Here is a 56,361-nt window from a genome sequence, read left to right as displayed (position 1 = left end):
TGGCGGCAGGCGCTGATACCGATCAAGGGGACCGCAATTGCGCTCATGGGCTTACACCGTGTGCAGGTACCAGTTGTATTCGAGGTCGGAAATCGAAACTTCGAACTCGGCCAGCTCACTTTCCTTGCAGGCCACGAAGATATCGATGTAATCCGGGCTGATGTATTGGTTAAGGACTTCGCTGTCATCCAGCGCACGCAGGGCGTCGCGCAGGTTGTTCGGCAGGCTCTGCTCCAGCTGTTCGTAGGAGTTGCCTTCGATCGGCGCACCTGGCTCGATCTTGCTGGTCAGGCCGTGGTGGATGCCGGCCAGGATGGCTGCCAGCATCAGGTACGGGTTGGCATCGGCGCCGGCCACGCGGTGCTCGATGCGCACGTTGTCACTGCTGTCGGTCGGTACGCGCACGGCCACGGTGCGGTTGTCCAGGCCCCAGCTCGGCGCGTTCGGTACGTAGAACTGCGCACCGAAGCGGCGATAGGAGTTGATGTTCGGGCACAGGAAGGCCATCGACGCCGGCATGGTCTCCAACACACCGCCGATGGCGTGGCGCAGGGCGTCGCTTTGCAGCGGGTCTTCATGGGCGAAGATGTTCTTGCCGGTTTTCTTGTCCAGCAGCGAAATGTGCACGTGCAGGCCATTGCCCGCCTGGCCCGGGTAGGGCTTGGCCATGAACGTGGTGTCCATTTCATGGTCGTAGGCGACGTTCTTGATCAGGCGCTTGAGCAGGATCGCATAGTCGCAGGCCTTCATCGGGTCAGCGACGTGGTGCAGGTTGACTTCGAACTGCGCCGGGGCACTTTCCTTGACGATGGCATCGGCTGGCAGGCCTTGCTCCTTGGCCGCTTCGAGCATGTCCTGCAGGCAGTCGGCGTACTCGTCGAGGTCGTCGATCAGGTACACCTGGGTCGACTGCGGGCGCTTGCCCGAGATGGGCGAGCGTGGCGGTTGCGGGCGGCCGTTGAGGTTGTCCTGGTCGATCAGGTAGAACTCCAGCTCGAACGCGGCGCAGATATCCAGGCCCATGGCGTCGAACTTGCTCACCACCTGGCGCAGCACTTCGCGCGGGTCGGCGAAGAACGGCTCACCGTCGAGTTCGTGCATGGTCATCAGCAACTGCGCGGTCGGGCGCTTCTGCCACGGCTCGTCGGACAGCGTGCCGGCAATCGGGTAGCAGATGCGGTCGGCGTCGCCGATATCCAGGCCCAGGCCGGTGCTTTCCACGGTCGAGCCATTGATGTCGAGGGCGAACAACGAAGCCGGCAGGTTGATACCTTTCTCGTACACCTTGTGCAGGCTGGCGCGCTCGATGCGCTTGCCGCGTACCACGCCGTTCATGTCGGAAATCAGCAGATCGACGTACTGCGTGTCCGGATGGGCCTGAAGGAAGTCATTCATCTCGCTGGAAGTACTGGCGCACGGGGTGACCGACGTCATGGCTTACATCCTATGATTTGCTGCGGCGATGTGGGGATACGGCTGGCGCCTCACGGGCGACGATGGTTGCAGCTGTTGTTTTTTTCACTTTCCCATCGTGGGGATTGGTTACCCGACCGGGCGCATTGATTCCGGGGGGCCGTTTCACTATAAAATGGCCCTCACGCAACAGACATTGGCAATTCGGCAAGCAGAGCGTGCACCAATGCAATATCAAATTACCCACGCCGACCTCTCCCTGGTCCTGGCACTGGAACGCGGGCGCTCACTGGCCAAGGCCGCCGAACTGCTCAAGGTCGACGTTTCGACCGTGTTCCGCTCGATTCGCCGGCTGGAGTCGGCGCTGGGCACCGCACTGTTCGTGAAAAGCCGCAAAGGCTACCTGCCGACCGACACGGCCCAGGCCCTGGCCGAGCAGGCCGAGCGCGCAGAGCAGGCGCTGGATGCCGCACGCATTGCCATGACCAGCGGCGAGCAAGTGGTCAGCGGTACCGTGCGCCTGACCTGCACCGAGGCGGTGATGCACAGCCTGCTGCTACCGGCGCTGGCGGCGTTCATGCCGAACTACCCGGCGTTGTCGCTGGAGATGGGCACCTCCAACACCTTCGCCAACCTCAGCCGGCGCGATGCCGACATCGCCCTGCGCCTGACCAATACGCCGCCGGAGCATCTGGTGGGTCGTTGCCTGGGTTCTACCTCTTATGTGATATGCGGTCAGCCCCAGTGGCGCGAGCGCTTGAATGAATCGGCCAGCAGCGTGCCGTGGATCGCCCCGGACGATTCCATGCAGGACCACCCCACCGTGGTCTGGCGCAACCAGCAGTACCCGGGGCTGAGCCCGCGCTACCAGTGCAGCGGCATGTCGACCATCGCCCAGCTGGTGAGCACCGGGCTGGGCGTGGCGGCATTGCCGGACTATATGGTCGATGCGTTGCCGGGGGTCGATGCGTTGAGCGGGCCGCTGCCGGGCTGCGATACCCAGCTGTGGCTGCTGACCCGGCCGGATTGCCGGGCGTTGCGCTCGGTGCAGACCTTGTTCGAGGAACTGACGCCGCGGTTGCGGGATGCGATGCTCTGAGGTTATCGTCAGGAGCATGTATCCAGGGTGTCTGTTCCGGCCCTTTCGCGGCTGAAGCCGCTCCCGCAGGGCACGGTGATACGCAGGCCCGACGGGGTAGCCGACAAAACAGCGCTTCCCTATTGGCTGGTGATTTTTTAAACTATCGAGTCCGCCTGCCCATATTGGGCTGCACGCCTACCGCATTTGCTACTGAGGAAGACCATGGCCCGCGTAACTGTTGAAGACTGCCTGGAACACGTGGATAACCGTTTTGAGCTGGTCATGCTCTCGACCAAGCGCGCCCGTCAGCTGGCTACCGGCGGCAAAGAGCCACGCGTAGCGTGGGAAAACGACAAGCCGACCGTGGTCGCCCTGCGCGAAATCGCCGAAGGTATCGTTACCCCTGAGTTCATCGCCGCCGAAGAGATCGTCACCGAGGATCCGGTTTTCGCCGCGTTCGAGGACGAGTCCAACGAGGCTGTCTGATCGATGCCCTGTCGACGTCGCGCGGCACAAGGCCCTCTTCCTCGGCAAGAGGTGAAACCATGCCGGGCATAGAAGCCTTAGCCGAACGGCTGTCGACCTACCTGGGCCCCGAACAGGTCAACCTGGTTCGCCGCGCCTATTTCTACGCCGAACAGGCACACGACGGGCAGCGCCGCCGCAGCGGCGAGCCCTACGTGACCCATCCGCTGGCCGTGGCCAGCATCCTCGCCGACATGCACATGGACCATCAGAGCCTGATGGCAGCCATGCTGCACGACGTGATCGAAGACACCGGCATCGCCAAGGAAGCCCTCTGCCAGCAGTTTGGCGAGACCGTGGCCGAACTGGTCGATGGGGTCAGCAAACTGACCCAGATGAACTTCGAGACCAAGGCCGAGGCGCAGGCCGAAAACTTCCAGAAGATGGCCATGGCCATGGCCCGCGATATCCGCGTGATCCTGGTCAAGCTGGCCGACCGCCTGCACAACATGCGCACCCTTGAAGTGCTGTCTGGCGAGAAACGCCGGCGCATCGCCAAGGAAACCCTCGAGATCTACGCCCCCATCGCCAACCGCCTGGGCATGCACACGGTGCGCGTGGAGTTCGAGGACCTCGGCTTCAAGGCCATGCACCCGATGCGTTCGTCGCTGATCCACCGGGCGGTGAAGAGCGCACGCGGCAACCGTAAAGAGATCGTCGCCAAGATCGAGCACTCGCTGGCCAACTGCCTGGCTGCCGACGGCATCGAGGGCGAGGTCAGCGGCCGGCAGAAACACCTCTATGGCATCTACAAGAAGATGCGTGGCAAGCGCCGCGCCTTCAACGAGATCATGGACGTGTATGCCTTCCGCATCATCGTCGACAAGGTCGACACCTGCTACCGCGTGCTTGGCGCCGTGCACAACCTGTACAAGCCGCTGCCCGGTCGTTTCAAGGATTACATCGCGATCCCCAAGGCCAACGGCTACCAGTCGTTGCACACCACGCTGTTCGGCATGCACGGCGTGCCCATCGAGATCCAGATTCGCACCCGCGAGATGGAAGAGATGGCCAACAACGGCATCGCTGCGCACTGGCTGTACAAGTCCAACGAGGACGAGCAGCCCAAGGGCAGCCACGCCCGGGCGCGGCAGTGGGTCAAGGGCATCCTCGAACTGCAGCAGCGTGCCGGCAACTCGCTGGAATTCATTGAAAGCGTGAAGATCGACCTGTTCCCGGACGAGGTCTACGTGTTCACGCCCAAAGGCCGGATCATGGAGCTGCCCAAAGGCTCCACGGCCGTCGACTTCGCCTACGCGGTGCACACCGACGTCGGCAACAGCTGCATCGCCTGCCGCATCAACCGCCGCCTGGCGCCGCTGTCCGAACCGCTGCAGAGTGGCTCGACGGTGGAAATCGTCAGCGCCCCGGGCGCACGGCCGAATCCGGCCTGGCTCAATTTCGTGGTTACCGGCAAGGCGCGCACGCACATTCGCCACGCCCTCAAGCAGCAGCGCCGCTCCGAGTCGATCAGCCTCGGCGAGCGCCTGCTGAACAAGGTGCTGACCGGTTTCGACAGCAGCCTGGAGAAGATCCCCCAGGAGCGTATCCAGGCGATTCTCGCCGAGTACCGCCTGGAGCTGATCGAAGACCTGCTCGAAGACATCGGCCTGGGCAACCGCATGGCCTACGTGGTCGCCCGCCGCCTGCTGTCGGCCGAAGGCGAACAGCTGCCGGCGCCGGAAGGCCCGCTGGCGATCCGCGGAACCGAAGGCCTGGTACTGAGCTACGCCAAGTGCTGCACACCGATCCCGGGCGACCCGATCGTCGGCCACCTGTCAGCAGGCAAGGGCATGGTCGTGCACCTGGAAAACTGCCGCAACATCAGCGAAATCCGCCACAACCCGGAGAAGTGCGTACAACTCTCGTGGGCCAAGGACATCGCTGGCGAATTCAACGTCGAGCTGCGTGTCGAACTTGAACACCAGCGCGGCCTGATCGCCCTGCTGGCCAGCAGCGTCAACGCTGCCGACGGCAACATCGAGAAGATCAGCATGGACGAACGCGACGGCCGTATCAGCGTGGTCCAACTGGTGGTCAGCGTGCACGACCGTGTGCACCTGGCGCGTGTGATCAAGAAGCTGCGTACCTTGACCGGCGTGGTCCGCATCACCCGCATGCGTACGTAGTCCGCCAACCGCAAGGAGTCATCATGAGCAAGACCGTAATCAACAGCGACAAGGCCCCTGCCGCTATCGGCACCTACTCCCAGGCGATCAAGGCCGGCAACACCGTCTACATGTCGGGCCAGATCCCGCTGGACCCGAAGACCATGGAACTGGTCGAAGGCTTCGAAGCCCAGACCGTACAGGTATTCGAGAACCTCAAGTCCGTGGCTGAAGCGGCTGGCGGTTCGTTCAAGGACATCGTCAAGCTGAACATCTTCCTCACCGACCTGAGCCACTTCGCCAAGGTCAACGAGGTGATGGGCCGCTACTTCGAACAGCCTTACCCAGCCCGCGCCGCCATCGGCGTTGCTGCTCTGCCGAAAGGCGCCCAGGTCGAAATGGACGCCATCCTGGTCATCGAATGATGCCCCTGGTGACGGGCGCCCTGCCCGTCACCCTCCTCTGCAAGGTTATCCCGTCATGCGTCAAGCACTGCCCCTCGCGCTGGCAGCCCTGCTCCTGGGCGGCTGCGCCAGCCACAAACCCGAAGATTTCAATGGCACCTGGATCAACCAGGCCGCCATCAAGGCCGCCAGCAAAGGCGGCAGCCTGCGCCAGGCCCTGAACGAGCATGGCCCGGTGTTCGAGTGGAAACTCGATGTCGCCCACCAGCAGGCCAGCTTCAGCAATGGCTTCGAGGCTGCCGACGGCCAGCTGAGCGCCAACCAGAAACAATGGCAGGCCAGCTTCCAGGGTGGCCAGACCGAACAGCTCGAACTCGATGGCGATGAACTGAAAGCCACCACCCAGAGCGGTGCCGAGCAGACCTTCGTGCGCGCCAAGCAGCCCGGCAACGCGCCATTGGGCGGCAGCTTCGAGAAAGCGCTGTACCAGGCCTACCTCGGTGGCGACTGGAAGATCATCGAGGGCCAGGGCAAGGGCGGCACCGTGCGCTTCAGCGATACTGGCAACGTTACCGGCCTGCCAGGCCCGGACCGTTTCGCCCTGTGCCTGGCCGGCGACTGCGCCAGCATGGGTGGCGACAACGACAGCCTGTGGCTGGAGCGCAATCAGCGCGGCGCGCCGTTCATCTTCAAGCGTGATGGCGACAAGATGGCAATCTTCCAGGCAGTGAACACTGCCCAGGCAGACGAGATTCCGCAGCTGGCAGCCGGCGCACAGCAGTGGGTGCTGGAGCGGGACTGAAGCCGTACTTGGCCTTGAACCCGATCCCTGTGGGAGCGGCCTTGGGTCGCGAAAGGGCCGCGCAGCGGCCCCAGTATTTCAGCTTCGCCGCATAGATTGCCGGGGCTGCTTCGCAGCCCTTTCGCGACGCAAGGCCGCTCCACAAAGAGCACCACACCTACCGGACAGATCAGCGCTTGCCTGCCAGAATCGCCGCATAGCCTTCCTTGTAGCTGGGATACTCCGGCGCCCAGCCCAACGCCCGCACCCGGGCATTGCTGCAACGCTTGCTGCCGGTACGGCGCACCTGCTGCTCATCGGACCACTCGGTAACCCCCATGTACCCCCGCAGCCAGGCCACCACATCGGCCAGCGGCGCCGGGTCGTCATCGACGCCAATGTAGCAATCCTCCAGCGCCACACCATCGGCATCGGCCTGCAGCAGGAACGCCATCAGGCTCGCCGCATCCTCGGCATGAATCCGATTGCCGTACAGCGGCGGCTCCTCAGCCACCCGATAGCCTTGTCGCACCTGGCTCAGCAGCCACTCGCGACCCGGGCCATAGATGCCGGTCAGGCGAATCACACTGGCAGGCATGCCGCTGGCCAGCGCCAACCCTTCGGCCTCCAGCATCACCTTCCCGGAATAACCTTCAGGTTCGGTGGCAGCGGTTTCGTCGATCCATTCACCTTCCTTTTGCGCGAACACGCTGCTGCTGGAGACGAACAGCAAACGCCGTGGGCGCTGGCCACGCTCGGCCAGCCACGCCAGCACATGGCGCAGACCGTCGACGTAAGCGGCTTGATAGCCCGCCTCGTCATGCTGACTGGCAGCGACGCAGTACACCAGGTAGTCCGGCGAGCGCTGCGGCCAGGCCAGTGGGATGGCCGGGTCGGACAGGTCGGCAGCGATGGGCACGACGCCCTTGGGCAACTGCTCGACCGAGCGGCGAAGGCCACTGACTTGCCAGCCTTTGGCCAGCAGCTGGCGGGCCAGACGGCCGCCTACATCACCACATCCCACGATAATTGCGGAAAGGTCTGACATCACAAAACTCCCTAGACCAAAGGATCAGGCTAGCCGTATTACACGATAGGCGGCTAGACCGCAGGTGAAAAAAGCAACAAGATTACTTTTGTTAACAAGAATTACTTGCAATAATGGCACCCCTATCTGTTCTCGGCCTATCTCGAGGCCTTGGAGAACGCACACTTTCTTCTTCATCAGGTCCGGCCAGCATGACACGTACTCAACCTTCCGCTTCGCCAACCCCGTCGCGCGCCTGGCGCGCCATCGCCGCGCTGATGTTCAGCCTGGTGTTGGCCCCAGTGGCCATGGCTGATGAGCCTAACGCCAACACCGCCACCCCGGCTGCCGTCGCCGCTCCGGCCACCCCGGCCCCGGCTGCTGTCGAAGGCCAGGCCGCCACCCCGGTCGATGCCCCTGCCGCTGCCGACCCGGCCGTTCAGGAACTGGTTGAAGACACCTCGCTGGGCATGGCCCACGACCTGTCCCCGTGGGGCATGTACAAGAACGCTGACATCGTCGTGAAAATCGTGATGATCGGCCTGGCCATCGCTTCGATCATCACCTGGACCATCTGGATCGCCAAGGGCTTCGAGCTGATGGGTGCCAAGCGCCGTCTGCGTGGCGAGATCGCCGCCCTGAAGAAGTCGGTGAGCCTGAAAGAAGCCAGCAGCGTCTCCAATAAAGAAGGCACCCTGGCCCACACCCTGGTCCACGATGCCCTGGAGGAGATGCGCCTGTCGGCCAATGCCCGCGAGAAAGAAGGCATCAAGGAACGCGTCAGCTTCCGCCTGGAGCGCCTGGTAGCCGCCAGCGGTCGCGCCATGAGCAACGGCACCGGCGTGCTCGCCACCATCGGTTCCACCGCGCCATTCGTCGGCCTGTTCGGTACCGTGTGGGGCATCATGAACAGCTTCATCGGCATCGCCAAGACCCAGACCACCAACCTGGCCGTAGTCGCCCCAGGTATCGCCGAGGCCCTGCTGGCCACTGCCCTGGGTCTGGTCGCAGCGATCCCGGCCGTGGTCATCTACAACGTCTTCGCCCGCTCCATCGCTGGCTACAAGGCACAGGTGTCCGACGCTTCCGCCCAGGTGCTGCTGCTGGTCAGCCGTGACCTGGACCACCAGGGCAGCGACCGCGCCGCCCCGCACATGGTGAAAGTGGGGTAAACCATGGGCCTGCATCTCAACGAAGGTGGCGACGACCTCGCCGAAAACCACGAAATCAACGTTACGCCGTTCATCGACGTGATGCTGGTACTGCTGATCATCTTCATGGTCGCAGCGCCGCTGGCCACGGTCGACATCAAGGTCGACCTGCCGGCCTCGACTGCCAAGCCGGCACCGAGGCCCGAGAAACCGGTGTTCGTCAGCGTCAAGGCCGACCAGAAGCTGTATGTCGGCGACGATCAGGTCCCTGCCCCCGAACAGCTTGGTCCGATGCTCGACGCCAAGACCAAGGGCGACAAGGAAACCACCATCTTCTTCCAGGCCGACAAGGGCGTGGATTACGGTGACCTGATGGAAGTGATGAACAACATGCGCGCGGCCGGCTACCTCAAGGTCGGTCTGGTAGGTCTCGAGACGGCAGCCAAGAAATGACGAAACCGCGCTCAAACGTGGCGCGCTACGGTGGCAGCCTGGCGATCGTGCTGGGCGTGCACGTGGTCGCCGTGCTGCTGACGCTCAACTGGTCGGTGCCCCAGGCTATCGAACTGCCCCCGGCAGCCATGATGGTCGAGCTGGCACCGCTGCCCGAGCCCGCGCCGCCACCGCCACCGAAAGCCGCCCCACAGCCACCGGCACCGGTCGAAGAGCCGCCGTTGCCGAAGCTGGTCGAGGCGCCGAAACCGAAGATCGCCATCGCCAAGCCGCCTAAGCCGAAGCCCAAGCCTCAGCCACCGAAGCCTGAGAAGAAGCCTGAGCCGCCTAAGGATGAGCCACCGGCCAAGGAACAGGTAGCCGATACGCCGCCAAGCAACACGCCACCGCAGAAGTCGGCGGCACCGGCGCCAAGCATCGCCTCCAACAGCCAGGCACTGCCAACCTGGCAGAGCGACCTGCTGCGCCACCTGGCGAAGTACAAGCGCTACCCGGAGGACGCGCGCCGTCGTGGCCTGCAAGGCATCAACCGCCTGCGCTTCGTGGTCGACGCCGAAGGTAAAGTGGTGTCCTACTCCATGGCAGGCGGCTCCGGCAGCGCGGCCCTGGACCGGGCGACCATGGAAATGATCCGCCGCGCCGGCACGGTACCCAAGCCGCCAGCCGAGTTGCTGACCAATGGCACGATCGAAGTAGTGGCACCGTTCGTCTACTCGCTGGACCGTCGCTGATACTTTTGTTTCTGTCACAAATCGGCAAGTCTGATAACGTGCGTCTATCAATTGCAGCCGCTATGCTGGGCCCGCAACTTCATGGACGCACGTTATGACCCTCACAGAATTACGCTACATCGTCACGCTCGCCCAGGAGCAGCACTTCGGCCATGCTGCCGAGCGCTGCCACGTCAGCCAGCCGACCCTGTCGGTCGGCGTGAAGAAGCTTGAGGACGAGCTTGGCGTGCTGATCTTCGAGCGCAGCAAGAGCGCGGTGCGCCTGACCCCGGTCGGTGAAAGCATCGTGGCCCAGGCGCAGAAGGTCTTGGAGCAAGCTCAGGGTATTCGCGAGCTGGCCCAGGCCGGCAAGAACCAGCTGACCGCCCCGCTCAAGGTCGGCGCCATCTATACCGTCGGCCCGTACCTGTTCCCGCACCTGATCCCTCAGCTGCATCGGGTGGCGCCGCAGATGCCGCTGTACATCGAAGAAAACTTCACCCATGTGCTGCGCGAGAAGCTGCGCAACGGCGAACTGGACGCAGTGATCATCGCCCTGCCGTTCAACGAAGCCGATGTGCTGACCCTGCCGCTGTACGACGAACCTTTCTGTGCCCTGATGCCAGCCGACCACCCGTGGACGGCGAAGAAAACCATCGACACTGCCATGCTCAACGACAAGAGCCTGCTGCTGCTCGGCGAGGGCCACTGCTTCCGCGACCAGGTGCTGGAAGCCTGCCCGACGCTGAACAAAGGTGGCGAAGGCTCCAAGCACACCACAGTCGAGTCCAGCTCGCTGGAAACCATCCGCCACATGGTCGCGTCCGGCCTGGGTGTATCGATCTTGCCGCTGTCGGCCGTGCACAGCCATCACTATGCGCCAGGGGTCATCGAAGTGCGTCCGCTGACCCCGCCAGCACCGTTCCGTACCGTGGCCATCGCCTGGCGCGCCAGCTTCCCGCGGCCGAAGGCGATCGAGATCCTTGCCGACTCGATCCGCCTCTGCTCGGTGGCCAAGCCGCCAGTGGAACAACCGGCCTGATCCATGACTGAGTTGTCGAAGGTTTCGGTCACGGCGCTCAAGGGCGTAGGCGATGCCATGGCGGAAAAGCTCGCCAAGGTTGGCCTGGAGAACCTGCAGGATGTGCTGTTCCACCTGCCCCTGCGCTATCAGGATCGCACCCGCGTGGTGCCAATCGGCCAGTTGCGCCCGGGCCAGGACGCGGTGATCGAGGGTGTCGTCAGTGGAGCCGACGTGACCATGGGCAAGCGCCGTAGCCTGGTGGTACGCCTGGGTGACGGCACGGGCGTGTTGAGCCTGCGTTTCTACCACTTCAGCAATGCGCAGAAGGAAGGCCTCAAGCGCGGCACCCACCTGCGCTGCTACGGCGAAGCCCGCCCCGGCGCCTCGGGCCTGGAGATCTACCACCCGGAATACCGTGCGCTGAATGGCGACGAGCCGCCGCCACCGGTCGAGCAGACCCTGACGCCGATCTACCCGTCCACCGAAGGCCTGACCCAACAGCGCCTGCGCCTGCTCTGCCAGCAGAGCCTGGGCATGCTCGGGCCGCGCAGCCTGCCCGACTGGCTACCCGACGAACTGGCCCGCGACTACCACCTGGCGCCGCTGGACGATGCCATCCGCTACCTGCACAACCCGCCGGCCGATGCCGACCTCGACGAGCTCGCCGAAGGCCAGCACTGGGCCCAGCATCGCCTGGCCTTCGAAGAGTTGCTGACCCACCAGCTGTCGCAGCAACGCCTGCGCGAAAGCCTGCGCAGCTTGCGCGCGCCGGTACTGCCAAAAGCCAAGCGCCTGCAGGCGCAGTACCTGGCCAACCTGGGTTTCCAGCCGACCGGGGCGCAGCAGCGGGTAGCCAACGAAATCGCCTATGACCTCAGCCAGCACGAGCCCATGATGCGCCTGGTGCAGGGCGATGTCGGCGCCGGCAAGACCGTGGTCGCCGCCCTCGCCGCACTGCAGGCCCTGGAAGCCGGTTACCAGGTGGCGCTGATGGCGCCTACCGAGATCCTCGCCGAACAGCACTACATCACCTTCAAGCGCTGGCTGGAGCCGCTGGGCATCGACGTCGCCTGGCTGGCCGGCAAGCTCAAGGGCAAGGCCCGCGCCAGCGCCCTGGAGCAGATCGCCGGCGGTGCACCGATGGTGGTCGGTACCCACGCGCTGTTCCAGGAAGAAGTCCGCTTCAAGCACCTGGCCCTGGCGATCATCGACGAGCAGCACCGCTTCGGCGTGCAGCAACGCCTGGCCCTGCGCAAGAAAGGCGTGGCCGGCGAGCTGTGCCCACACCAGCTGATCATGACCGCCACGCCGATCCCGCGCACCTTGGCCATGAGCGCCTATGCCGACCTCGACACCTCGGTGCTCGACGAACTGCCGCCTGGGCGCACACCGGTGAATACCGTGCTGGTCGCCGACAGCCGCCGCTTCGAAGTGGTCGAGCGGGTCCGTGCCGCCTGTGCCGAAGGGCGCCAGGCCTACTGGGTGTGCACGCTGATCGAGGAATCCGAAGAGCTGACCTGCCAGGCGGCCGAGAGCACCTTCGAAGAGCTTGGCAGTGCACTCGGCGAACTGCGCGTGGGCCTGATCCACGGCCGCATGAAGCCGGCAGAAAAGGCCGAGGTCATGGCCGAGTTCAAGCAAGGCAACCTGCAACTGCTGGTCGCCACCACGGTGATCGAGGTCGGCGTGGACGTGCCCAACGCCAGCCTGATGATCATCGAGAACCCTGAGCGTCTGGGCCTGGCCCAACTGCACCAGCTGCGTGGCCGAGTTGGCCGGGGTAGCGCGGTGAGCCATTGCGTGCTGCTGTATCACCCGCCGCTGTCGCAGATTGGCCGCGAACGTCTGGGGATCATGCGGGAAACCAACGATGGCTTCATCATCGCCGAGAAAGACCTCGAACTGCGCGGGCCCGGCGAAATGCTCGGCACACGCCAGACCGGCCTGCTGCAGTTCAAGGTCGCCGACCTGATGCGCGACGCCGACCTGCTGCCGGCCGTGCGTGACGCTGCCCAGGCGCTGCTGGCCCGCTGGCCCGACCATGTCAGCCCGCTGCTCGACCGTTGGCTGCGTCACGGTCAACAATATGGCCAGGTGTGACGCCTGTCCCAGAATGGATCCAGCTTTGCCAGCAGGCTGGTTATACTTCGCGTTTAAAAGAATTTGTGGATACAGACCATGACTGAAGTTGCCCTGGACACCGCAACCCCACACGCACCGTCTGTCATCCGGCTGTTGCTCGAAAAACTGCACGTTGCCTTTGAAGAGGTGGCGGAACATCCGGAGCTGCCAGCCGCGTCCCGGGTGCAGGCGATCCTGCTCGATGACGAAATCGGCGCCCTGCTGGTGCTGTTCCCGCAGAGCAAGCTACTGGACCTCAACCGTCTCGAAGAGCTGACCGGTCGCAAGCTCAAGGCCGTGCCGTTGCCACGCCTCAAGCAGATGCTCGACAAGCACCAGCTCAAGGCCCTGCCGGCCATTCCGGCCCTGACCAGCTCGCCCTGCCTGTACGAAGGCAAGCTGCTTGAGGCCGAACACCTGTACATCCAGTCTGGCGAAGCCGGCCTGCTGCTGAAGGTACGCCGTGATGATTTCAAGCGCATGCTCGCCAAGGCCAGTGCCGGCACGTTCGGCCAGCCTGTGCGCGACATCCGCCCCAACCTCGATCGCCCGGATGACGACCCCAAGGAAATAACCCTGGCGGTCCAGGCCTTTACGGCCCGGCGCATCCAGAAGCGCCTGGAAGAAACCATCGAGATCCCGCCCCTGGCCGACACGGCGCAGAAGATCATCAAGCTGCGGGTCGACCCCAACGCCAGCATCGACGACATCACCGGCGTGGTCGAAACCGACCCGGCTCTGGCCGCCCAGGTGGTCAGCTGGGCCGCTTCTCCCTACTACGCCTCACCCGGCAAGATCCGCTCGGTGGAAGACGCCATCGTCCGTGTGCTGGGCTTCGACCTGGTGATCAACCTGGCCCTCGGCCTGGCGCTGGGCAAGACCCTGAGCCTGCCCAAGGACCACCCGCAGCAGGCCACGCCGTACTGGCAGCAGTCGATCTACACCGCAGCCATCATCGAAGGCCTGACCCGCGCCATGCCGCGCGCCGAGCGCCCGGAAGCCGGCCTGACCTACCTGGCAGGGCTGCTGCACAACTTCGGCTACCTGCTGCTGGCGCATGTATTCCCGCCGCACTTCTCGTTGATCTGCCGCCATCTGGAGGTCAACCCGCACCTGTGTCACACCTACGTGGAACAACACCTGCTGGGCATCAGCCGCGAACAGATCGGCGCCTGGCTGATGAAGCTGTGGGACATGCCCGAAGAGTTGTCGACCGCGCTGCGCTTCCAGCATGACCCGGCGTATGACGGCGAATACTCGGCGTATCCCAACCTGGTGTGCCTGGCGACCCGTCTGCTGCGCTCGCGGGGCATTGGCTCGGGGCCACAGGAGCAGATTCCCGATGAGCTGCTGGAACGTCTGGGGATCACCCGTGACAAGGCGGAGGAAGTGGTGAACAAGGTGCTCGAGGCCGAGGCCTTGTTGCGGGATCTGGCGTCGCAGCTCAACGCCCCGCACTGACGCTATCGCCACCCCTGTGGGAGCGGGCTTGCCCGCGAAGCAGACACCGCGGTGCATGGCACCGGCTGCGCCGGTGTTCGCGGGCGAGCCCGCTCCCACAGAGGTCCCGGTCAGCCTGGGGAACGTGTCAGCCTTTCTTCTTCGGCTTCAGGTATTTCATCAGCCCCTGGAACCACATCACCAGCGCCGGATTGCCCTTGATCTGGATGTTCTTGTCCTGAATGCCCTGCATGAACGCCAGTTGCTTGTTGCCCGCCTGCATCGTCGCAAAGCCGTAGGCCGCGTCCTTGAAGGCAATCGCAAAGGCCGGCTGCGGATGGCTACCACCTTTGCTGCTAATGCGCTCGCCGCTAACGATGAAGTGCCGCGCCACCTTGCCGTCCAGCGTCTGCATCTGGAACACCAGGTCCTTGTCCTTGAGTTGCTGCTGGAATGCCGGGTTGTTGCGGCTGGCCCTGGCCATCAGCAGCCCCATGGCCCAGAGAAGAAAGCGAAACTTCATCAACGCGCCTCGAATAAAAAATGACTGAAGCGCGCAGTTTATCCTTTTCCTGAACCAATTACGCAAGTTCGAAACATTTAGCCTCCAGAATGCATAACGGGCGCCCTGGGGCGCCCGCTTGGATGACACTGGGGGTCAGCAGTCGATCACTTTTTCTTGGCTGGCTTGGCAGGCGTGTTGACGCTGTCGCGCAGGTTCTTGCCAGGCTTGAAGGCAACGGTGTTGCTGGCCTTGATCTTCACCGGTTGACCGGTTTGCGGGTTCTTGCCAGTGCGGGCACCACGATGACGTTTTTCAAAGGTACCGAAACCGACCAGGGTGACCGTGTCCTTGTCCAGGGCACCGGTGATGCTGTCGAGAATAGCGTTCAGCACCTGGTTGGCTTTTTCCTTGGTCATGTCAGCCTTTTCGGCGATGACAGCGGCGAGTTCTGGTTTACGCATAGTGAAGCCTCTTTGACGGAATTTCTTGTTGTTATGCCGTGCTGCCATTGAAGCAGCGTTCAAGGCACCGCAGGCTCTAATCTGCGGCAGACGGAACTGAGAATGGCACGCCCACCGAGGCCGCGCCAGTATCTGGGCGGCCATTGTGCGGGCAACAACAGGATAAATCCGACAGAACGCCCGCTATTCACGCCATCAAGGCGGGTAACTGCCGATTTAGCGCCAGTTTTTCCATGACGGCGCTGCCGGTCAGGGCATAGCCGAGCAACTGGCCGTCAGCAGCATGACAGAGCACTTTCAGGTCACTGCCCTGCCCTTCGACCTGCCAGTTGCCTTCACGGCCCACTGGCGGCGGTGACACCACCAGCGGGCAAGCCGGGGTCTTCACCGTAATCGGCATCGGCCCATAGCTGACCAGGGTCGGGTTACCGGCCAAAGTCTGCGCCAGGGCACGGGCGCAGGCCATCAACGGCATCACATAGAGCAGGTTGATACCGTCGACCTCGGCGCAATCGCCAAGGGCGAAGATGTTGTTGTGCGACGTACGCAGCTGGCGGTCCACGACCACGCCGCGGTTGATCTGCAGCCCGGCGGCGGCGGCGAGGTCGGTGCGCGGGCGCAGGCCGATGGCCGATACCACCAGGTCGCAGGCGATCACTTGCCCATCGGACAGGTGCGCCTCAAGCCCTTCACCCGCCTGTTGCAAGCGCGTCAGTACCGGGCCGAGGTGGAAGCGTACGCCCAGCCCTTCCAGGCCGGCTTGCACGGAAGCAGCGGCGGCCGGGTGCAACAAGGTCGGCATGACCTGTTCGCAGGGCGCCACCACGTCGACCTCGAAACCGCCCAGGCGCATGTCGTTGGCAAACTCGCAACCGATCAGGCCGGCGCCAAGAATCAGCACACGCTGCTTGCCCGCTGCAGCGGCACGGAAGCGTGCATAGTCTTCGAGGTCGTTGATCGGGAACACCCGCTCGACACCATCACCGTCGATCGGCACCTGCACGGTCTGCGCGCCCCAAGCCAGTACCAGGTCGCGATACTCGATCGCCTCTTCACCGATCCACAGGCGCTTGTGGCCCGGATCGATACCGCTGATGCGGGTATGGGTGCGGATCTCGGCCTTGAGCTGCTCGGCCATCACGCCAGGTTCGGCCATGCACAGGTCATCGGCGTCCTTGTGCTTGGCAAAGCCGGTGGAGAGCATGGGCTTGGAGTAGGAACGGCCGTCGTCGGCAGTAATCAGCAGCAGCGGCGTATCGCCATCGAGCTTGCGAAATTCACGGGCCAGGTTGTAGCCGGCCAGGCCGGTACCGATGATGACTACGGGGAACGTCATGCCGTGCTTTCCTCTATCAGCCGATGGAGATCATTTCGAAGTCGCTCTTGCCCACACCGCAGTCAGGGCACAGCCAGTCTGCCGGTACGTCTTCCCAGCGGGTACCGGGCGGAATGCCGTCGTCCGGCCACCCTTCGGCTTCGTCATAGATCAGGCCACAGACAATACACTGCCACTTTTTCATCAGGTCAATTTCCTCGGTGTCGCTCAGGCTTTGTTGTAGCCCGGCATTATGCAAGCAGTCAGGGCAATCATGCTAAGCTCGCCGCCTCTCTGGCTGTAAGCAAGCATACCGACGTGTCGTACGAATCCCCGCAAGCAGCCGCTGTCGCGTGGCTGCCGTATTCACAGCTGGCCACTGAAATCGACCAGCCAACCCTGGCCTGGCTGTTCGACGAAGGCTCCCTGACTCGCCGCCTCACCCAGCTGTCCCAGGACCACTTCAGTGTCACCCCCCTGTTCGAAGGCTGGCAACCGCTGCGCGATGACGAATGCCTGGCCCTGAACATCGCTCCAGGCGCCGAGGGCTGGGTGCGCGAGGTGTTCCTGCGCGGGCATGGCGAACCTTGGGTGTTCGCCCGCAGCGTGGCCAGCCGCAGCGCCCTGGAACGCGGCGGCCTGGACCTGGAAACCCTGGGCAGCCGATCACTAGGCGAGTTGCTGTTCTGCGACCAGGCGTTCATTCGCCACCCGATCGAAGTTTGCCGTTATCCGCAGGCCTGGCTACCGGCCAATGCCATGCAAGAGGGCCTGTGGGGGCGTCGCTCGCGCTTCGCCCGTGACGGCCTCGACCTGCTGGTGGCCGAGGTTTTCCTGCCTACACTGTGGCAAGCGGCCAAGGAGGAGAACCGCTGATGTACCTGCAACTGCTCAAGTCGCTCAACCGCCTGCACCCACGGGCCTGGGACTTCGTCCAGCTCAGCCGCATGGACCGGCCGATCGGCATCTATCTGCTGCTCTGGCCGACCCTGTCAGCGGTATGGATCGCCGGGCACGGCTCGCCGACCCTGGCCAATGTGCTGATCTTCGGCCTGGGCGTGGTGCTGATGCGCGCAGCCGGCTGCTGCATCAACGACTTCGCCGACCGCAAGGTCGATGGCCACGTCAAACGTACTGCAGACCGCCCGCTGGCAAGTGGCCGGGTCAAATCGCGCGAGGCGCTGGCGTTGTTCGCCATCCTGGTCGGTGTGAGTTTCCTGCTGGTGCTGTGCACCAACAGCCGGACCGTGTGGCTGTCGTTCGGCGCGGTGGCGCTGGCGTTCTGCTACCCGTTCATGAAGCGCTACACCTATTACCCGCAGGTGGTGCTGGGTGCCGCGTATTCCTGGGGCATCCCCATGGCCTTTACCGCGGCCGGTGGCGAATTGCCGGCCAGTGCCTGGCTGCTGTACATCGCCAACCTGCTGTGGACGGTGGGTTACGACACCTATTACGCCATGGTCGACCGCGATGACGACCTGAAGATCGGGGTGAAATCGACCGCGATTCTGTTCGGCGATGCGGACCGGATGATCATCCTGACCTTGCAGCTGTTGTCGTTGGGCTGTTTGCTGCTGGCGGGCAGCCGCTTCGAGCTGGGTGGCTGGTTCCACCTGGGGTTGCTGGGTGCGGCGGTGTGCTTCGCCTGGGAATACTGGTCGACGCGCAAGCTGGACCGCGAGTCGTGCTTCAAGGCGTTTCTGCACAATCACTGGGCGGGGTTGCTGGTGTTCATCGGGGTGGTGCTGGATTACGCCCTGCGCTGATCCTTGCCTCCACCTGTGGGAGCGGGTTGACCCGCTCCCACAGGGTCAAGAGTCAGCCTTTACGGTTTAGCGACGTGCCAGACGTCTTTCATGCCGTCACCGGTCATGTCCCCGGCCTTCTTGTCCTTGACGAAGGTGTACACCGGCTTGCCGTCATAGGCCCACTGCATGTGGCCACTGTCACGCTTGATCTGCGTCCACTTGCCCTCAGCCTTTTCGCCCTTTTCGACCATCAATGGCGGCCAGTTCTTCTCACAGTCACCATTGCACATCGATTTGCCGTCGGCGTCCTTGTCAAAGGTATACAACGTCATGCCTTTGTGATCGACCAACATGCCGTCTTTCTCCATGGCATGGTGGGCGGACGCCACCCCCGGCAGCGCCAGTGCAGCGAAAAGGGCCATCCAGCTCAGCGTATGTCGTGTCATTGGAATCACCATTGATTCGGGGGTGGAATGCATTCTGTTTGCCGCCGCAGCAGCCCTGTGAAGCCTAGCCCAGTCATGGAATGTCGCCAGAACGGCCAACACCCTGTCACACAGCTGCAATAATTCCGTTATCTAATGCGGGCCAAGACACGATTACTGGGAGAGGTTTTGAGCATGGTTGGCAGAAACATTCTGATCGTCGACGACGAAGCGCCTATTCGCGAGATGATCGCCGTTGCATTGGAAATGGCCGGCTATGACTGCCTGGAAGCGGAGAATTCGCAACAGGCCCACGCGATCATCGTCGACCGCAAACCGGACCTGATCCTGCTCGACTGGATGCTGCCCGGCACTTCCGGCATTGAGCTGGCACGCCGCCTCAAGCGCGACGAGCTGACCGGCGACATCCCGATCATCATGCTCACCGCCAAAGGCGAAGAGGACAACAAGATCCAAGGCCTGGAAGTTGGCGCCGACGACTACATCACCAAGCCGTTCTCGCCCCGCGAGCTGGTCGCCCGGCTGAAGGCCGTGCTGCGTCGCACCGGCCCGAGCGACAGCGAAGCGCCAATCGAAGTCGGCGGCCTGCTGCTCGACCCGATCAGCCACCGCGTGACCATCGATGGCAAGCCGGCCGAGATGGGCCCTACCGAGTATCGCCTGCTGCAGTTCTTCATGACCCACCAGGAACGCGCCTACACCCGCGGCCAACTGCTCGACCAGGTGTGGGGCGGCAACGTGTATGTCGAGGAGCGCACCGTCGACGTGCACATCCGTCGCCTGCGCAAGGCACTGGGTGAAGCCTACGAAAATCTGGTACAAACCGTCCGGGGCACTGGCTACCGCTTCTCGACCAAGAGCTGATCGAGCCTACAAGCGCCAAGCTGCAAGTCGTTGTACAAGGACCGTCAATTGAACCAGAACTGGCACGCGACCCTGATTCGCCACCTGTTGCTGCTGATCACCGTCTGCCTGATCGGCGGCCTGGTCAGCGGCTATTACGGCTGGAGCCTGGCCATCGGCCTGGCGCTGTACCTGGGCTGGACCCTCAAACAGCTGCTGCGCCTGCACGACTGGCTGCGCAACCACCAACCCGATGAAGCACCGCCCGATGGCTACGGCCTGTGGGGCGAGGTGTTCGACAGCATCTATCACCTGCAGCGCCGCGACCAGCGCGTACGCGGGCGCCTGCAGGCAGTGATCGACCGGGTGCAGGAGTCCACTGCGGCGCTGCGCGATGCGGTGATCATGCTCGACAGCGACGGCAACCTGGAGTGGTGGAACCGCGCCGCAGAGACGCTGCTGGGCTTCAAGACCCCGCAGGACGGCGGCCAGCCGGTCACCAACCTGGTGCGCCACCCGCGCTTCAAGGAATACTTCGAGGCGGAGAACTACGTCGAGCCTCTGGAAATCCCGTCCCCGATCAACGACCGCCTGCGCGTGCAGCTGCACATCACCCGCTACGGCAACAACGAGCACCTGATGCTGGTGCGCGATGTCACCCGCATCCATCAGCTCGAGCAGATGCGCAAGGATTTCGTCGCCAACGTCTCCCACGAGCTGCGCACACCGCTGACCGTGATCACCGGCTACCTGGAAACCCTGCTGGACAACGTCGAGGACGTGAACCCGCGCTGGGCCAGGGCGCTGCAGCAGATGACCCAGCAAGGCTCGCGCATGCAGACCCTGCTCAACGACCTGTTGCTGCTGGCCAAGCTGGAAGCCACCGACTACCCGTCGGACAACCAGCCGGTGGCGGTCGATGCCTTGCTCACCGCAATCAAGCAGGATGCCCAGGCACTGTCCGGGCCGCGTAACCAGAAAATCACCCTGGAAGCCGCACCTGGCCTGCGCCTGAAGGGCAGCGAGTCGGAACTGCGCAGCGCCTTCTCCAACCTGGTGTTCAACGCCGTGAAGTACACCCAGGATGAAGGCAACATCCGCATCCGCTGGTGGGGCGACGAACACGGCGCGCACCTGTCGGTGCAGGATTCCGGGGTCGGCATCGACGCCAAGCACCTGCCGCGGCTGACCGAGCGCTTCTACCGCGTCGACTCCAGCCGTGCGTCGAATACCGGTGGCACCGGCCTTGGCCTGGCGATCGTCAAACACGTGCTGATGCGCCACCGCGGCAAGCTGGAAATCAGCAGCGTACCGGGGCATGGGAGTACCTTCACCTGTCACTTTGGGCCGGCACAATTGGCCAACGGCAAGGCCTGAGGTACCGGGGGCTGCTTTGCAGCCCTTTGCTTTTGCGGCCCCAGCCGCTACATTGGATCCCCTGTGCCAGCAAGAGCTGGCACTTTTTTTCTCTCTATCTCAAAGACGGACCCCGTAAAAACTCCATCATGGACCCTTCCCCTGGTATCAGCCTCGCCTCGTTATTCGCCGATTTCGGCATGATCATCTTTGCCTTCCTGCTGGTGTTGCTCAACGGCTTCTTCGTTGCCGCCGAGTTCGCCATGGTCAAGCTGCGCGCCACCCGCGTCGAGTCCATCGCCGAACTGCATGGCTGGCGCGGCAGCATCCTGCGCAAGGTCCACAACCAGCTCGACGCCTACCTGTCCGCCTGCCAGCTGGGCATCACCCTCGCCTCGCTGGGCCTGGGCTGGGTCGGTGAGCCGGCCTTCGCCCACCTGCTGGAGCCGCTGCTGGCCTACCTGGGCGTGGACAGCGCCGAACTGGTCAAGGCGGTGTCGTTCTTCGTCGCCTTCTTCGTCATTTCGTACCTGCACATCGTGGTCGGCGAACTGGCGCCCAAGTCGTGGGCGATCCGCAAGCCTGAGCTGCTGTCGCTGTGGACCGCCGTGCCGTTGTACCTGTTCTACTGGACCATGTACCCGGCCATCTACCTGCTCAACGCCAGCGCCAACACCATCCTGCGCATCGCTGGCCAAGGTGAGCCTGGCCCGCACCACGAACACCACTACAGTCGCGAAGAACTCAAGCTGATCCTGCACTCCAGCCGTGGCCAGGACCCGAGCGACCAAGGCATGCGCGTGCTCGCCTCGGCGGTGGAAATGGGCGAGCTGGAAGTGGTGGACTGGGCCAACTCCCGTGAGGACATGGTCAGCATCGACGCCCATGCCCCGCTCAAGGAAATTCTCGCCCTGGTACGCCGGCACAAGTTCAGCCGTTACCCGGTGTACGACGCCGAGCGCGAGGAGTTCACCGGCCTGCTGCACATCAAGGACTTGCTGCTGGAGCTGGCCGAACTCGAACACCTGCCCGAAACCATCGATCTGGACGACCTGGCCCGCCCGCTGGAGCGCGTGTCGCGGCACATGCCGCTGTCGCAGCTGCTGGAGCAGTTCCGCAAGGGTGGCGCGCACTTCGTGCTGGTGGAGGAAGCCGACGGCAAGGTGATCGGCTACCTGACCATGGAAGACGTGCTGGAAGTGCTGGTGGGTGACATCCAGGACGAACACCGCAAGACCGAACGCGGCATCCTCGCCTACCAGCCGGGCAAACTGCTGGTGCGGGGCGATACGCCGCTGTTCAAGGTCGAGCGCCTGCTCGGTGTCGACCTCGACCACATCGAGGCAGAAACCCTCGCTGGCCTGGTCTACGAGACCCTCAAGCGCGTGCCCGAGGAAGAGGAAGTGCTGGAGGTCGAAGGCCTGCGCATCATCATCAAGAAGATGAAAGGGCCGAAGATCGTCCTGGCCAAGGTGCTCAAGCTCGACTGACCCTACGGGTTGCCGGCGGTGAAGTCCGGCAACCCGCCAAGCGGCCGGTCGAACTGGAACGGTATCGACTCCAGCGCCAGCCCCACATTGCGCTGCACCACGAAATGCAGGTGGGGCCCGGTGCTGTTACCGGTATTGCCCGACTTGGCCAGGGCCTGCCCGACCACCACCTGCTGCCCTTCGCGCACCACCACCGAACCGCGCATCAGGTGCAGGTACACGCCCATGGTGCCGTCGGGGTGCAGAATCCGCACGAAATTGCCCCCCGGGTTGGTGCCTCGACCACTCTGGCCATTCTCGACCTTCACCACCATCCCGCCTCGGGCCGCAATGATCGGCGTGCCCTCCGGCATGGCGATGTCCATCGCATAGCGGCTCCTGGGGCCGAAGTGGCTGAAGCGGCCGTTGGGCCCCTGGGTCAGACGAAATGGCCCACCCTTCCAGGGAAATGGGTAGCGGTAAGCCAAGGACCGCTGGCCAGGGTCGCCCATGGCGTACTGGAAGCTTGTAGCGTATTGCAACTTGCCACCGGACGCGGCCAGCACCGAACTCAGCACCTTGCTCGAACGTGGCCCCACCACAGTGCGTATGTTGCGCGTCTGGTTGCCACCGAAGGCGTTGCTCAGCTTGTCGATGCGCAACTCGACCTGCATCGGCACATACAAGTCGTTGCGCACCATGAAGCGCACACCGCCTGGGAAGGTTTCGGCCTGCAGGCGCACCTTGCCATCGATGTGATCGAGGATCGGCTCGCTGAGCTCGAAGGTTTTCGCCCCCGGGCTGTAGCGATCGGAGTACGAGACCACGCCGGTGTTGTCGACGGTCTTGTAGATCGTCATGCCCATGCTCGACGCCGAGGCTGAAAGCAAGGCACAGAAAAGCAGCAAGCGGGCGGCGGCTGGCATGATGGTGGCTTTTTGACAGGTATGGTCTGTCGAAGACTAGCAGCGGGATTAGCGGGCGGTATTGCAGCTGGTCGGAAGACCGGCAGGTTGATGCGGACCTTGTGGGAGCCGGGCTTGCCGGCGATGGGCCGCGAAGCGGCCCCGACAGTTTATGCAACTACCTTGAAATCGCGGGGCCGCTTCGCGGCCCATCGCCGGCAAGCCCGGCTCCCACAAGTACAGCGCATGCCTGAAAGTTGGTGATAAACCTATGTATGGCCTTGATCAGGCGCCGGGGGTGAAGTGCTTCTGCTGGGTACCACGGGCAATCAGGCGCGACAGGTAGTCGAGCTTCTGCGCATCCTGGTCGACAAACTTGAAGGTCAGCTGCAGCCAGTCACTTTCCGGCTTGGGCTCCAGCGCAGCGATGGCGTGCAGATAGCCGTTCAGGCGCGCCACTTCGGCGTTCTCACCCTGCTCCAGGTCAAGCACTGCGCCTTCCAGCACCTGTGGCAGCGCTGCACTGCGACGGACCACCAGCAGCGCTTCCTTGAGGCTCAGCGCCTTGATCACGCAGGGCTGGGTACCGCTGGCCAGGCGCAACTGGCCCTGCCCCCGCCCGGTCTGGGCCGCAGCCGCCGCAGTTTGCGGCTTGGGTGCATTGAGCAAAGGCTTGGCTGGCGCTGCAGCAGGGGGCGCGACCTTGGCCGCTTCAGGCTTGCCGCCGGTCAGTGCACTCAGCGAATCGTTGGCGAATGCCGAATTCACCCGTGCCGGCGCACCGGCCATCAGGCTTTCCAGCTTGCCGATCTTGCTCAGGGCTTTCTTCACCTTGGTCAACAGCTGTTCGTTGGTGAACGGCTTGCCGACGAAGTCGGAGACGCCAGCCTGGATGGCCTGGATCACGTTCTCCTTGTCACCACGGCTGGTCACCATGATGAACTGCAGGTCCTTCATCTCGGGCTGCTGACGGCACCAGGTCAGCAGTTCCAGGCCGGACATCTCCGGCATCTCCCAGTCGCACAACACCAGGTCGAACGGTTCCTTGCCCAGCATGGCCATGGCCTTGCGACCGTTGACCGCGTCTTCGATGACCATGCCCGGGAAGGCATTGCGCAGGCACTTCCTCACCAGGTCACGAATGAACGGTGCGTCATCCACGACCAGCACATTGACTTTACTCATCGATACTCCTCTTGAACCCGACTAGCCTACCGCGCAAGGGTGGCCACTTGCCAACTCTAGGGTCACGCCGGGACTTCTTCGCATCGTTCGCGGGTGCCTGCTGATTGCTCTGCCACACACGAAAACGCCCGGCACGGGCCGGGCGTCGATGCTCGCGAGCAATCTTATTTATCGTCAGGTTTGCCCGGAACATTAGCGAATTCGGCCTCGTCACCCGCAGTGCCTTCGACTTCTGCCTTCATGCGCTTGAGGCCCATGTGCCGTACGTCGGTACCGCGCACCAGGTAGATCACCAGTTCCGAGATGTTGCGCGCGTGGTCGCCGATGCGCTCCAGCGAACGCAGCACCCAGATCACGCTGAGCACCCGCGAGATCGAACGCGGGTCTTCCATCATGTAGGTGACCAGCTCACGCAGGGCGGTCTTGTATTCGCGGTCGATGGTCTTGTCGTACTGGGCCACTGCCAGCGCCAGGTCGGCATCGAAGCGGGCAAAGGCATCGAGGGCGTCGCGCACCATGTTGCGCACCTGGTCGCCGATGTGGCGTACCTCGACGTAGCCACGCGGCGACTCGCCTTCCTCGCACAGCTGGATGGCGCGGCGGGCGATCTTGGTCGACTCGTCACCGATACGCTCAAGGTCGATCACCGACTTGGAGATGCTGATGATCAGGCGCAGGTCGGAGGCTGCCGGCTGGCGGCGGGCGAGGATGCGCAGGCATTCCTCGTCGATGTTGCGCTCCATCTGATTGATCTGCTCGTCGACTTCACGCACCTGCTGGGCCAGACCCGAGTCGGCCTCGATCAAGGCGGTGACGGCATCGTTCACCTGCTTCTCGACCAGGCCACCCATGGCCAGCAAGTGGCTGCGCACCTCTTCGAGTTCGGCGTTGAACTGCTGGGAAATATGGTGGGTAAGGCTTTCTTTGTTGATCATGTGTTCGCTCCGCGAAGCTGCAAGCGCAAGCTTCTAGTGGTTCGTGTCGTTCCCTGTGGGAGCGGGCGTGCCCGCGAACACCGGCAAAGCCGGTGCCATACACCGCGGCGCCTGCTTCGCGGGCACGCCCGCTCCCACAGGGGCCGCAGGGCTGCTAGCCGTACCGACCGGTGATGTAGTCTTCGGTCTGCTTCTTCGCCGGATTGGTGAACAGGGTGTCGGTATCTCCGAATTCGACCAGTTTGCCCATGTACATGAACGCGGTGTAGTCCGAAACACGGGCCGCCTGTTGCATGTTGTGGGTCACGATGACGATGGTGTACTTGGATTTCAGTTCGTAGATCAGCTCTTCGACCTTCAGCGTCGAGATCGGGTCCAGCGCCGAGCACGGTTCGTCGAGCAGCAGCACTTCCGGCTCGACGGCGATGGTACGGGCAATCACCAGACGCTGCTGCTGGCCGCCGGACAGGCCCAGGGCGGACTCGTGCAGGCGGTCCTTGACCTCATCCCACAGGGCAGCGCCCTTCAGTGCCCACTCCACGGCTTCATCGAGCACGCGCTTCTTGTTGATGCCCTGGATACGCAGGCCGTAGACCACGTTCTCGTAAATGGTCTTGGGGAACGGGTTGGGCTTCTGGAACACCATGCCCACCCGGCGACGCAGCTCGGCCACGTCTTCGCCCTTGCGGTAGATGTTGTTGCCGTACAAGTTGATGGCACCTTCCACGCGGCAGCCGTCGACCAGGTCGTTCATGCGGTTGAAGGTGCGCAGCAGGGTCGACTTGCCGCAGCCGGACGGCCCGATGAAGGCGGTCACGCGCTGCTTGGGGATGTTCATCTGCACGTCGAACAGGGCTTGCTTGTCGCCGTAGAACAGGCTCAGGCCCGGCACTTCGATGGCCACGGTTTCTTCGGCCAGGCGCAGGCCCTGCTTGTCGCGACCCAGGGCAGACATGTCGATGCCGTGGGTGTGGGATTCGTTCTGCATGGTCAACTCCATACGCTTTCAATTCGTTTCAAAGGGCCGCCCGGCTGGCAGGCGGCACGCTTGCAATTCAGGCTCAGCTGTCGAGCGCCTTGTACTTCTCGCGCAGGTGGTTACGGATCCACACCGCCGACAGGTTGAGGGTGGCGATCACCAGCACCAGCAGCAGCGCGGTGGCGTATACCAGCGGGCGCGCCGCCTCGACGTTCGGGCTCTGGAAGCCGACGTCGTAGATGTGGAAGCCCAGGTGCATGATCTTCTGGTCAAGGTGCAGGTACGGGTAGTTGCCGTCCAGCGGCAGCGATGGCGCCAGCTTCACCACACCCACCAGCATCAGCGGCGCCACTTCACCGGCGGCGCGGGCCACGGCGAGGATCATGCCGGTCATCATGGCCGGGCTGGCCATCGGCAGGACGATCTTCCACAGGGTTTCGGCCTTGGTCGCCCCCAGGGCCAGGGAGCCTTCACGCACGGTCCGCGGAATCCGTGCCAGGCCTTCCTCGGTGGCCACGATCACCACCGGCACGGCCAGCAGCGCCAGGGTCAGCGAAGCCCACAGCAAGCCTGGGGTACCCAGGGTCGGTGCCGGCAGTGCTTCGGGGAAGAACAGGCGATCGATCGAGCCGCCCAGCACGTAGACGAAGAAGCCCAGGCCGAATACGCCGTAGACGATCGCCGGTACGCCGGCCAGGTTGTTCACCGCGATGCGGATCAGGCGGGTCACCGGGCCTTGCCTGGCGTACTCGCGCAGGTAGACCGCGGCCAGCACGCCAAACGGCGTAACGATCACGGCCATGATCAGGGTCATCATCACGGTGCCGAAGATGGCCGGGAAGATACCACCCTCGGTGTTGGCTTCACGCGGGTCGTCGCTGAGGAACTCCCAGACCTTGGCGAAGTAGGTGCCCATCTTGCTGAAGCCGGACATGCCGTTCGGCTGGATGGCGTGCACCACCTTGCTCAGGTTGATTTCCACTTCACGGCCGTTGCCGTCGCGGGCCACCAGGCTGTCGCGGGCGAAGGCCTGGTGCAGGCCCAGCAGGCGGTCCTCGATGGCCTTGTAGCGGCTGTTCAGCTCGGCACGTTCGGCGTCCATGTCGGCCTGGGCGGCGGCGTCCAGCTTGCCGTCCAGTTCCAGCTTGCGACCGTGCAGGCGCAGGCGTTCGAGGCCATGGTTGATGGCACCGATGTCTTTCTTTTCGAGGGTTTGCAGTTCGCTGTTGAGCTGGTTGGCGCGCTTGAGACGGGCTTGCAACTCGTTCCAGGCCGCCGGGCCTTGGGCAACCACGCGTCCCTCTTCCTTGACGCTGACCAGGTAGCCGTAGAAGTTGCCCCACTCGCGGCGCTCCAGGGCCATCAGGTCGGCCGGGTGCTGCTCGTCGACCAGCCAGTCGCCGACCACCCAGGTGAAGTCGTTGCCGTTGAGGTCGCGGTTACCCACCTTGATCAGCTCGCGGGTCATGAACTCCGGGCCGTCGTCCGGCACCGGCAAGCCGGCGCCCTTGAGGCGGGCACGGGGTACCTCTTCCTTCTGCACCACTTCGCCGATGACGACATGGTCGGCCTGGCCCGGCACCTTGTAGGTGGCCTGGATCAGGTCGGCCGGCCAGAAGTGGCCCAGGCCGCGCACGGCGATCACCGCCAGCAGGCCGACGGTCATGATCACCGCCATGGCCACCGCGCCACCGCTGATCCAGACGCCTGGGGCGCCGCTCTTGAACCAGCCTTTGAGGGAATCCTTTTTCACGGATCGCTACCTTTCTATCAAAGCGACGAGTATTTCTTGCGCAGACGCTGGCGAATCAGCTCGGCCAAGGTGTTCATGACGAAGGTGAACATCAGCAGCACGAGAGCGGCGAGGAACAGCACGCGATAGTGGCTGCCGCCGACTTCCGATTCAGGCATTTCCACCGCCACGTTGGCGGCCAGGGTGCGCATGCCTTCGAACAGGTTCAGTTCCATCACCGGGGTGTTGCCGGTGGCCATCAGCACGATCATGGTCTCGCCCACCGCACGGCCCATGCCGATCATCAGCGCCGAGAAGATGCCCGGGCTGGCGGTGAGGATGACCACGCGGGTCAGGGTCTGCCATGGCGTCGCCCCCAGGGCCAGGGAGCCCAGGGTCAGGCTGCGCGGCACGCTGAACACGGCGTCTTCGGCGATCGAGTAGATGTTCGGGATGACCGCGAAGCCCATGGCGATACCCACCACCATGGCGTTGCGCTGGTCGTAGCGCAGGCCGAGGGTGTGCTCGATCCACAGACGCATGTCACCGCCGAAGAACCAGCTTTCCAGGTACGGGCTGACAGCCAGGGCCATCCAGCCGATCGCCAGGATCACCGGGATCAGGATCGCCGCTTCCCAGCCATCCGGGATGCGCAGGCGGATCGACTCCGGCAGGCGGCTCCAGGTATAGCCTGCCAGCAGGATGCCGATGGGCATGATCAGGAACAGGCTGAATACGCCAGGCAGGTGGCCTTCCAGGTACGGTGCGAGGAACAGGCCGGCGAAGAAGCCGAGGATCACCGTCGGCATCGCTTCCATCAGTTCGATCACCGGCTTGACCTTGCGGCGCATGCCCGGGGCCATGAAGTAGGCGGTGTAGATGGCAGCGGCAATGGCCAGCGGAGCCGCCAGGATCATCGCGTAGAACGCGGCCTTGAGGGTACCGAAGGTCAGCGGCGACAGGCTCAGCTTCGGTTCGAAGTCGGTGTTCGAGGCGGTCGACTGCCAGACGTATTTAGGCTCGTCATAGTTTTCGTACCAGACCTTGCCCCACAGCGCGCTGAAGGAGATTTCCGGGTGCGGGTTGCGCAGGCTCAGCGGCAGCAGCTTGCCGCCTTCTTCGATGATGATGCGGTTGGCACGCGGCGACAGGGCCAGGATGCCTGCGCCTTCGGCAGCCTGCTCGACCAGCAGGGTGCGGTGCGCGGTGCTGTGGAACACGCCGAGCTTGCCGTCGGTGTCCAGGGCGATGAAGCCCTTGCGACGCTCTTCGGCGTCGATCTGGACGATCGGTGCCTTGCCCAGTTGGAAAGTCCGGATCTGCTGGAAGCGCTGCTCACCATCCGGGTCTCGGGCCATGAACCACTGGGCCAGGCCACCTTTGGAGTCACCGATGATCAGCGAAATACCACCAACCAGCTGGGCGGTGGCGGTGATTTCAGTGTCGGCGCTTTCCGCCAGCTTGTAGCGGCCATTGAGGCTCTTGTCGCGGAGGCTGAAGACATCGGCGGTGGCGCGACCGTTGATCACGTACAACCACTGCTGACGCGGGTCGATGAAGATGTTCTTCACCGCTTCGGTCATCTGCGGCAATTCGATGCGGTTCTGCTCGGTGCTGGTCTCACCGGTCAGCATGTTTTCAGTCCGCGACAGCTCGACCACTTGCAGGTGCGCACCGGTGGAACCGGCCAGCACCAGGGTTTCGCCGTTGACGTTGACGCTCACGTGCTCCAGCGCACGGCCCTGCTCGTCGAGCACGAACGGCGCCTGGCCGTACGGGTAGTCGATGCCTGGAGTGATGGTCTTCTTGTTGTCCGGGTAGGTGATCTTGTAGGTGTGGTGGAACACCAGTGCCTGACCATTGGACAGACCGAGCACCACCAGCGGGCTGCCCGGCTGGTCGGCGCTGATCGAAGTGACCTGGGTACCTGCCGGCAATGGCAGGTCGACGCGGCTGAGCTGGTTACCGCTCTTGGTGTCGAAGAAAATGGCCTGCCCCTTGTCTGATACGCGCATGCCGACCAGGTTCTGCTCTTCAAGGGCGATCATCAGTGGCTTGCCGGCATCCTGTTGCAGCCAGGTCGGCTCCAGGGCTTTCTTGCTGGTCAGCTCGGCACCCTGGAACAGTGGCAGCACCACGTAGGCCAGATAGAAGAAGATCAACGTGATGGCCGCCAAGACGGCAAGCCCGCCCACCAGTACATACCAGCGGGTCAGGCGATCCTTGAGGGCGCGCATCCGGCGCTTGCGTTGCAACTCGGGCGTATTGAAGTCAATCCGCACGGGCGGGGAATTTGGGGTCATTGTGGAATTGGCCAGATCATTCATGCGCACACCCTAGCGGTCCCGTATGACAAAAACATGACAATGTGTTGACGTGACAAAGCCCGCCGCACAGGAACCCTGGCTTCGGACTGGGAAAAGCGTGGAAGAGGCCGGCCTTGGGGTTCCGGCCTCTTCTCAGTTACTTACTTCTTTGCAACATTGTCGCTGTGGGACAGGCCCAGGTCAGCCAGGGTCTTGTCGACCACTTTGGCCGGCAGCGGGATGTAGCCATCCTTCACCACGACCTGCTGGCCAGCTTGCGACAGCACCAGCTTGACGAACTCGGCTTCCAGCGGGGCCAGAGGCTTGTTCGGCGCCTTGTTGACGTACACGTACAGGAAGCGCGACAGCGGGTACGAGCCGTTCAGGGCGTTGGCTTCGTTGTCTTCGATGAACTCGCCGCCTTCTTTCTTGGCCAGGGCCACGGTCTTGACGCTGGCAGTCTTGTAACCGATACCCGAGTAGCCAATGCCGTTCAGCGAGGAGCTGATCGACTGCACGACCGAAGCCGAGCCAGGTTGTTCGTTGACGCTAGGCTTGAAGTCGCCTTTGCACAGGGCTTCTTCCTTGAAGTAGCCGTAGGTGCCCGATACCGAGTTGCGGCCGAACAGCTGAACCGGCTTGTTGGCCAGGTCGCCGGTCACGCCCAGGTCACCCCAGGTCTTGACTTCGGCTTTGGCGCCGCACAGGCGGGTGGACGAGAAGATGGCGTCGACCTGGGCCATGGTCAGGCCTTTGATCGGGTTGTCCTTGTGCACGAACACGGCCAGGGCGTCGACGGCGACCGGGATGGCGGTTGGCTTGTAGCCGTACTTCTGCTCAAAGGCCTGCAGCTCGACGTCCTTCATCTTGCGGCTCATCGGGCCGAGGTTGGCGGTGCCTTCGGTCAGCGCGGGTGGCGCAGTCGAGGAACCGGCAGCCTGAATCTGGATGTTTACGTTCGGATATTCCTTCTTGTAGGCCTCGGCCCACAGAGTCATCAGGTTCGCGAGCGTGTCGGAACCGACGCTGGAGAGGTTGCCCGAAACACCGGTGGTCTTGGTGTAGGTCGGGATTGCAGGGTCGACAGCGGCTACCGCGTTGGCGGTCGCAACGCCAGCGGCGACAAAGGTGAGGGCCGCCATCAAACGCTTCAGTTTCATGCCTTGCTCCTAGCAGGAATATTTGGGGTGTTGGATGGAACGGGGCCAAGTATCTGCAGGCCGCATGAATACGATATGACTCAATTGTGACAAATGGATGAAAGGCCATCACTGGAATTCTGAGGATGGCCTTCACAGATGCGGCCCCATGCTATAGCTCGCGACGGTCTCTGAACACGATATATAGAGGTGCCAAGCCAGTGTCGGGCGGGAACACCACGACGTAGTCATCGAATTGCACCTGAGACAAGTCGGCGAAGCGTTCGATCAGCGGTACCGTTGGCATATGCAGGAAACCAATGCTCGACGGCCGTGCCTGATCCTTGAGTGCATAGGGCGCACGCTCCGTGTGCCACAGCACGGTCACCGGCGCCTGACCCTCGCTGGTAAAGGCAAACACCTGCCGCGTACCATCCCAGGCAGCCGGCCGCACGCGCACGTTCGAAGGGACGAGCGTCCCCTGAGTGGGCGTCATGACCACATGGGAGTAACGGGTGAATGGCTTGACGCCCGTGGTGGTGAAAGAGCCAGCGCCGCGAACCGTGGAGCACAAGCGTACGGGCAAATCCACCTCGGCCCTTTCTGCAGCCAGGGCTGCCCAGTCCAGATCCTCGCCGGTGAATAGTTCATCCAACGGCACCGTCATGGCAAAACGCGGGTCATCGCTTGGCGTACCCAGCACGAACTCGACAACATCTGCATAAGTGCCAGGATGCTCGCCTTGCACGGAGGTCGATTGCCACTCCAGTTCAGCTATTGCGGAGCGGATACTTTTGGTCAGGTAATGCTGCTGTTGGGCCACTTCGCGGCTCAGGCCCTGCGCCGTCAGCAATGCCGGATGCAGGCCTGCTGCAGATGCATGCGCCTGCAACGTCAGCGGCCCATGGCCTGGCCCGGTCAGCGTGGTTCTGGCCAGTTGGGCGATACGCGCCTCGAGGGTTTCGATCAGCGTCACCGCTCGGGCATACAAGCCGGGATGGCGCGCCTGTACCGCCGCCAGCGCTGCCCCGTGCCGCTGGCTGCCAGCGCTGATCTCCTGCAGCACCACGGCCTGAATCGGCGCGTTGAGGAATGAACTGGAGGCATCGCGCGCGGCGCCATCCCGTGCGAACTTGACCGACATCTGCAACCGCTCAAGCTGTTTTACTGCGCGCCTGGCCTGGTGCTGGGTGGTTTCCAGAGCACGCAACGTGGCTAGGCTGACAGCCAGTTGCTGCTCTGGCGTGTCGGCAATAGGGTCGGTGGCCAGTTGCTGCTCCAGTACGGCAAATTGGTGCACTGCCTGCTGCTCAGCGGCATGGACCTCTGCCACCAGTTTGCGCACTTTTTCCAGGTTTAGATTGGACGACTGAATGGCGCGCTGCTCGCGGGTCAGAGTCTGCCGAGGCGGTGGTGGCTGCAAAATCTGGCCTTTGAACGCCGCACGACCTTTTTGCTGATGCCAGGACTTTATCGTTGCAACTATGTGTTCCGGGGAGTTGATGCTGCCGGTTTCGTCAGCGCTTGGGTAAAACAGGAGATCGCTGCCGGCCGGGTGGTCGATTATCTGGTCGAAATGGGCGATGAGTGAGTTGAGTTCAGACTTCTTGCCATCAACACCCCATATAGCGTTGACGAGAGTCAAAAAAGCCTGCTCATCATAGTCGAGTAGCCGGTCCTCAAGCTTCATCTTCCTTACACCTCAAGACAATTCCGGAAACTTTTAAATCGATAGTATATTGATACACCAACTCGACACCCTCAAACCCTTGCGAAGATAGCTCATACATATCCCAGCCACCAGCCTCACCTATCGGGCGAGGCATTTTCAATGGCCCTCTCGAACTCAATGGATGCCCCCAGATCTCTCGAACAGCGTGTTTATCCAGGCACCCGTATGGTTGCGAAAGAACACCTTCAAACTCTGGCTGCGGATCAACTCGCCTGATTAAAGTTACAATTATCGCCTGCAAAATCTTGGTTTCCGCATCGAATCTCCAGCTGATCCCGGGATCGGGCTCAAGATAAACCTCTGTCGCACCGGAATAAAGTTTTATAAAGCGAAGAGTTGGCTCAAGCCCCCGCTCAAGCAGTTCGGCATGGCTCTTACCTATGCTACTCAGCCAACGTTCAACATCTAAAAGCTTTGTCATAGATCACCTATATCTAGAAATTCATTGAGCAAATCAAGAAGCTCCGCTTTCATTTCGTCAACTCTAACATGCGAAACACCCTCCTCAATCAACCCCGACCTCAACGCTTCAACATTGCTTTTCACTGCCACCACCAGATCTGAGGCATCCAGCATCTGTTTAGTCTTTGTGTTCCTTCCCCCATAGGTTTCACTGTATTTTCTGTGAACTCTTGTTGGTATTACTACCGCTGGAGCTTGCTTTAACACTCGATTAATTTCATAGGGCGTCATATCTGTAAACTTTCTTTCGAACCATATCCTCAGCGGTGCTTGAGCGGGTATGTGGTCTACATCCATATCATCCTTTATACTCCGACGTTCCAAGTCACCATAACTTCCCGACTCGGTTATTTTTGCGGGTTCGTTATTAACCAGGCCCGGAGCGGGTAAATCTTCCTCTCCACCGAACCCAGGAATTATGGCCCCAGTTTCACCTGGATTTACGCCCGGAAGTATTTCAAGACTTGGCCCCACGGGGTCGGTGGGCGCGCCCGGAAGGATACCCGTTAGCGGCGGTGCCTCCGGCAAACGCGTCGGGCCGAGCAGTTCTGCACCTGGGACCACCAGAGGTGTCCAGGTGTGCGTTGGCTGGCCTTGTACAACTGCCGGGTCAAAGGCCAGCGCCACACTGGAAGCGAACCAGGGCTGGAACGGCTGGACCACCGTCAGCACGCCCTGGGTATCGCTGGGCCTGTGGATACTCAGCTGGTCGAGGTTATAGAGGCCGGAGCCAACACCGGCGCCAGTTGCATGCCGCAGTTCGAACGCCTGCCGCGTCCCGCTCCAACTCGCCCTCGGTGCAATAGGAGCAAAACCGCTGAGGATGCGCCGTTGGTTCAGTTCATCGAACTGCCCAAGCAACGCCTGCTCCGCTGCGATAGCCCGCCATACCGCACTTTCGAAAGCCGGCATACCGGTGAACTGGCGGCCGCGCAGCTGGTTGCCAACCTGTGCCGGCACTGCCACGCCAGCAGCGGCCCCATTGCCGGACCACCAATTGCCAGCAACCGCTTGCCCTCTTCCGCTGACCACTCCAGTACCGGCTGGCGGCACCACGAAAGAGAAATACTGAGGGGGGTGGCCAGGAATACAGACAATGCAGTCGTCAAAGCGCAGGTCCACACCCGCACCTACTGGAACCACCTCCGGCGCAAGTGACAGCACTCTCCCCGTCGACCCAGCTTCTACTGGCACGGTATAACCACCGAGGACGATGGTCTTGCCAGTGGGTGTCTCAGCCTGGAGTCGGTAGGTTTCGGTCAGAGGATCGAAAACGGCATTTCTGACCCGTACCTCGGACGCGATCCCGGCGCCTGTCGACGCCACCGCGACACCACTGCCTCCCGGCAGGTGCTCGATCTTGATGCGACTCGAGAGACGGGCCGAACCACCAGCATTGGCGATAGCCTGGAGGTCCTGCCCAGCCTCAACGCCCAGCAGATCAGCACGTACCCCCAGCCCTTCGAGTCGTCGCCGACGCTGGTCGGCAGTCAACTCGCCATCGCCCAGCACCGGGGAGTGCACCATAGCCGTAACCGACAGGCTAATGGCCTGACCGGCGCGAATCGCTGCAACCCTGAACACTTCCTTCGCCGCATTGGCGATGGCCTGCTGGATAGCAGTGGCCACTTCCAACGCAACCTGTGCGCCGCCCTGGGTGAGCAACACACCACCGGCCTGGGCTGCGGCAACCGGAGCCGTCAGCGTGGCGGCATCTTTCAGCCGTTGCAGTCGCCGATCTTCATCCGCCTGTTGCTTGTAACGAACCCGTGCTTCGCGCTGTTCAGCGTACTGACGCTGCTCTTCCCAGCGTGCCTCCCTCTCCCTCCATAGCTGTTGCTGCGTAGCATGCTCGGCCAGCAATGCAGCTGAACGCTGCGACAACTGCCTGATGGCCTCTTGCAGCAACCGGGCCTCCTGGGACGCCAGATAGGCCGCTTCCCAATCGCGATGCAGTTGCTGCATCTGCTCTGCGGTCGCCAGGCCTGACAGCCGCGCGGCATAGGTGTCCGCGCTTGCACCCGGGCCAGCGAAAGCAGCCGCTCGTGCCTGATACTCGGCCAGCGCGCCTTGCTTTGCCGCAATGAGCCCTTCTGTCTCGTTACGTGCCTTGGTGATCTGATAAAGCTGCCAGCGTTCGCTACCGTCATGTTCCGGGCGCTTGCGTGCTGCATCGATTTCGCCTTGAAGCGCCTGGGTCAACCCCTGAGCCTGGCCTGCGAAATGGGCGTCAAGCTGCACGCGCCGGCCTTCTCGTGCCTGGCTGTAGGCAGCCACTCGCTGTCGATGGGCGAGCGCTTGTGCTTCGGCGCTTGCAGCCGCAGCCGCGGCCTGGCGTGCTTGCTGTTCGGCCTGCGCCTTGGCCAGCGCAGCAGCGCGTGCTCTCGCCCGCTTTTTCCGGCGACGTCGGCTGGAACCGCCAAAGCCACCACCGAAGCCACCGCCCCCGCCAATGCTGAAGAAGCCACCCCCGACTCCGCTGGAAGCGGAAGAGCCATGGGTGATGACAACATCACCTGTCGAATTGTCGTTAAATGTGTTCTGAGCCATACAGAGTCTCCTTGTCTGTATGGCCGATCGTTGTGAAAAAGCGGTATGACGCTGCGTTACTTATTTATAAACGCCCAGCCAAACACCAACCCCCTCTATATATTCACTGATACCAAAATAGAAATTTCCTACTAGTTGAATTGATGCTTCTTACAGCGACAAAAACAGCACACAATGAAACACATCCGCACTGGCACAGGACATCTGTCGAATGCAATTCTATGGGTGTCAAGAACAAGAGGCACGCCTCAGACGCTGAGGCCTGGGGATATATGGGCCGAGGTCAACCTATTTTTCATCGCTTTAAAAATGGCTTGGCCGGACAAAGCTACAGAACTCGAATGCTCCAAGCTGGAGGTAATCAGTCTTTATCAGAACGGGGGATGGGTAAACTGAACCGATCAATAATTGATACCTGGATAGGGCGCCTTGACCACCCGCACGCTTCATTAGTGACGCTGGGCCATTTGCCAGATATACCTCATGAAGTGGTATTTATGGGGCAAGCGTCAGAAACTGCCCCCCTCTCCCCGGTCTCGAACTGGAGTTTTCAACGGAACCGTCAAGATTGAAATGCGTGCACGTCAACGTGATAAGAACAACCCCTCAGGATCATCCCTATCAAGGTACGCTACCCGAACGACTACTAGGGCTTACAACCAGAAAAGAAGTCGCCGAGAGGTTCGGACCTAGACCCTTGGGCGATACCGGAGGCTGGGACGTGTTTGCCTGGGAAAACACAAACAACGCCCCCACTTTCGTGATGCTCCAATACAACACCGAGCTACAGGTTTGCGACTTGGCCTTCTTCAGGGAAGGCGTCGGATCTGAAGTTCAACGTTTCTTCGCCAGCAAATAGAGGCCAACCAGCAAGCCGAGCACACACAAGCCAGCCACATAGTAGGCAGGCGCCATCGGGCTCACCTTGAGCAACGCCGTTACCACCATCGGCGTCAGGCCACCAAAGATGGCGTAGGCGACGTTGTAGGAGAACGACAGCCCGCTGAAGCGCACCACCGCCGGGAACGCCTTGACCATCACGTACGGCACCGCACCGATCACGCCGACGCACAGGCCGGTTACCGCATACAACGGGAACAGCAGCTCAGGATGGGTCGGCAGGCTGTGATAGAAGGTCCAGGAGCTGACCAGCAGCAGCAGGCTGCCGATCACGAACACCCGGCCCGCCCCGAAGCGGTCGGCCAGGCTGCCGGCGCCGATGCAGCCGAAGCTGAGCAGCACGATCGCCAGGCTGTTGGCCTTGAGCGAGTCGGTCGGGCTGATGTGGTAGAAGCTCTGCAACAGTGCCGGCGTCATCAGGATGACCACCACGATGCCGGCCGACAGCATCCAGGTCAGCAGCATCGACAGAATGATCGGGCCACGGTGGTCACGCAGCACCGCGCGCAGCGGCAGCTCTTCGGCCAGCGCCTTGCGCTGCTGCATTTCGGCGAACACCGGTGTTTCGTGCAGCCAGCGGCGCAGGTACACCGAGAACAGGCCGAACACACCGCCGAGCAGGAACGGGATACGCCAGGCGTAGTCAGCCACTTCCTCGGCGCTGTAGAGGGTATTGATCAGGGTCGCTACCAGCGAACCGAGCAGGATGCCCGCCGTCAGGCCTGCGGTCAGGGTCCCGCAGGCGTAGCCGGTGTTGCGCTCCGGCACGTGCTCGGAGACGAACACCCAGGCGCCCGGCACCTCGCCACCGATGGCCGCGCCCTGGATCACGCGCATCAGCAGCAACAGGATCGGCGCCCACAGGCCGATCTGCGCATACGTCGGCAACAGGCCCATGATCAGGGTCGGCAGGGCCATCATGAAGATGCTCAGGGTGAACATCTTCTTGCGCCCGAGCAGGTCGCCGAAGTGGGCCATGACGATGCCACCCAGCGGTCGTGCCAGATAGCCGGCGGCGAAAATGCCGAAGGTCTGCATCAGGCGTAGCCACTCCGGCATGTCGGCGGGGAAGAACAGCTTGCCGACCACCGTGGCGAAGAACACGAAGATGATGAAGTCGTAGAACTCCAGGGCTCCGCCCAGGGCGGACAGTGAGAGGGTCTTGTAGTCACTGCGGGTCAGCGGCCGCGAGGGCTGCTCGATACTGCTCGGCACGGAGGTCATCGCTCGTCGTTCTCTTGTAGGTCATGCAGGCCGCTTGGCACGCGGCTTCTGGATTAGGGCGAGGAGCGAAGATAGCAAATTGCCGAGCTGCGCTGAAAGCGATACAAAATCCATACACATATTCATGAATACGCGGTCGTCGCTGGGCGATTGGCTATATATACTGGCCGTTCGTAGGAAAAGGTTGCTTTAACCCTGGGAAGTTGTGCGAAAACGCCGGTCATGATGTCAGACGGTTTCGCAGAGTTTCCCTATGGCCGCCCCGCGAAACGGAATCGGCGTAGTATGTTGTCAGCTGAATCGTTTTCCCGGCCTTGCGCCACACCAACGAAAGCGTCACGGGTCAGAGGCCCCATCGCATGATTGAGCTCGAACAAGAAGATCCTATCCCGCAAGGCGACCTGGCCTTGCAGATCACCGCGCTGCCGCGCGAAACCAACGGCTTCGGCGACATCTTCGGCGGCTGGCTGGTCGCGCAGATGGACCTGGCCGGCACCGCCATGGCCAGCCGCGTCGCTGGTGGCCGGGTGGCCACGGTATCCATCGACCGCATGGCCTTCCTGGTGCCGGTGGCCGTGGGCGCACAACTGTCGTTCTATACCCAGACCCTGGAAATCGGCCGCAGCTCGATTCGCATGATGGTCGAGGTGTGGAGTGACGACCCGCTGTCCAGCGAGTGGCGCAAGGTTACCGAAGCAACATTCGTGTTCGTCGCCATCGACGGCAGTGGCCGAACCCGCTCGGTGCCTCGTCGCTGAGCCTCGCGAGCGGTAAACTCATTGCACGTCACCGGGTCCAAGGACCCACAGGCAATCAATGAGACGAGCGCAATGGCTACCTTCAAGGTCGAATCCGAGCAACACGGCGAACTCAACTGCTGGCGCATCAGCAGCGACCACGCCGAACTACTGATCGCCCAGCAGGGCGCGCAGATCCTCAGCTACCAGCGTGTTGGCGAGCCACCGCTGCTGTGGCTGAGCGACCAGGCCATCTTCCGCCAGGGCAAATCGGTGCGAGCCGGTGTGCCGGTGTGCTGGCCGTGGTTTGGCAACCTGCAGCGCAATCCCGCATCGGTGCAGGCCATGTTCCACGACGAGCAGGCGCCCGCCCACGGCTTGGCGCGCACGCGTGACTGGCAATTGCTGGGGGTCGAAGAAAAAGGCACTGACCTGCACATCGAATTCGAGCTGCCGGAGGCCCAGGGCGATCTGCCGGGCTGGCCGCATGATGTCGAGCTGAAGCTGCAGATCGTACTGGGTGAAGAGCTCAGCGTATCTTTGAATAGCCGCAACATGGGCAACAGCCCCGTGACCATCAGCCAGGCCCTGCACAGTTACTTTGCTGTCAGCGACGTGCGCCAAGCGCGGGTCGAAGGGGTCGAGGGGCTGCAGTACATCGAGACCCTGGCCGACTGGGAACAGCGCCAGCAGCAGGGCGTGTTGGCGTTTGCCGGGGAAACCGACCGGATCTACCTGGATACGCCACAAATGCTGAGCATTGTCGATCCGCACTGGGAGCGGCGGATCACCTTGACCTGCAGCGGGTCGCGCTCGGCGGTGATCTGGAACCCTTGGACCGAGCGGGCCAAGGAGCTGGCAGACATGGCCGATGACGGCTGGCAGCGGATGCTGTGCATCGAGACGGCGAATGTCTGGGATGATGTGGTGGAGCTAAAACCCGGTGCCAGCCGATCGCTGCAGGTCAAGCTTGGCAGCGCTGAGATCTGACTCCTGCATTGACTTCTTCGCGGGCTCGCCCGCTCCCACAGGATTTCCACAACTCTCGAAGTTTGTGAGGTACCTGTGGGAGCGGGCAAGTCGAGGCGTCGAACCGCCGCGAAGAGGCCGGTACAGGTGATCAGAGGTCGGCGTCTTCCACCACCCTCACCTTCCCCGCATCCAGTGCATAAGCCGCATCGGCCAGGTCATTGCTGACCTTCTCCACCTTCAGCTTGCCGCTGACCCAGAGCGGCGTATAGATGTCATCGATCTTCAAGCCTTTCGGGTATCGCACCAGCACCAGCTGGTTGGGCGGCGGCGGCGGTACGTGGATGCACGCGCCCGGGTAAGGTACGAGGAAGAACAAGGTGCTGTTGCCCTTGGCGTCGCTTTCCAGAGGCACCGGGTAGCCGCCCAGGCGGATGTCCTTGCCGTTCATGGCGGCCACGGTCTTGGTCGAATACATCACCGCCGGCAGGCCCTTGCTCTGCTTGAGGCCGCCCTTGGCGGTGAAGGTGCCATTGGCTTCCGGCGAGTTGTGGTCGATTTCAGGCATCTCTTCGAGCGCCTTCTGGTCCGACTTGGGCATCAGCTCCAGCCAGTCGGTTTCGGGCAGTTCGGCATGGGCCAGGGTGCTGGCCAGAAGCAACGGAATGAGGAAAAAGGCACGCATGGAAATGCTCGGCAACTCGGGATGAATTGCCGGGCATTCTAACCAGTATTCAGCGTTTCTTGATGAATCCGTAGATCACCAGAAGGATGATCGCACCGACCAGCGCGCCGATGAATCCTGCAGCCTGGCCCGCGTGGTAGATCCCCAGTGCCTGGCCGCCATAAGTGGCGAGCAGGGAACCGGCGATACCCAGCAGAATGGTCATGATCCAGCCCATGCTGTCGTCGCCCGGCTTGAGGAAGCGAGCCAGCAGACCGACGATGAGGCCGATGAAGATGGTTCCAATGATGCCCATGGCAATCCCTCTGAAATGAAGATGGAACAAGCCAAAGCCTAGACAGCGGTTTGGCTTGTTGCCATGTTCAGAGAGCAGTCCCCGAGCAGAAGTTCGATCAGTTGCTGATCAGCGCTTCCACTTCGGCAATCTTGGCTTTCAGGCTGACCATGTCCTGGCAGCGCAGGGTGGCATGGCCGACCTTGCGCCCGACTTTGAAGGCCTTGCCGTAGTGGTGCAGGTGGCAGCCGTCGATGGCCACTACCTTGTCGACCGCCGGCACTTCACCGATGAAGTTGAGCATGGCGCTTTCGCCGACCTTGGCAGTCGAACCCAGCGGCAGGCCGGCTACGGCGCGCAGGTGGTTCTCGAACTGGCTGCACTCGGCGCCTTCGATGGTCCAGTGCCCGGAATTATGCACACGCGGGGCGATTTCGTTGGCCTTCAGGCCACCGTCGACCTCGAAGAACTCGAAGGCCATCACGCCAACATAATCCAGTTGCTTGAGCACACGGCCGACATAGTCTTCGGCCAGCCCCTGCAGCGGGTGCGCCTGGCTGGCCACCGACAGTTTCAGGATGCCGCTCTCGTGGGTGTTGTGCACCAACGGATAGAAACGGGTTTCGCCATCGCGGGCACGCACGGCCACCAGCGATACTTCGCCGGTGAACGGCACGAAGCCTTCCAGCAGGCAAGGCACGCTGCCCAGTTCGGCAAAGGTGCCAACCACGTCTTCAGGCGTGCGCAGCACCTTCTGGCCCTTGCCGTCGTAGCCCAGGGTGCGGGTTTTCAGCACGGCCGGCAGGCCGATGCTGGCGACTGCCGCGTCGAGGTCTGCCTGGGAGAGGATGTCGGCGAAGGCCGGGGTCGGGATACCCAGGTCGCGGAACATGCTCTTCTCGAACAGGCGATCGCGGGCGATGCGCAGGGCTTCGGCACTCGGGTAGACCGGGACGAACTGCGACAGGAACGCCACGGTCTCGGCCGGGACGCTTTCGAACTCGAAGGTCACCAGGTCGACTTCGTCGGCCAGCTGACGCAGGTGGTCCTGGTCGCCATAGTCGGCACGCAGGTGCTCGCCCAGCGGGGCGGCACAGGCGTCCGGCGCCGGGTCGAGGAAGGCGAAGTTCATGCCCAGCGGGGTGCCCGCCAGGGCCAGCATGCGGCCCAGCTGGCCGCCACCGATTACACCGATCTTCATGGGTTCAGCCTCAAGCCTGGCGCGGGTCTGGATTGTCCAGCACGGTGTCGGTCTGCTCGGTGCGGAACTGCTTCAGCGCCGCGTGGTACTGCGGGTACTTGGCACCGAGGATGCTCGCCGACAGCAGTGCGGCGTTGACGGCGCCAGCACGGCCGATGGCCAGGGTGGCCACCGGCACACCGGCAGGCATCTGCACGATCGACAGCAGCGAATCGACGCCCGACAGCATCGACGACTGGACGGGCACGCCCAGCACCGGCAGGTGGGTCTTGGCGGCACACATGCCTGGCAGGTGGGCAGCGCCACCGGCACCCGCAATGATCACCTCGATGCCACGCCCTTCGGCCTCTTCGGCGTACTGGAACAGCAAGTCCGGGGTGCGGTGGGCGGAAACCACCTTCACTTCGTAGGGAATGCCGAGTTTTTCCAGCATATCGGCGGTGTGGCTAAGGGTGGACCAATCGGACTTGGAGCCCATGATCACGCCAACCAGTGCACTCATCGTCGAGCCTCTCCTGCAAGCGCCTTCTGGCGCGCTAAAAGCAACAAGCCACGCAGGTGGACCGGCGTGGCTTGTCATACGGATTCTGAATCGACCGGGTCGGCCGAAGGCGCGGGATTGTAGCGTATTTCTGGGCGGGCCGCCCACCCCCATAAGCACATGTCGGATCAAAGGGCAAGCTGTCTCGCGGGACAAGTTTTTCCCTCGATCCGACCACCTCTAGTGCCAGTCAGCCTGATGCCTCACCCGCGCCACCTGCCGACTCCAGCTTGCGCCACAACAGCCGCACGTTGGCCTTGCGCACCAGGGCGCAGCGGTACAGGCGAATTTCCAGCGGCACATGCCACTGGCTGCCGCCGCAAATGGCCAGTTCGCCCCGCTCCAGCTCGCCGCGCATCGACAGGTGCGGCACCCAGGCGACGCCCATGCCTTCCAGCGCCATGCTCTTGAGACTGTCAGCCATGGCAGTCTCATAAACGGTGGTGTAGCGCAGGTTGCGTTGACGTAGCAGCAGGTTCACCGAACGCCCCAGAAAGGCACCGGCGCTATAGGCCAACAACGGCACGCTGCTGTCGGCTTCAAGGTCGAACAGCGGCTTGCCGTTGGCATCCACTGCGCACACCGGAAGCATTTCGGTGGTGCCCATGTGCAGCGACGGGAAGATCTCGGCATCCATCTGCAGGGCGGCGTCAGGGTCATAGAACGCCAGCATCAGGTCGCAGCCCCCTTCCCTTAATGCATGCACCGCATCTCCGACGTTAGTCGCAACCAGGCGCGTGGCGATGTTCAAACCATCATTGCGCAACTGGGCTACCCAGCGCGGGAAAAAGCCCGATGCCAGGGAGTGCGCGGCAGACACCTGGATCACCTCACCCTGGCCACCTTCGAGGTGATGCAAATGGCGGAGAACTTCGCTCAACTGGTCGACAACGGTACGTGCAGTGACGAGAAACAGCTGCCCTGCCTCGGTCAGCTCGATCGGTGTGCGGGAACGATTCACCAAGGTCAGCCCCAGCGCTGCTTCCAGGCTGCGTATACGCCGGCTGAAGGCGGGTTGCGTGACGAAACGTCGTTCGGCCGCCTGGGAAAAACTGCGGGTGGAGGCCAGGGCACTGAAGTCCTCCAGCCACTTGCTTTCGAGGTTCATGAAGCAGATCTCCCGGCGTGCACCAAAATGGAACACGCTCGAATGTCAATTGGCGTCACATGAAACACTATGCCGTTTGTGCATAGGTTAGCGTGCAACAGCATTGGCCGCAAAATCCCCTTCAGGCCTAGGATTGGCGCCATTCCGGCATGTGCCGGGTCAAAATCGAGATGATATCCATCATGTCCTCCGCTGCATCGTTCCGCGTCGAAAAAGATCTGCTTGGTACCCTTGAAGTCCCTGGCGATGCCTACTACGGCATCCAGACCCTGCGCGCTGCCAACAACTTCCATCTCTCCGGTGTTCCGCTGTCGCACTACCCGAAGCTGGTCGTGGCCCTGGCCATGGTCAAGCAGGCCGCTGCCGACGCCAACCGTGAGCTGGGTCACCTGAGCGATGCCAAGCACGCTGCCATCAGTGCAGCCTGCGCCCGCCTGATCAAAGGCGATTACCACGACCAGTTCGTGGTGGACATGATCCAGGGTGGTGCCGGTACTTCCACCAACATGAACGCGAACGAAGTCATTGCCAACGTCGCGCTGGAGGCCATGGGCCACCAGAAGGGTGAGTACCAGTACCTGCACCCGAACAACGACGTGAACATGGCGCAGTCGACCAACGACGCCTACCCGACCGCCATCCGCCTGGGCCTGCTGCTGGGCCACGACGCCCTGCTGGCCAGCCTCGACAGCCTGATTCAGGCCTTCGCTGCCAAAGGCAAGGAATTCGACCACGTACTGAAGATGGGCCGCACCCAGCTGCAGGACGCCGTGCCGATGACCCTGGGCCAGGAATTCCGTGCCTTCGCCACCACCATGACCGAAGACCTGCAGCGCCTGCGCTCGCTGGCTCCGGAACTGCTGACCGAAATCAACCTGGGCGGTACCGCCATCGGTACCGGCATCAACGCCGACCCAGGCTACCAGGCCCTGGCCGTACAACGCCTGGCCACCATCAGCGGCCAGCCGCTGGTACCGGCTGCCGACCTGATCGAAGCCACTTCCGACATGGGCGCCTTCGTGCTGTTCTCCGGCATGCTCAAGCGTACCGCGGTCAAGCTGTCGAAGATCTGCAACGACCTGCGCCTGCTGTCCAGCGGCCCACGCACCGGCATCAACGAGATCAACCTGCCAGCGCGTCAGCCAGGCAGCTCGATCATGCCAGGCAAGGTCAACCCGGTTATCCCGGAAGCCGTCAACCAGGTGGCCTTCGCCATCATGGGCAACGACCTGGCCCTGACCGTCGCCGCCGAAGGTGGCCAGCTGCAGCTGAACGTGATGGAGCCGCTGATCGCCTACAAGATCTTCGACTCGATCCGCCTGCTCCAGCGCGCCATGGACATGCTGCGCGAGCACTGCATCGTCGGCATCACTGCCAACGAACAGCGCTGCCGTGAACTGGTCGAGCACTCGATCGGCCTGGTCACCGCCCTGAACCCGTACATCGGCTACGAAAACGCCACCCGTATCGCCCGCGTTGCCCTGGAAACCGGCCGCGGCGTACTGGAACTGGTGCGTGAAGAGAAGCTGCTGGACGACGCGATGCTCGACGACATCCTGCGTCCGGAAAACATGATCGCTCCACGTCTGGTTCCGCTGAAGGCGTAACTCAGACAGCTGCAAACAGTCTCACCAGGTCGAGGGACTAGACACCTCTCAACCTTTCAAAGGCCCGAGCGCACGCTCCGGGCCTTTTTTTTCACCTCACGAATGCCACGCCAGCCATGCCATACCGGTATCGGCACACAACTTGCTCCATAATGCCTCCCAGGCCTACGGGATGACCGAGCATGCTGCACAGCCACCTGACCACCCTCAACGCGGTTTCGCTGATCCTCAACCTGTTCCAGGAAGAAGGCTGCGAGGCGACAACGTTGCTCGCCGGCAGCGGCATAGGCCCGGCCGACCTGGGCCATAGCGATGCACGCATCACCACCCAGCAAGAGCTGCAGGTGTGCGCCAATGCCGTGGCCCGACGCGAGGAGATTGGCCTGGAACTGGGCCGGCGCATGCATGTGTCGTGCTACGGCATGCTCGGTTACGCCCTGCTCTCCAGTGCCACTTTGGGTGACGCCCTGCGCCTGGCGCTGCACTATCCGGCACTGCTGGGAACAGTCTTCAAGCTGCACCTGGTCGACGATGGCCAGCGCGTCTGGTTCAGCGCCAGCGAATACCACGACAGCCCGGCACTCGCCGCCTTCAATGCCGAGTTCTGCCTGGTGTCGTTGAAAGTGATCTGCGATGACCTGCTCGGCCGCACCCTGCCGCTGCTCGGCGCCCGCTTCGAGCACCCACGGCCCAGCTACCACGGCCTCTACACCGGTGCCTTCCAGTGCCCACTGGCTTTCGGTGCCGAGGACAACGCCTTTGCCTTCGAGCGGCGCTGGCTGGACATGCCATTGCCGCTGGCCGACCCGATTACCCACAAGGCCATGAGTGAGCGCTGCCGGCGCCTGAACCTGGAGTTCACCGGGCGCCAGGCCTGGCTTGGGCGGATCCGCCAGCTGTTGCTGCAACAGCTGGACGCGGCGCCGGGCCTGGAGGGGCTGGCGCGGCAGATGAACTGTTCGTCGCGGACCTTGCGCCGGCACCTGCAGGCGCTGGGTTGCAGTTATCAACAACTGCTCGATGAGCTGCGCTTCGATCGAGCCAAGCAATTGCTGGCCGACGAGCAGATGCCGATCTACCGGATCGCCGAGACCCTGGGGTTCAGCGAGACCGCGAGTTTCCGCCATGCATTCCAGCGTTGGAGCGGGGTCGCCCCCAGCCACTTCCGCGGTTGACCTGCAGTGGCCAACGAGCTTGGCCACATCGATCCCCTTTTGGCCGTTTGCGTCGTTCTCTGCCACCTGGCCGCCCGTGAAAATGGGCCCACGCCAGTACCCCGGAGAACAACAAATGCTGACGATCTATTCCGATGATCACCGCCTGCACCATGGCCGCTGCGAGCTGATCGACGGCAAGCTGATGCCTTGCTTCGAAATGCCCTCACGCGCCGACCACGTCCTCGAACAGGTGAAAAAGCGCAACCTCGGCGACGTCCAGGGCCCGACCGACTTCGGCCGCGCACCGCTGCAGCGCATTCACAGCGCTGACTACCTCGACTTCTTCCAGGGTGCCTGGGCACGCTGGGCCGCGCTCGGCCACGACGGCGACCTGCTGCCTTTCACCTGGCCGGCGCGCACCCTGCGCCAGGTCAAGCCAACCGGCCTGCACGGCGAACTCGGCTACTACAGCTTCGACGCCGGCGCACCGATCACCGCCGGCACCTGGCAGGCCGCCTACAGCGCCGCGCAGGTCGCCCTGACCGCCCAGGCTGCCATCCAGCAAGGCGCTCACTCGGCCTTCGCCCTGTGCCGCCCACCAGGGCACCACGCCGCCGCTGAAGTCATGGGTGGTTATTGCTACCTGAACAATGCCGCGATTGCTGCCCAGGCCTTCCTCGACCAGGGCCGCGCCAAGGTGGCCATCCTCGACGTCGACTACCACCACGGCAACGGCACCCAGGACATCTTCTACCAGCGCAACGACGTGTTCTTCGCCTCGATCCACGGCGACCCAACGGATGAATTCCCGTTCTTCCTCGGCTATGCCGACGAAACCGGTGAAGGCGCAGGCGAAGGCTGCAACATCAACTACCCGCTGCCCGCTGGCAGTGACTGGTCAGCCTGGAGCGCTGCACTGGAAGACGCCTGCCAACGCATTGCCGCCTATGACGCCGACGTGCTGGTGATCTCCCTCGGCGTGGACACCTTCAAGGACGATCCGATCTCCCAGTTCAAGCTGGACAGCCCGGACTACCTGGAAATGGGCAAGCGCATCGCCCAGCTCGGCAAGCCCACCCTGTTCGTGATGGAGGGTGGCTACGCTGTGGAAGAAATCGGTATCAACGCAGTCAATGTGCTGGAAGGCTTCCAGCGCGCCCAGCCAGGAGCCTGATCATGGTCCGACTCAAGCGTCTGCTCGCCCCGTTCATCGCTGCCACCCTGTTCACCGGTGCCCTGCACGCTCACGCCGAGCAGCGCACCCTGCGTGTGTATAACTGGTTCGATTACATCACCCCGCAGACCTTGAGCGACTTCCAGAAGGACAGTGGCGTCAAGCTGATCTACGACATCTTCGACACCAACGAAGCGCTCGAGGCCAAGTTGCTCACCGGCAACTCCGGCTATGACGTGGTAGTACCGTCCAACGTGTTCCTCGCCAAGCAGATCGAAGCCGGAGTGTTCCAGCCGCTGGACCGCAGCAAGCTGCCGAATTGGCAACACCTGGACCCGGCGCTGATGAAGCTGATCGAGGCCAACGACCCAGGCAACAAGTTCGCCGTGCCGTACATGTACGGCACCATCCTGATCGGCTTCAACCCGGACAAGGTCAAGGCCGTGCTGGGTGACAAGGCCCCGGTCGACAGCTGGGACCTGATCTTCAAGGAAGAGAACATCGCCAAGTTGAAGCAGTGCGGCGTCGCGTTGCTCGACTCGCCGTCAGAAATTCTGCCGCTGGCCTTGCAGCACCTGGGCCTGCCACCCAACAGCGACAAGCCGGACGACTACAAGAAGGCCGAAGCGCTGTTGCTGAAAATCCGCCCGTACATCACCTACTTCCATTCCTCGAAGTACATGGCCGACATCGCCAATGGCGATATCTGCGTGGCGGTGGGCTACAGCGGCAGCTTCTCCCAGGCCGCCAACCGCGCGAAGGATGCGAAGAATGGCGTGGTAGTGGACATGCGCCTGCCCAAGGAAGGTGCACCAATCTGGTTCGACATGCTGGCGATCCCGAAGAATGCGGCGAACCCGGAGGACGCCCATGCGTTCATCAACTACCTGCTGCGGCCTGAAGTGATTGCACCGATCAGCGACTTCGTCGGCTACCCGAACCCGAACAAGGATGCCACCGACAAGGTCAGCCCGGCGATACGCAACAACCCGAACCTGTACCCGACAGCGGAGGCAATGGCCAAGCTGTATACCCTCAAGCCGTTGACGCGTGAGGCTGAGCGGGCGCGGACCAGGGCCTGGACCCGGATCAAATCCGGCACCTGATTTAGGACCGGGGGCTGCTTTGCAGCCCATCGCCGGCAAGCGCGGCTCCCACACCGACCGCGCAGCTCTCAAGGCTTGCACCATACTTGTGGGAGCCGCGCTTGCCGGCGATGGGCCGCACAGCGGCCCCATTCACCGCTTCCAAGCCTTGCGCAATTTCAATAAAGACTCTGCAATCTCTCCTTCCGGCACCGCCGCAAACCCCAGCACCAGCCCTGCCCGCTTATCCACAGGCACCTGACTATCCTCCAGCCAGTAACTGCTCAGCGGGTTCACCTCCACCCCTACCGCTTCGGCCTTGGCCACCAACTCCTGCTCCCGCGCAAAGTTATCCACATCCACCTTCACATGCAGCCCCGCCGCCACCTCAGGCATCGCACCCAGCCCAGGCACATCCACCGGCCATCCGGCCTTGAGCACATTGCGCCGGCTCAACGCCGCCTTGCGCATGCGCCGGATGTGCCGCTGGAAGTGCCCCTGGGCCATGAATTCGGCCATCACGCACTGGGTGCCCACCTCCGAATGCCGAACCGCCAGCGCCCGCCCCTGGCTGAACGCCTGGACCAGCCGTGGCGGCAGCACCAGATAGCCCAGGCGCAATGCCGGAAAGGCGATCTTGCCAAAGGTACCGACGTACAACACCCGCCCCTGGCGGTCGAGCGCTGCCAGCGGGGTCAAGGGCGCGCCGCTGTAGCGGTACTCGCCATCGTAGTCGTCCTCGATGATCCAGCCATCGTTGCGCTCGGCCCAGGCCAGCAAGGCCAGGCGCCTCGGCAGGCTCATGGTCACGCCGGTCGGGTACTGGTGCGCCGGGGTGACATAGGCCAGCCGGCAGTCCGTCAACTGCTCCAGGCGCCGGCAGTCCATGCCCTCCTCGTCCACCGGCACGCCGGTCACCTTGCCACCGGCGACGGCGAAGGTATGCCCGGCGGCTCGATAACCCGGGTTTTCCACAGCCACGCCGTCACCCGGTTGCAACAGCAACTGTGCACAAAGGCTGATGGCCTGTTGCGCACCACTGGTGATCACAATTTGTTCAGCCGTGCAGGAAAGGCCACGCGAACGCCGCAAGTAGGCGGCTATCAGCTCGCGTAGCACAGGCTCACCCGCTGGGTCGCCATAACCCAGCTGCGCAGGCGACGGATTGCGCCAGAAAGCCGCCTGCAGCTTGGCCCACACGTCAAACGGGAATAGATCGAACGCCGGAATTCCGACTCGAAATGCCTTCGGCGCACCGCTTTTTGGCGGAGGCAGATGGTTATTTTTCAACCGCTCCAACGGCTCACTGGAAAGCTGGTTGCTGGATAAATCCTCAGTATTTCCCAGTGAAAATGTGGATAAGTCTGTTGATAAACCCCGGGATAACCCTGTGGACAGTTGTGTGGATAGTTTCGGCAGGCGGCTCACATACGTGCCATCCCCTACCCGGCTTTCGATGTAGCCCTCGGCATACAACTGGTCATAGGCACGCACCACGCTGTTACGCGACAGCGCCAGCACGTTTGCCAGGTCACGCGTGGCCGGCAACCGAGTGCCACTGCTCAGGCGGCCATCCAGCACCCGCGCACGCAAGGCCTGGTACAGCTGCTGGCTGAGCCCGCGACGACGGTCGAGCACGATACCGGCAGGATCGAAAGGCAATACGAGGGGACGCTCGCTCATGACATTGGACCTATCAAAACAGCCATAAATGGCCCTTACCCAGAGCCAATAGCCTGCCTAGGATGGAGCCATTCGACAAGGACCCTGCGCATGTACAACAGCAAACCCCATCAGGAACATGACCTTGAGCGCTTGCACCAGCACATGCGCGAAACCCGTCTGGCCGTACTGGTCAGCCACGGCGAACAGGGCCTGCTGGCCACGCACCTGCCGGTGCTGCTCGACACCGAAGAGGGCGAGTTTGGCACCGTCTATGCCCACCTGGCACGGGCCAACCGCCAATGGCAGGACCTGGCGCAAGGCGCCGAAGCACTGCTGGTGTTCCCGGGTGCCGACGCCTACGTCAGCCCCAGCTACTACCCGAGCAAGGCCGAAAACCCCAAGGTGGTGCCGACCTGGAACTACCTTGCCGTGCACGCCTACGGCACGGCCGAAGTGATCCACGACGCCGCGCCGCTGCTGCAGATCGTCAGCCGCCTGACCGACCGCCACGAACAAGGCCGCAGCGCGCCCTGGAAAGTCGCCGACGCCCCTGCCGACTACCTCGACGGCATGCTTCGCGCCATCGTCGGCATCCGCCTGCCCATTGCTCGCCTGCAAGGCGCGCGCAAGCTCAGCCAGAACCGCTCGGCCGAAGATATCGCTGGCGTGCGTGATGGCCTGGGCGCCAGCCCGGATTACCTGGACAACCAACTTGCGGCGCACATGCGCCAACTCTGAAGGAAAAGCCCTATGCCCAACGTTACCCTGCGCCCTGTCAGCGCCCAAGACCACGCCGCCTGGCTCGCCCTGTGGCAAGCCTACCTGCGCTTCTACCAGACCGAGCTGGCCGAAGCGGTAAGCCTCAGCACCTGGCAACGCCTGCTCGACCCGAATGAGCCAACCCATTCGACCCTGGCCTGGGTCGATGGCAAGGCGGTGGGCATGGTCAACTTCATCTACCATCGTTCCAACTGGAGCATCGAGAACTCCTGCTACCTGCAGGACCTCTACGTCGACAGCAGCCAGCGCGGCCTGGGCATCGGCCGCCAGCTGATCGAGCACGTGTACGCCACGGCCAAGGCCGCCGGCTGCATCAAGGTGCACTGGCTGACCCACGAAACCAACGCCACCGCCATCAGCCTGTACGAGCAGGTTGCCGAGCGCCCGGGCTTCATCCAATTCCGCAAAGGGTTGTAGGCCACATGACTGACGCACTGAACTGGAAACCTGCTGCATCGCCCAAGGCCGAGCCCATCGACGGCCGCTTCATCCGCCTGGAGAAACTCGACCCGACGCGCCACGGCGACGACCTCTGGGCCGCCCTGCAAGGTCCCGATTCCGACCCGGTGCTGTGGGACTACCTGCCCTACGGCCCGTTCACCGAGCGCGCTGCCTTCGACCGCTGGCTGCAAGGCAACGCCGCCGGCCACGACCCGCTGTATTACACCGTGATCGATCGTACCAACGGTCAGGCCCAGGGCGTGCTCACCTTGATGTCGATCGTACCCGACCACGGCCGTATCGAGATCGGCCACATCGCCTTCGGCGCACCGATGCAACGTACACCCAAGAGCACCGAGGCTGTCTACCTGTTGGGCAAGCTGGGCTTCGAGCTGGGCAACCGCCGCCTGGAGTGGAAGTGCAACAACGCCAACGCCCGCTCCAAGCGCGCAGCGGAGCGGTTCGGCTTCACTTATGAAGGCGTGTTCCGCAAGCATCTGGTGGTGAAAGACCACAACCGCGATACGGCGTGGTATTCGATTACCGATGATGAGTGGCCACAGGTGGCGGCCGGGTTCGAGCGGTGGTTGAGTGAGGCGAACCAACAGCCGGAAGGCCAGGTAGAGACGCTCGAGGTTTGCCGCAAAGGCTGAAAGATTTGCTGGATTTACTTGCCCCGCGAAGAGGCCGGCAAATCCGACACAAAAAAAGGGGAGCATCCGCTCCCCAGAGGTTAACCGCTTGTAGATGAGGGCTTATCTCAGCCCTCGATCTCGATCAGGATCTCGCCCGGCGTCACGCGATCGCCCTTGGCCACGTGGATGGCCACGACCTTGCCGGCGATGGCCGCCTGCACTTCGGTCTCCATCTTCATCGCTTCGGTGATCAGCACGGCCTGGCCGGCCTTGACCACGTCGCCTTCCTTGACCAGCACATCGACGATGTTGCCTGGCATGGTGGTGCTGACATGGCCCGGTGCACTGGCCTGCTTGCGCTTGCTGCCACCGCCGCCGACGAATTCGTTGAGCGGCTCGAACACCACTTCTTCCGGCATGCCGTCGATCGACAGGTAGAAGTGACGCTTGCCTTCGGCCTTGACGCCCACACCGGTGATGTCGACGCGGTAGGTTTCACCGTGCACGTCGATGACGAACTCGGTCGGTACACCTTCACCGCCATGGGACGCCACTGCACCGGCCTCGGGAATCGGCAGCAGGGCTTCTGGGGTCAGGGTGCCGGCTTCGCGTTCTTCGAGGAACTTGCGGCCAATGTCCGGGAACATGGCGAAGGTCAGTACGTCTTCTTCGCAACGGGCCAGGGCACCGATGTCGCCACGCAGCTTGGCCATCTCTGGCTTGAGCAGGTCGGCCGGGCGCACGTCGATCACTTCTTCGTTACCGATGGCCTGGCGGCGCAGTTGTTCGTTGATCACGCCAGGCGCCTTGCCGTAACCGCCCTGCAGGTACAGTTTCACCTCGTTGGTGATGGTCTTGTAGCGCTCACCGGCCAACACGTTGAAGAACGCCTGGGTACCGACGATCTGCGAGGTCGGGGTCACCAGCGGCGGGAAGCCGAGGTCTTCACGCACACGCGGGATCTCTGCCAGCACTTCGTTCATGCGGCTCAGCGCGCCCTGCTCCTTGAGCTGGTTGGCCAGGTTGGAAATCATCCCGCCCGGGACCTGGTTGACCTGCACGCGGGTATCCACGGCGGTGAACTCGCTCTCGAACTGGTGGTACTTCTTGCGCACGGCGTAGAAGTACAGGCCGATTTCCTGCAGCAACTCCAGGTCCAGGCCGGTGTCGAACTCGCTGCCCTTGAGCGCGGCGACCATCGACTCGGTACCCGGGTGGCTGGTGCCCCAGGCGAAGCTGGAGATCGCGGTATCGATGTGGTCGGCACCGTTTTCCACGGCCTTGAGCTGGCACATGGCGGCCAGGCCGGCGGTGTCGTGGGAATGGATGAACACCGGCAGCGACTGCTCGGCCTTCAGCGCCCTGACCAGCTCGCCGGTGGCGAACGGCGTCAGCAGGCCGGCCATGTCCTTGATCGCAATCGAGTCGCACCCCATGGCTTCCATCTGCTTGGCCTGGGCGACGAAGGCGTCGATGGTGTGCACGGGGCTGACGGTGTAGGCGATGGTACCCTGGGCATGTTTGCCAGCAGCCTTCACCGCTTCGATGGCAACACGCAGGTTACGCACGTCGTTCATGGCGTCGAAGATGCGGAACACGTCGATGCCGTTGACTGCGGCCTTGGCGACGAAGGCCTTGACCACATCGTCGCTGTAGTGGCGGTAGCCCAACAGGTTCTGGCCGCGCAGCAGCATTTGCAGACGGGTGTTCGGCAGGGCCGCACGCAGTTTGCGCAGGCGCTCCCACGGGTCTTCCTTGAGGAAGCGCACGCAGGCGTCGAAGGTGGCACCACCCCAGACTTCCAGCGACCAGTAGCCGACCTTGTCGAGCTTGTCGCAGATCGGCAGCATGTCTTCGGTACGCATGCGGGTAGCCAGCAGGGACTGGTGGGCGTCGCGCAGGATCGTGTCGGTTACGTGAATTTTCTTGGACATTATGGGGTTCCTCACAGGCCTGCGTGGGCGGCGATGGCGGCGGCGATGGCCAGGGCCAGCTCTTCGGGTTTGCGCTTGATCGAGTAGTTGGTCAGTTCCGGGTGGCTTTCGACGAAGCTGGTATTGAACTGGCCGCTACGAAATTCCGGATTGCGCAGGATTTCCTGGTAGTACGCGGCGGTGGTCTTCACCCCTTGCACGCGCATGTCGTCCAGGGCCCGCAGGCCGCGGTCCATGGCTTCTTCCCAGGTCAACGCCCAGACCACCAGCTTCAGGCACATGGAGTCGTAGAACGGCGGAATGGTGTAGCCGGTGTAGATCGCCGTGTCGGTGCGCACGCCCGGGCCGCCGGGGGCGTAGTAACGGGTGATCTTGCCGAAGCTGGGCAGGAAGTTGTTCTTCGGGTCTTCGGCGTTGATGCGGAACTGCAACGCGTAGCCACGGTGCTGGATGTCTTCCTGTTTCACCGACAGTGGCAGGCCCGACGCGATACGGATCTGTTCGCGGACGATGTCGATACCGGTGATTTCCTCGGTGATGGTGTGTTCCACCTGCACCCGGGTGTTCATCTCCATGAAGTACACCTCGCCATCGGCGAGCAGGAACTCCACGGTACCGGCGTTCTCGTAGTTCACCGCCTTGGCCGCACGCACCGCCAGGTCGCCGATGTAGGCGCGCTGCTCGGGGGTGAGCTGGGGGCTCGGGGCGATTTCGATGAGCTTCTGGTTGCGGCGCTGGATCGAGCAGTCGCGCTCGAACAGGTGCACGACGTTGCCGAAGCTGTCACCGAGGATCTGCGCCTCGATGTGCTTGGGGTTGACGATGCACTTTTCCAGGAACACTTCCGCCGAACCGAAGGCCTTGGTGGCCTCGGAAATTACCCGCGGGAAGTTCTGTTCCAGTTCTTCACGGCTGTTGCAGCGGCGGATACCACGGCCGCCGCCACCGGAAGTAGCCTTGAGCATCACCGGGTAACCGATGCGGTCACCTTCGCTCAGGGCTTCATGAATATCGGCGACGTTGCCTTCGGTACCGGGGGTCACCGGTACACCGGCCTGGATCATGGTGCGACGCGCTTCGGTCTTGTCGCCCATGCGGCGAATGACGTCGGCGGCCGGGCCGATGAACTTGATCCCGCGCTCGGCGCAAATTTCCGCCAGTTCAGCGTTTTCCGACAGGAAACCGTAACCCGGGTGCAGGGCGTCACAGCCGGTTTCCACAGCAAGGTTGACCAGCTTGCGCGGGTTCAGGTAACCGGCCAGTGGCTCGGCACCAATGCTGTAGGCCTCGTCGGCGCGCTTGACGTGCAAGGCGTGACGGTCGGCGTCGGAATAGATCGCGACAGAGCGAATGCCCATCTCGGCGCAGGCACGCACGATCCGAACTGCGATTTCACCCCGGTTGGCGATCAGGATTTTTTTTATCACTGGAGTCTTCCCAAAGCCGTAGGAACAGACGATCCGGTTCTACCGGTCGGCGCGTGACCAGAGGTTGCTGGCCAGTCGCACATTCACCCTAGCGCTGAAGGTCGATAAACAAAAATCAATATTTGTTAGGGGCTGTATTAGCAAAAGCTTATAGTTCGGTAACAAGGTATTGCCGATGAGCCGATAAAAATGCGTAAGTCCTTGATGCGTATGACATTGCGTCAATTGCAGATCTTCAACGAGGTGTGCGATTTGCGTTCGTACAGCCGGGCTGCGGAGGAGATGGCACTGACGCAACCCGCCGTTAGTCTACAGATCCGTCAGCTCGAAGAGCTGATCGGCCAGCCACTGTTCGAGTACGTTGGCAAGAAGCTCTACCTGACCGAAGCGGCCGAAGCACTGCAGCGCGCCAGCCGCGACATCTTCGGCCGCCTGGAGAGCCTGGACATGCAGCTATCGGACATGCAGGGCTCACTGCAGGGGCAGCTGAAACTGGCGATCGAGTCCAGTG

The 56,361-nt window shown here is 62.7% G+C and carries 53 protein-coding genes (2 of these 53 only partly in view); 26 read left to right on the top strand and 27 right to left on the bottom strand.

Annotated features, from left to right (window positions below):
* Window positions 1-47: the 5' end (the start) of a gamma-glutamyl-gamma-aminobutyrate hydrolase family protein gene (locus J7573_RS06110; protein WP_294330343.1), read on the bottom strand. It extends 709 nt beyond the left edge of the window; the window shows 47 of its 756 coding nt (coding positions 1-47); the start codon lies at window positions 45-47; its stop codon lies off the left edge, out of view.
* 4 nt (window positions 48-51) lie between these two features.
* Window positions 52-1,434: a glutamine synthetase family protein gene (locus tag J7573_RS06105; protein ID WP_152959030.1), complete on the bottom strand. Its 1,383-nt coding sequence runs from the start codon at window positions 1,432-1,434 to the stop codon at window positions 52-54.
* 205 nt (window positions 1,435-1,639) lie between these two features.
* Here J7573_RS06105 and J7573_RS06100 point away from each other — a divergent pair, with 205 nt between their 5' ends.
* The 5 genes from J7573_RS06100 (at window position 1,640) to J7573_RS06080 (ending at window position 6,333) form a co-directional block, all read left to right on the top strand.
* Complete coding sequence (locus J7573_RS06100) at window positions 1,640-2,512, top strand: LysR family transcriptional regulator (protein ID WP_176508497.1); 873 nt, start codon at window positions 1,640-1,642, stop codon at window positions 2,510-2,512.
* Between the two features lie 204 nt (window positions 2,513-2,716).
* Complete coding sequence (rpoZ, locus tag J7573_RS06095; protein WP_016394025.1) at window positions 2,717-2,980, top strand: DNA-directed RNA polymerase subunit omega; 264 nt, start codon at window positions 2,717-2,719, stop codon at window positions 2,978-2,980.
* 59 nt (window positions 2,981-3,039) lie between these two features.
* Window positions 3,040-5,148, top strand: coding sequence for a bifunctional GTP diphosphokinase/guanosine-3',5'-bis pyrophosphate 3'-pyrophosphohydrolase (gene spoT, locus J7573_RS06090; RefSeq protein ID WP_103448468.1), 2,109 nt, complete (start codon window positions 3,040-3,042; stop codon window positions 5,146-5,148).
* Window positions 5,149-5,171: 23 nt separating this feature from the next.
* Window positions 5,172-5,552, top strand: coding sequence for a RidA family protein (locus J7573_RS06085; protein ID WP_043199829.1), 381 nt, complete (start codon window positions 5,172-5,174; stop codon window positions 5,550-5,552).
* 55 nt (window positions 5,553-5,607) lie between these two features.
* Window positions 5,608-6,333, top strand: coding sequence for a hypothetical protein (locus J7573_RS06080; protein WP_294330332.1), 726 nt, complete (start codon window positions 5,608-5,610; stop codon window positions 6,331-6,333).
* A gap of 169 nt (window positions 6,334-6,502) precedes the next feature.
* On the opposite strand, the gene J7573_RS06075 is transcribed toward J7573_RS06080, so the two are convergent.
* On the bottom strand, window positions 6,503-7,360 hold the full coding sequence (locus tag J7573_RS06075; RefSeq protein ID WP_294330330.1) for an SDR family oxidoreductase: 858 nt from the start codon (window positions 7,358-7,360) through the stop codon (window positions 6,503-6,505).
* 191 nt (window positions 7,361-7,551) lie between these two features.
* On the opposite strand from J7573_RS06075, the gene exbB reads away from it, so the two are divergent.
* From exbB to J7573_RS06045, 6 genes are all read left to right on the top strand, one after another.
* Entirely contained in the window at window positions 7,552-8,511 is a 960-nt protein-coding gene (exbB, locus tag J7573_RS06070; protein WP_294330328.1) for a tonB-system energizer ExbB, read from the top strand.
* A gap of 3 nt (window positions 8,512-8,514) precedes the next feature.
* Window positions 8,515-8,943: a TonB system transport protein ExbD gene (gene exbD / locus J7573_RS06065; RefSeq protein WP_054884743.1), complete on the top strand. Its 429-nt coding sequence runs from the start codon at window positions 8,515-8,517 to the stop codon at window positions 8,941-8,943.
* Complete coding sequence (locus J7573_RS06060; RefSeq protein ID WP_079230316.1) at window positions 8,940-9,674, top strand: energy transducer TonB; 735 nt, start codon at window positions 8,940-8,942, stop codon at window positions 9,672-9,674. Before exbD ends, J7573_RS06060 begins: the two co-directional genes overlap by 4 nt.
* Window positions 9,675-9,768: 94 nt before the next feature.
* The gene (locus tag J7573_RS06055) at window positions 9,769-10,695 is read left to right on the top strand and encodes a hydrogen peroxide-inducible genes activator (RefSeq protein ID WP_054884745.1); all 927 of its coding nucleotides are present in this window, start codon (window positions 9,769-9,771) and stop codon (window positions 10,693-10,695) included.
* Window positions 10,696-10,698: 3 nt separating this feature from the next.
* Window positions 10,699-12,777 (top strand): ATP-dependent DNA helicase RecG, encoded by a 2,079-nt coding sequence (recG, locus tag J7573_RS06050; RefSeq protein ID WP_294330323.1) that lies wholly within the window; start codon window positions 10,699-10,701, stop codon window positions 12,775-12,777.
* 78 nt (window positions 12,778-12,855) lie between these two features.
* Window positions 12,856-14,259: an aminoacyl-tRNA deacylase and HDOD domain-containing protein gene (locus J7573_RS06045; protein WP_294330321.1), complete on the top strand. Its 1,404-nt coding sequence runs from the start codon at window positions 12,856-12,858 to the stop codon at window positions 14,257-14,259.
* Between the two features lie 127 nt (window positions 14,260-14,386).
* On the opposite strand, the gene J7573_RS06040 is transcribed toward J7573_RS06045, so the two are convergent.
* The 4 genes from J7573_RS06040 to J7573_RS06025 form a co-directional block, all read right to left on the bottom strand.
* Window positions 14,387-14,761, bottom strand: coding sequence for a helicase (locus J7573_RS06040; protein ID WP_027917039.1), 375 nt, complete (start codon window positions 14,759-14,761; stop codon window positions 14,387-14,389).
* A 146-nt stretch (window positions 14,762-14,907) separates the two neighbouring features.
* The gene (locus tag J7573_RS06035) at window positions 14,908-15,204 is read right to left on the bottom strand and encodes an HU family DNA-binding protein (protein ID WP_294330318.1); all 297 of its coding nucleotides are present in this window, start codon (window positions 15,202-15,204) and stop codon (window positions 14,908-14,910) included.
* A 187-nt stretch (window positions 15,205-15,391) separates the two neighbouring features.
* Window positions 15,392-16,540, bottom strand: a complete 1,149-nt coding sequence (locus tag J7573_RS06030; protein WP_294330316.1) for an FAD-dependent oxidoreductase — start codon at window positions 16,538-16,540, stop codon at window positions 15,392-15,394.
* 16 nt (window positions 16,541-16,556) lie between these two features.
* The gene (locus tag J7573_RS06025; RefSeq protein ID WP_027917042.1) at window positions 16,557-16,724 is read right to left on the bottom strand and encodes a rubredoxin; all 168 of its coding nucleotides are present in this window, start codon (window positions 16,722-16,724) and stop codon (window positions 16,557-16,559) included.
* 113 nt (window positions 16,725-16,837) lie between these two features.
* Here J7573_RS06025 and J7573_RS06020 point away from each other — a divergent pair, with 113 nt between their 5' ends.
* Window positions 16,838-17,395 carry a chorismate lyase gene (locus J7573_RS06020; protein WP_294330312.1) on the top strand — a complete coding sequence of 186 codons (558 nt, stop codon included), beginning with the start codon at window positions 16,838-16,840 and terminating at the stop codon, window positions 17,393-17,395.
* Window positions 17,395-18,285 (top strand): 4-hydroxybenzoate octaprenyltransferase, encoded by an 891-nt coding sequence (ubiA, locus tag J7573_RS06015; RefSeq protein ID WP_294330310.1) that lies wholly within the window; start codon window positions 17,395-17,397, stop codon window positions 18,283-18,285. Before J7573_RS06020 ends, ubiA begins: the two co-directional genes overlap by 1 nt.
* Window positions 18,286-18,344: 59 nt before the next feature.
* Here ubiA and J7573_RS06010 read toward each other — a convergent pair whose 3' ends face one another.
* The gene (locus J7573_RS06010) at window positions 18,345-18,713 is read right to left on the bottom strand and encodes a hypothetical protein (protein WP_294330308.1); all 369 of its coding nucleotides are present in this window, start codon (window positions 18,711-18,713) and stop codon (window positions 18,345-18,347) included.
* A gap of 174 nt (window positions 18,714-18,887) precedes the next feature.
* Between J7573_RS06010 and phoB the strand changes: the two genes are divergently transcribed.
* From phoB to J7573_RS05995, 3 genes are all read left to right on the top strand, one after another.
* A complete protein-coding gene (gene phoB / locus J7573_RS06005) occupies window positions 18,888-19,577 on the top strand; it encodes a phosphate regulon transcriptional regulator PhoB (protein WP_003253341.1) in 690 nt (229 codons plus the stop codon).
* A 48-nt stretch (window positions 19,578-19,625) separates the two neighbouring features.
* Entirely contained in the window at window positions 19,626-20,933 is a 1,308-nt protein-coding gene (gene phoR / locus J7573_RS06000; protein WP_294330289.1) for a phosphate regulon sensor histidine kinase PhoR, read from the top strand.
* A gap of 128 nt (window positions 20,934-21,061) precedes the next feature.
* Window positions 21,062-22,402: a hemolysin family protein gene (locus tag J7573_RS05995; RefSeq protein WP_294330288.1), complete on the top strand. Its 1,341-nt coding sequence runs from the start codon at window positions 21,062-21,064 to the stop codon at window positions 22,400-22,402.
* Window positions 22,403-22,404: 2 nt separating this feature from the next.
* Here J7573_RS05995 and J7573_RS05990 read toward each other — a convergent pair whose 3' ends face one another.
* The 11 genes from J7573_RS05990 to J7573_RS05940 form a co-directional block, all read right to left on the bottom strand.
* Window positions 22,405-23,307: a peptidoglycan DD-metalloendopeptidase family protein gene (locus tag J7573_RS05990; protein WP_294330286.1), complete on the bottom strand. Its 903-nt coding sequence runs from the start codon at window positions 23,305-23,307 to the stop codon at window positions 22,405-22,407.
* 264 nt (window positions 23,308-23,571) lie between these two features.
* A complete protein-coding gene (locus tag J7573_RS05985) occupies window positions 23,572-24,471 on the bottom strand; it encodes a response regulator (RefSeq protein ID WP_294330284.1) in 900 nt (299 codons plus the stop codon).
* Between the two features lie 164 nt (window positions 24,472-24,635).
* A complete protein-coding gene (gene phoU, locus J7573_RS05980) occupies window positions 24,636-25,406 on the bottom strand; it encodes a phosphate signaling complex protein PhoU (RefSeq protein WP_294330283.1) in 771 nt (256 codons plus the stop codon).
* Between the two features lie 154 nt (window positions 25,407-25,560).
* The gene (pstB, locus tag J7573_RS05975) at window positions 25,561-26,394 is read right to left on the bottom strand and encodes a phosphate ABC transporter ATP-binding protein PstB (RefSeq protein WP_110638940.1); all 834 of its coding nucleotides are present in this window, start codon (window positions 26,392-26,394) and stop codon (window positions 25,561-25,563) included.
* A gap of 73 nt (window positions 26,395-26,467) precedes the next feature.
* Window positions 26,468-28,138, bottom strand: a complete 1,671-nt coding sequence (gene pstA, locus J7573_RS05970; protein ID WP_294330279.1) for a phosphate ABC transporter permease PstA — start codon at window positions 28,136-28,138, stop codon at window positions 26,468-26,470.
* A gap of 17 nt (window positions 28,139-28,155) precedes the next feature.
* Complete coding sequence (locus J7573_RS05965; protein WP_294330277.1) at window positions 28,156-30,444, bottom strand: ABC transporter permease subunit; 2,289 nt, start codon at window positions 30,442-30,444, stop codon at window positions 28,156-28,158.
* Between the two features lie 140 nt (window positions 30,445-30,584).
* The gene (locus J7573_RS05960) at window positions 30,585-31,583 is read right to left on the bottom strand and encodes a phosphate ABC transporter substrate-binding protein PstS (protein ID WP_103448446.1); all 999 of its coding nucleotides are present in this window, start codon (window positions 31,581-31,583) and stop codon (window positions 30,585-30,587) included.
* Between the two features lie 151 nt (window positions 31,584-31,734).
* Entirely contained in the window at window positions 31,735-33,252 is a 1,518-nt protein-coding gene (locus tag J7573_RS05955; RefSeq protein ID WP_294330273.1) for an S-type pyocin domain-containing protein, read from the bottom strand.
* Window positions 33,242-33,715, bottom strand: coding sequence for a hypothetical protein (locus tag J7573_RS05950; RefSeq protein WP_294330272.1), 474 nt, complete (start codon window positions 33,713-33,715; stop codon window positions 33,242-33,244). Before J7573_RS05950 ends, J7573_RS05955 begins: the two co-directional genes overlap by 11 nt.
* The gene (locus tag J7573_RS05945; protein WP_294330270.1) at window positions 33,712-36,306 is read right to left on the bottom strand and encodes an S-type pyocin domain-containing protein; all 2,595 of its coding nucleotides are present in this window, start codon (window positions 36,304-36,306) and stop codon (window positions 33,712-33,714) included. The genes J7573_RS05950 and J7573_RS05945 overlap by 4 nt, the downstream gene beginning before the upstream one ends.
* 834 nt (window positions 36,307-37,140) lie before the next feature.
* Window positions 37,141-38,430: an MFS transporter gene (locus J7573_RS05940; protein ID WP_294330268.1), complete on the bottom strand. Its 1,290-nt coding sequence runs from the start codon at window positions 38,428-38,430 to the stop codon at window positions 37,141-37,143.
* Between the two features lie 359 nt (window positions 38,431-38,789).
* Between J7573_RS05940 and J7573_RS05935 the strand changes: the two genes are divergently transcribed.
* Together J7573_RS05935 and J7573_RS05930 are read left to right on the top strand one after the other, a co-directional pair.
* Window positions 38,790-39,188, top strand: coding sequence for an acyl-CoA thioesterase (locus J7573_RS05935; RefSeq protein ID WP_027917060.1), 399 nt, complete (start codon window positions 38,790-38,792; stop codon window positions 39,186-39,188).
* A 72-nt stretch (window positions 39,189-39,260) separates the two neighbouring features.
* A complete protein-coding gene (locus tag J7573_RS05930; protein WP_294330263.1) occupies window positions 39,261-40,157 on the top strand; it encodes a D-hexose-6-phosphate mutarotase in 897 nt (298 codons plus the stop codon).
* A gap of 130 nt (window positions 40,158-40,287) precedes the next feature.
* On the opposite strand, the gene J7573_RS05925 is transcribed toward J7573_RS05930, so the two are convergent.
* The 5 genes from J7573_RS05925 to J7573_RS05905 form a co-directional block, all read right to left on the bottom strand.
* Window positions 40,288-40,821, bottom strand: a complete 534-nt coding sequence (locus tag J7573_RS05925) for a DUF3299 domain-containing protein (protein ID WP_294330261.1) — start codon at window positions 40,819-40,821, stop codon at window positions 40,288-40,290.
* Between the two features lie 49 nt (window positions 40,822-40,870).
* Window positions 40,871-41,116 (bottom strand): GlsB/YeaQ/YmgE family stress response membrane protein, encoded by a 246-nt coding sequence (locus J7573_RS05920; RefSeq protein ID WP_294330259.1) that lies wholly within the window; start codon window positions 41,114-41,116, stop codon window positions 40,871-40,873.
* A 97-nt stretch (window positions 41,117-41,213) separates the two neighbouring features.
* Window positions 41,214-42,296: a 5-(carboxyamino)imidazole ribonucleotide synthase gene (locus J7573_RS05915; protein ID WP_294330258.1), complete on the bottom strand. Its 1,083-nt coding sequence runs from the start codon at window positions 42,294-42,296 to the stop codon at window positions 41,214-41,216.
* Between the two features lie 10 nt (window positions 42,297-42,306).
* Window positions 42,307-42,798 carry a 5-(carboxyamino)imidazole ribonucleotide mutase gene (gene purE, locus J7573_RS05910; RefSeq protein ID WP_003253304.1) on the bottom strand — a complete coding sequence of 164 codons (492 nt, stop codon included), beginning with the start codon at window positions 42,796-42,798 and terminating at the stop codon, window positions 42,307-42,309.
* Between the two features lie 229 nt (window positions 42,799-43,027).
* A complete protein-coding gene (locus J7573_RS05905; RefSeq protein WP_294330229.1) occupies window positions 43,028-43,945 on the bottom strand; it encodes a LysR substrate-binding domain-containing protein in 918 nt (305 codons plus the stop codon).
* 182 nt (window positions 43,946-44,127) lie between these two features.
* Between J7573_RS05905 and aspA the strand changes: the two genes are divergently transcribed.
* The 4 genes from aspA to J7573_RS05885 all read left to right on the top strand — a co-directional run bounded on the left by aspA (window position 44,128) and on the right by J7573_RS05885 (window position 48,989).
* Window positions 44,128-45,552, top strand: a complete 1,425-nt coding sequence (gene aspA / locus J7573_RS05900; protein ID WP_294330228.1) for an aspartate ammonia-lyase — start codon at window positions 44,128-44,130, stop codon at window positions 45,550-45,552.
* A 182-nt stretch (window positions 45,553-45,734) separates the two neighbouring features.
* Window positions 45,735-46,727, top strand: a complete 993-nt coding sequence (locus tag J7573_RS05895) for an AraC family transcriptional regulator (protein ID WP_294330227.1) — start codon at window positions 45,735-45,737, stop codon at window positions 46,725-46,727.
* 115 nt (window positions 46,728-46,842) lie between these two features.
* Window positions 46,843-47,883: a histone deacetylase family protein gene (locus tag J7573_RS05890; protein ID WP_294330225.1), complete on the top strand. Its 1,041-nt coding sequence runs from the start codon at window positions 46,843-46,845 to the stop codon at window positions 47,881-47,883.
* Between the two features lie 2 nt (window positions 47,884-47,885).
* Entirely contained in the window at window positions 47,886-48,989 is a 1,104-nt protein-coding gene (locus J7573_RS05885; RefSeq protein ID WP_294330223.1) for a polyamine ABC transporter substrate-binding protein, read from the top strand.
* Window positions 48,990-49,121: 132 nt separating this feature from the next.
* Here J7573_RS05885 and J7573_RS05880 read toward each other — a convergent pair whose 3' ends face one another.
* On the bottom strand, window positions 49,122-50,651 hold the full coding sequence (locus tag J7573_RS05880; protein WP_294330221.1) for a PLP-dependent aminotransferase family protein: 1,530 nt from the start codon (window positions 50,649-50,651) through the stop codon (window positions 49,122-49,124).
* A gap of 90 nt (window positions 50,652-50,741) precedes the next feature.
* Here J7573_RS05880 and J7573_RS05875 point away from each other — a divergent pair, with 90 nt between their 5' ends.
* The 3 genes from J7573_RS05875 to J7573_RS05865 are packed head-to-tail and all read left to right on the top strand — an operon-like array spanning window position 50,742 to window position 52,507.
* Window positions 50,742-51,371, top strand: a complete 630-nt coding sequence (locus J7573_RS05875; RefSeq protein WP_294330217.1) for an FMN-binding negative transcriptional regulator — start codon at window positions 50,742-50,744, stop codon at window positions 51,369-51,371.
* Window positions 51,372-51,383: 12 nt separating this feature from the next.
* A complete protein-coding gene (locus J7573_RS05870; RefSeq protein ID WP_294330215.1) occupies window positions 51,384-51,830 on the top strand; it encodes a GNAT family N-acetyltransferase in 447 nt (148 codons plus the stop codon).
* A gap of 5 nt (window positions 51,831-51,835) precedes the next feature.
* Window positions 51,836-52,507, top strand: a complete 672-nt coding sequence (locus J7573_RS05865; protein WP_294330213.1) for a GNAT family protein — start codon at window positions 51,836-51,838, stop codon at window positions 52,505-52,507.
* A 107-nt stretch (window positions 52,508-52,614) separates the two neighbouring features.
* Here the strand turns inward: J7573_RS05865 and oadA are convergent, their stop codons facing one another.
* Window positions 52,615-54,423 (bottom strand): sodium-extruding oxaloacetate decarboxylase subunit alpha, encoded by a 1,809-nt coding sequence (gene oadA / locus J7573_RS05860; protein WP_294330210.1) that lies wholly within the window; start codon window positions 54,421-54,423, stop codon window positions 52,615-52,617.
* Window positions 54,424-54,434: 11 nt separating this feature from the next.
* Window positions 54,435-55,850 (bottom strand): acetyl-CoA carboxylase biotin carboxylase subunit, encoded by a 1,416-nt coding sequence (locus J7573_RS05855; protein WP_054884776.1) that lies wholly within the window; start codon window positions 55,848-55,850, stop codon window positions 54,435-54,437.
* A gap of 204 nt (window positions 55,851-56,054) precedes the next feature.
* On the opposite strand from J7573_RS05855, the gene J7573_RS05850 reads away from it, so the two are divergent.
* On the top strand, window positions 56,055-56,361 hold the start of the coding sequence (locus tag J7573_RS05850; protein ID WP_294330351.1) for a LysR family transcriptional regulator. It continues 641 nt past the right edge of the window; only the first 307 of its 948 coding nucleotides appear in the window; its start codon is at window positions 56,055-56,057; the stop codon falls past the right edge of the window.

This window comes from Pseudomonas sp. (assembly GCF_017744435.1).
Classification (GTDB): Bacteria; Pseudomonadota; Gammaproteobacteria; order Pseudomonadales; family Pseudomonadaceae; genus Aquipseudomonas.
Note: the sequence above shows the minus strand (reverse complement) of the source record. Positions and strands in the feature narration are given on the sequence as shown.

What these genes read in the sequence shown, in the direction of transcription:
- J7573_RS06035 (WP_294330318.1), bottom strand. Translation starts at nt 15,204, where the DNA reads ATGCGTAAACCAGAACTCGCCGCTGTCATCGCCGAAAAGGCTGACATG.
- J7573_RS05885 (WP_294330223.1), top strand. Translation starts at nt 47,886, where the DNA reads ATGGTCCGACTCAAGCGTCTGCTCGCCCCGTTCATCGCTGCCACCCTG.
- J7573_RS06060 (WP_079230316.1), top strand. Translation starts at nt 8,940, where the DNA reads ATGACGAAACCGCGCTCAAACGTGGCGCGCTACGGTGGCAGCCTGGCG.
- J7573_RS05920 (WP_294330259.1), bottom strand. Translation starts at nt 41,116, where the DNA reads ATGGGCATCATTGGAACCATCTTCATCGGCCTCATCGTCGGTCTGCTG.
- J7573_RS06080 (WP_294330332.1), top strand. Translation starts at nt 5,608, where the DNA reads ATGCGTCAAGCACTGCCCCTCGCGCTGGCAGCCCTGCTCCTGGGCGGC.
- J7573_RS05875 (WP_294330217.1), top strand. Translation starts at nt 50,742, where the DNA reads ATGTACAACAGCAAACCCCATCAGGAACATGACCTTGAGCGCTTGCAC.
- J7573_RS05935 (WP_027917060.1), top strand. Translation starts at nt 38,790, where the DNA reads ATGATTGAGCTCGAACAAGAAGATCCTATCCCGCAAGGCGACCTGGCC.
- oadA (WP_294330210.1), bottom strand. Translation starts at nt 54,423, where the DNA reads ATGTCCAAGAAAATTCACGTAACCGACACGATCCTGCGCGACGCCCAC.
- J7573_RS06105 (WP_152959030.1), bottom strand. Translation starts at nt 1,434, where the DNA reads ATGACGTCGGTCACCCCGTGCGCCAGTACTTCCAGCGAGATGAATGAC.
- phoU (WP_294330283.1), bottom strand. Translation starts at nt 25,406, where the DNA reads ATGATCAACAAAGAAAGCCTTACCCACCATATTTCCCAGCAGTTCAAC.
- J7573_RS05950 (WP_294330272.1), bottom strand. Translation starts at nt 33,715, where the DNA reads ATGACAAAGCTTTTAGATGTTGAACGTTGGCTGAGTAGCATAGGTAAG.
- J7573_RS05915 (WP_294330258.1), bottom strand. Translation starts at nt 42,296, where the DNA reads ATGAAGATCGGTGTAATCGGTGGCGGCCAGCTGGGCCGCATGCTGGCC.
- J7573_RS05995 (WP_294330288.1), top strand. Translation starts at nt 21,062, where the DNA reads ATGGACCCTTCCCCTGGTATCAGCCTCGCCTCGTTATTCGCCGATTTC.
- spoT (WP_103448468.1), top strand. Translation starts at nt 3,040, where the DNA reads ATGCCGGGCATAGAAGCCTTAGCCGAACGGCTGTCGACCTACCTGGGC.
- J7573_RS05870 (WP_294330215.1), top strand. Translation starts at nt 51,384, where the DNA reads ATGCCCAACGTTACCCTGCGCCCTGTCAGCGCCCAAGACCACGCCGCC.
- J7573_RS06100 (WP_176508497.1), top strand. Translation starts at nt 1,640, where the DNA reads ATGCAATATCAAATTACCCACGCCGACCTCTCCCTGGTCCTGGCACTG.
- phoB (WP_003253341.1), top strand. Translation starts at nt 18,888, where the DNA reads ATGGTTGGCAGAAACATTCTGATCGTCGACGACGAAGCGCCTATTCGC.
- J7573_RS05985 (WP_294330284.1), bottom strand. Translation starts at nt 24,471, where the DNA reads ATGAGTAAAGTCAATGTGCTGGTCGTGGATGACGCACCGTTCATTCGT.
- pstB (WP_110638940.1), bottom strand. Translation starts at nt 26,394, where the DNA reads ATGCAGAACGAATCCCACACCCACGGCATCGACATGTCTGCCCTGGGT.
- J7573_RS05925 (WP_294330261.1), bottom strand. Translation starts at nt 40,821, where the DNA reads ATGCGTGCCTTTTTCCTCATTCCGTTGCTTCTGGCCAGCACCCTGGCC.
- rpoZ (WP_016394025.1), top strand. Translation starts at nt 2,717, where the DNA reads ATGGCCCGCGTAACTGTTGAAGACTGCCTGGAACACGTGGATAACCGT.
- J7573_RS05940 (WP_294330268.1), bottom strand. Translation starts at nt 38,430, where the DNA reads ATGACCTCCGTGCCGAGCAGTATCGAGCAGCCCTCGCGGCCGCTGACC.
- exbD (WP_054884743.1), top strand. Translation starts at nt 8,515, where the DNA reads ATGGGCCTGCATCTCAACGAAGGTGGCGACGACCTCGCCGAAAACCAC.
- J7573_RS05895 (WP_294330227.1), top strand. Translation starts at nt 45,735, where the DNA reads ATGCTGCACAGCCACCTGACCACCCTCAACGCGGTTTCGCTGATCCTC.
- J7573_RS05960 (WP_103448446.1), bottom strand. Translation starts at nt 31,583, where the DNA reads ATGAAACTGAAGCGTTTGATGGCGGCCCTCACCTTTGTCGCCGCTGGC.
- J7573_RS05905 (WP_294330229.1), bottom strand. Translation starts at nt 43,945, where the DNA reads ATGAACCTCGAAAGCAAGTGGCTGGAGGACTTCAGTGCCCTGGCCTCC.
- J7573_RS06040 (WP_027917039.1), bottom strand. Translation starts at nt 14,761, where the DNA reads ATGAAGTTTCGCTTTCTTCTCTGGGCCATGGGGCTGCTGATGGCCAGG.
- ubiA (WP_294330310.1), top strand. Translation starts at nt 17,395, where the DNA reads ATGTACCTGCAACTGCTCAAGTCGCTCAACCGCCTGCACCCACGGGCC.
- J7573_RS05955 (WP_294330273.1), bottom strand. Translation starts at nt 33,252, where the DNA reads ATGAAGCTTGAGGACCGGCTACTCGACTATGATGAGCAGGCTTTTTTG.
- J7573_RS06045 (WP_294330321.1), top strand. Translation starts at nt 12,856, where the DNA reads ATGACTGAAGTTGCCCTGGACACCGCAACCCCACACGCACCGTCTGTC.
- J7573_RS05930 (WP_294330263.1), top strand. Translation starts at nt 39,261, where the DNA reads ATGGCTACCTTCAAGGTCGAATCCGAGCAACACGGCGAACTCAACTGC.
- J7573_RS05965 (WP_294330277.1), bottom strand. Translation starts at nt 30,444, where the DNA reads ATGAATGATCTGGCCAATTCCACAATGACCCCAAATTCCCCGCCCGTG.
- aspA (WP_294330228.1), top strand. Translation starts at nt 44,128, where the DNA reads ATGTCCTCCGCTGCATCGTTCCGCGTCGAAAAAGATCTGCTTGGTACC.
- J7573_RS06085 (WP_043199829.1), top strand. Translation starts at nt 5,172, where the DNA reads ATGAGCAAGACCGTAATCAACAGCGACAAGGCCCCTGCCGCTATCGGC.
- exbB (WP_294330328.1), top strand. Translation starts at nt 7,552, where the DNA reads ATGACACGTACTCAACCTTCCGCTTCGCCAACCCCGTCGCGCGCCTGG.
- J7573_RS06030 (WP_294330316.1), bottom strand. Translation starts at nt 16,540, where the DNA reads ATGACGTTCCCCGTAGTCATCATCGGTACCGGCCTGGCCGGCTACAAC.
- J7573_RS05990 (WP_294330286.1), bottom strand. Translation starts at nt 23,307, where the DNA reads ATGCCAGCCGCCGCCCGCTTGCTGCTTTTCTGTGCCTTGCTTTCAGCC.
- J7573_RS05890 (WP_294330225.1), top strand. Translation starts at nt 46,843, where the DNA reads ATGCTGACGATCTATTCCGATGATCACCGCCTGCACCATGGCCGCTGC.
- J7573_RS05945 (WP_294330270.1), bottom strand. Translation starts at nt 36,306, where the DNA reads ATGGCTCAGAACACATTTAACGACAATTCGACAGGTGATGTTGTCATC.
- purE (WP_003253304.1), bottom strand. Translation starts at nt 42,798, where the DNA reads ATGAGTGCACTGGTTGGCGTGATCATGGGCTCCAAGTCCGATTGGTCC.
- J7573_RS05880 (WP_294330221.1), bottom strand. Translation starts at nt 50,651, where the DNA reads ATGAGCGAGCGTCCCCTCGTATTGCCTTTCGATCCTGCCGGTATCGTG.
- J7573_RS06010 (WP_294330308.1), bottom strand. Translation starts at nt 18,713, where the DNA reads ATGACACGACATACGCTGAGCTGGATGGCCCTTTTCGCTGCACTGGCG.
- J7573_RS06075 (WP_294330330.1), bottom strand. Translation starts at nt 7,360, where the DNA reads ATGTCAGACCTTTCCGCAATTATCGTGGGATGTGGTGATGTAGGCGGC.
- J7573_RS05865 (WP_294330213.1), top strand. Translation starts at nt 51,836, where the DNA reads ATGACTGACGCACTGAACTGGAAACCTGCTGCATCGCCCAAGGCCGAG.
- recG (WP_294330323.1), top strand. Translation starts at nt 10,699, where the DNA reads ATGACTGAGTTGTCGAAGGTTTCGGTCACGGCGCTCAAGGGCGTAGGC.
- J7573_RS06055 (WP_054884745.1), top strand. Translation starts at nt 9,769, where the DNA reads ATGACCCTCACAGAATTACGCTACATCGTCACGCTCGCCCAGGAGCAG.
- J7573_RS06025 (WP_027917042.1), bottom strand. Translation starts at nt 16,724, where the DNA reads ATGAAAAAGTGGCAGTGTATTGTCTGTGGCCTGATCTATGACGAAGCC.